Below are 56,423 nucleotides of genomic sequence, written 5' to 3'. Positions count from 1 at the left end.
CGTAGGGGGCCCAGTCGCGGAGGCGGTCGAACTGGGCGTCGATGTCGCGCCAGCGGTCCCAGAGGTCGGCGGAGATGCGCCACAGGTGGGAGTGCTCCTGGAGGTGCCGGGCGTGCCCGGTGGAGAGGCTCATCCCGGGGGAGAGGCTGAGCACGATGTCGCGGTCGGCGCGGTCGACCGCGTGCCAGAAGGCCTCGACCTCGTCCTCCCAGTAGGGGGCGATCATGTCGTCGGCCTTGATGTAGTCCACGCCCCAGTCGGCGAACTGGCGGACCAGGGCGTCGTAGTAGGCCTGGCCGCCGGGGTGGGAGTGGTCGATGCCCCAGTTGTCGTCGATCCAGGTGGAGATCCGCTCGCGGTCGGGGATCTGCGCGGCCGAGTACTCACTGCCTTTGATGGGGGTGTCGGCTGCGACCGCCTGGCGGGGGATGCCGCGGAGGACGTGGACGCCGAACTTGAGGCCGAGGGAGTGGATGTAGTCGGCGAGGGGTTTGAAGCCGGCGCCGTCGGCGGCCGACGGGAAGCGGTTCGGGGCGGGCTGGGGGAGGCCGTACTCGTCGAGGGTGAGGCGGGTGCCGAGGTTGAAGCCGCCGGCGCGGGCGGCGGGGTCGTACCACTGGATGTCGACGACCACGTACTCCCAGCCGTGGTCGGCCATGTGCTCGGCGATGAAGGCGGCGTTGGCGCGGGTCTCGGCTTCGGTCACCGAGGTTCCGAACACGTCCCATGAATTCCAGCCCATGGGTGGCGTGGCAGCGAGTCGGGTCACAGAAACCTCCTCGGGGGTCGGGTCCCATTACGCTACCCGCGTGCGCCGACGGGGGTGATCACGGCTCCGGAAGGGGTTGCGGCCCTTGGGATCAGTGGGTGTACGCAGGGGAAACGGGGAGGACGGCGGCGGCGGGGGAGGGCCGGGGCGGGCGTCGGGTTCGCGGCAATACCGCTTGGGCCGGGTGACCGGCGGTGCTGTACAGTGTTCACGGCGGTGCGCACGACGCATCACCTGGCCAGGTAGCTCAGTTGGTACGAGCGATCGCCTGAAAAGCGATAGGTCGCCGGTTCGATCCCGGCCCTGGCCACCACGCAATCTCATCCTCGCCCGCCATGACGGCGGCGGGGATTTTTTGCTGATGGCGGCCGACTCGCGGGCATCGCGGGAGGCGGGCGTCCGTGATGAATACACTGGTCGCGAATGTCCCCCGAGACGCGGCGGGCGTCCGCTGAACTCCGAGGGAACCGGCATGGCAACGCACAAGACCCTGCTCTCCATGGCCGCCGACTCCTGGCCGGTCGCCAAGGATGAGCTGCTCCGGCATGTTGAGGATGCGGTTGCCGTGCGTCGGGTCGGGGAAGAGTCCGCCTTGGTCGAGACGGAGCGCTCCACCGCTCGGGATCTCGCCGCGCTCGCCTTGCGGGTGCCGCTGGTGTTTCCCCGGCATCTGACGAACGTCGTCGCCGAATACGACCATGCGGCTTCGGGGCTCGAGTCGGTCGTCGACTTTGTCGATTCGGCGATCAGGGAGACCGCGAGCGGCGCTGAGGTCTCGCTGCAGATCTGGCTCAGCGGGAAGACGGCGTACAAGTTCAGCCAGCATGACGCCTGGGAGCGGGCCGCCCAGGTGCTCACCGACCGCGGGTACCGGGTCGGCAGGACCGGGAGTCCCCTCGTGGTCTCGATCTGCTTCACGCCCAAGACCGCGATCGTCGGTGTGAACCGGGTGGCCGACAGCCTTTCTTCCTGGCCTGGCGGGGAGGTCCGGCTCTCGAAGACGCCCGAGCAGGTGTCGCGAGCGGAGTTCAAGCTCGAGGAGCTGTTCAAGGTCTACCCGATCGACGAGGGGATCGAGCCCAAGGGCACCGCCCTCGACTACGGGGCCGCGCCCGGCGGGTGGACCCGGATCCTCGCCTCCCGCGGTTACGCGACCACGGCGGTCGACCCCGGCGATCTCGATCCGCGGGTGCTCGCGCTCCCGGGGGTCCGCCATGAGCGCACCACCGCCGGGAACTTCCTGCGCGACAGCACCGACCGTTTCGACCTCATCGTGAACGACATGAAGATGAGCCCCGACCGCTCCAGCCGCCTCATGGTCGACTCCGCGCGCCTCCTCAAGCCCTTCGGCGTGGCGGTCACGACGCTCAAGACCGGCACGCATCACGTGCTCGAGCAGGTCGACGAGGCGTTCGCGATCCTCGGCGCCGAGTACGACATCGAGTTCGCCCGGCAGTTGCGGCACAACCGGAACGAGCTCACCGTGGTGCTTCGCAGGTTCGGGTGAGCCGCGGGCGATGAGGCGCCGCCGGCCCTGAACGGGGCCGCCCACCTGGCTCGAATTGGGGATAAAGGTTCCGGCCGGTCATGACAGAGTTGTGACGGGGGGTTCTAGCGTTGCGCATCATTGGGAACCGCCGAATTCAGGAGCCGTCGCCATGAAGCCACTCCGCGATGACCAGCCGCGGGAGATCGGGCCCTACCGGGTCCTCGCCGAACTCGGCGAGGGAGGCATGGGCCGCGTCCTGCTGGCCGCCGCCGGGGACGGACAGCTGGTGGCGCTCAAGGTCATGCGCCCCCATCTGCTCCACGACCCGCAGTTCCGGTACCGGTTCCGCCGCGAGGTCATCACCTCGCGGGAGGTGGCCGCGAGCAAGTGGACCGCCGCGGTCCTCGCGTCCGACGAGCACGCCCCCGAGCCCTGGCTCGCCTCCGAGTTCTTCCACGGCCCCACACTGGCCGAGGCGCTGCACGCCAACGGCCCCTTGGACGAAGCGTCGACCCGGCGTCTCATGCACGGCCTCGCCTCCGCGCTGGCGGAGATCCACTCGTTCGGCGTGGTGCACCGGGACCTGAAGCCCTCCAACGTGATCCTGACGGACGACGGCATCCGCCTCATCGACTTCGGGATCGCCCGTGTGACCGAGGAGGCCGGGGGCGAGGCGTCGATCACGCAGACCGGCGCGCTCATCGGCGCGCCGGCGTTCATGTCGCCGGAGCAGGTGACGCGGCAGGCGATCGGCCCCGCGTCGGACCTGTTCTCGTTGGGCACCACGGTGATCACGGCGAGCACGGGCGCGAACCCGTTCGACGCCGAGGCGCTGTACGAGGTCATGAACCGGGTCGTGAACGGCGATCCGGGCCTGGAACGGCTGCCCGAGGCCCTGCGGTACCTCGTGGAGCCGTGCATGCGGCGGCAGCCGGAGGAGCGCGTCAGCGCCGCTGAGCTGGTGCTGCGCATCGGCGAGCCGCTGGCCGCGCCGTGGCCGCCCGCGGTGGCCGCGATCGAGCAGGCGCAGCGCGCCGAGGTCGCCGAGCTCGCCCGCCGCCACGGTTGGGACACCATGGTGCGCCCCAACCGGACGGTGGTGATGTTCGGCCCCGGCATCGTTCCGGCGCAGGCGCCGTCGCAGCCGGGGATGCAGCAGCCGGGACTCTCGGAGCCTTCGACGATCTCGTATTCGCCCGCGCCTCCCGCTTCGTATGCCTCGGCGCCGCAGGGGTATTCGCCCATGCCGACCGCGGGCCCCGGGTACGCGCCGACGGGTCCGGGCCATGCGCCGATGCCGCCCGGCGGCCCGGTGCTGCCTCCGGGCGGGATGCCGCCGCAGGGGCCGAAGCCCGACCGCACGGTCCTGTACGCAGTGCTCGCGGTGGCGGCGGTCGTGGCCATCGCGCTGGTCGTGCTCCTTCCGAACCTCGGCGGGGACGACGGCAAGGACCCCGAGATCGCGCAGAGCGACGACGCGACGTCGGCCGCGACCGAGACGGGGGACGACTCGGGGCTGGGCGGCGAGGAGACCGATCCCGTTGAGACCGAGACGGATCCGATCGCGGACGCGGTCGTCGGCGACTGCTTCTGGGACTACGGTGACGCGACGACCGCGGACCTGGAGCCGTCCAGTTGCGAGGACGGCAGCTTCGAGGTCGTCGACGTCTACCACGACACGACCGATCTGGGCTCGTGCGACGCGGTCGACAACATGACCACGAGCGTGTCCTCCTCTGATGCGAACCTGGTGCTGTGCCTGAGCTTCCTGCACCCCAACGGGGAGGCGTACCACGCCGAGGTCGGCGAGTGCGTGTTCGGCCCGAACGCCAGCGTCTCCGAGTGGTACCCGATCGAATGCCAGGAGGGCGCGTTCGAGGTCCTCGAGCGGCTGGAAGGCGTGAACGACCCGGCGTCGTGCTCCGAATCGGTGTACTACAACCAGAACTACACCTTCACCACTTCGCAGACCTATCTGGACGTGGTGCTGTGCCTGAAGATGATCTACCCCGACGACATGGGGTACGCGACGCAGGACGACTGCATGTCGATGACGGGCGATCCGGAGGCGGGCACCGCGCTGTTCTACTTCGCGGACTGCGATGCGGCGAACACGTACGTGACGGGCCGGGTCGACGAGTACGAGAACCTGGACTGGTGCGGGGACGACGGCTGGAGCACCTGGTACAGCACCGACTTCCCCGACCACGCGTACACCGTCTGCTGGCGTTACCTGTAGAAGATCGAGTCCTCAATGGATTCGGTTGCGGCGACGGAGCCGTTGTTCTTCTTGCGGGCGTGAGTGATCCGGGCCTCCTGGTCCGGCGCTAGCGCGCGCAAGTGGGTTGGTATGATCATTGCAAGCTTGTCTTCGAGGGGTATGGGTCCTGGTCGGCGTTCACCGTCGGCCAGGACCCTTCTTCGTGCCCCGGAGCGTCTTCCGGCACGCGGGCCGCTGCTGTGCGTGGCGTGCGAGGCCGCGCATCTGATGGCCGGGTCAGGGCGCGGGCGCTCCAGGTCGAGCAGGGAGCACCGGCTGGATGCGGAGCTTGGAGAAGCGCCAGCCTTGTTCGGTGCGGACGGCCTCGTAGTGGTGGACGGCGGCGGCGATGCCGGCCTTGTCGGCGTGGAGCAGGATCGCGATGTCGTTGGTCCGCAGGGTGGCCGTGTCGCCGTCGATGTCGATGAGGGCGCCGGACTTGCTGTGGAGGGTGGCTTCCTGGTGCGGATCGCCGGAGGCGGCGAGGGCGTTGAGCTCGTCGATGCCGCGGGCCTCGCCGAGCGGGGAGGCGACGTGGACGTCGGTGGTGAAGAGCTGGTCGGTCTCGTCGAATCGGTGCTCGTCGATCCACCGGCTGTGGCGGTTGACGAGCTGCTCGAGTGCGGCGCGGTCGGTGAGGTCGCGAATGCGGTCGTGTCGCGGCATGAAGGCCCCGTATCGGTCGGTGGGTCTGGTGCGTTCGGTCGCAAGCGAGGTCAGAGTGTCTGCGCGATACCGGCGGTGCGACTGATCGGGAGGACGGTGATGCTCGAGAGGCGCCAGCCGGCTGCGGTGCGGCGGGCTTCGAAGCGGTAGCGGGCGTCGACGAACTGGACCGCCTCAGATCCCTTGAGGACGAAGACGGCCTTGACGCCGCACTCGATCGCGGCTTCGTCGCCCGCGAGTGCGATGGCGGTGCTGTGCATGGCGTGCACGGTCCGCTCGTATTCGCTGTGGCGGGCGATCGCATGCTCGGCCACGGCCTCGGCGCCGCGGATCTCGCCGCCCGGGGTGTAGGCGACCGCGTCGGCGGTGAAGACCTCGGCGGTGCGGTCGGCGGCGCGTTCGTCGAGCCAGCGGCTCTGGCGCGCGAGGAGTTCGGTGATCTCGGCGCGGTCGGCGAGTTCCTGGACGAGGGTCTCGATGCGGGTCACGACAGGGCTCATTTCATTAGAATGATTAACGTTTATTCTTCTAACGATCATACATCGTTAGGGTCACTAACGCAAGCGGGGTAGGATGCTCGCATGGAAGCCAATGCTGAGCTGCGGTTCGACCAGGGCGACGACCGGCCGGAGCGTCTCAAACGCCAGTTCTCGCGCCTCATCGGCATGACCGCCGCGCAGGTGCAGAAGATCGCGCACGAGGCCCTGAGCGCCGTCGGCGCGCACAAGTCCCACTTCGTCGTGCTCGCGGCCCTCGAGCAGTTCGGCCCCGCCAGCCAGGCCCGCCTCTCCGACCACACCGGCGTCTACCGCTCCGACATGGTCGCGGTCCTCAACGAGCTCGCCGACGGCGGCTACGTCGAACGCGGGCCCGACCCGGAAGACAAGCGGCGCAACATCATCACCATGACCGAAGTCGGTGCCGAGCGGCTGGCCGAACTCGACCGCGTCCTGGACGACGTCAACCGGCGCATCCTCGGGCCTTTCAGCGACGCGGAACGCGACCAGATCTTCCACCTGCTCGGGCGCCTCAACGCCCACCTCGCGAGCGGCTAGCGCAGGCGGCGCAGCACCTGCTCCTTGATGGCCGTGAACGGCGGGTAGACGACCTTCATCGTGTCGGGGGCGAGCGGCTTGTCCAGCACCGATTTCGCGTGGCTGAACGTCTCGATCGAGGCTTTGCCGTGGTAGGCGCCGAGGCCGGACCGCCCGACGCCGCCGAAGGGCAGGCCGGGGACGTCGATGTGGGCCATGGGGACGTTGAAGCCGACCGCGCCGGATGCGGTGCGGGTCAGGAGCTTGCGTCGGGTCAGGTCGGAGTTCGTGAACGCGTACAGGGCGAGGGGCTTCTCGCCTCGGTTGACGAAGGCGATCGCGTCGTCGAGGGTGTCGACGGTGAGGATCGGCAGGATCGGGCCGAAGACCTCTTCGCCCATGACGGCGTCGTCGGGGGTGATGTCGGCGAGGACGGTGGGGGCGATGTAGCGGCTCTCGCGCTTGTGGCCGCCGCCGGTCACGAGCCGGCCTTCGCCGAGGAAGCGGGCGAGGCGGTCGAACGCCTGCTCGTCGATGATGCGACCGTAGTCGGGGCTCTCGCTCGGCGAGTGGCCGTACATCTCGCGCACCGCCTCGGCAAGGTGCTTCTCGAGCTCGGGGCCGGTGCCGTCGACGGCGAGGACGTAGTCCGGGGCGATGCAGGTCTGCCCGGCGTTCATGAACTTGCCCCAGGCGATGCGCCGCGCCGCGGTCGCGAGGTCGGCGCCCGGTTCGACGATCGCGGGGCTCTTGCCGCCGAGTTCGAGCGTGACCGGGGTCAGGTGTTCGGCGGCGGCCTTCGCGACGACCCTGCCGACGCGGGCCGACCCGGTGAAGAAGATGTGGTCGACGCGTTCGGCCAGGAGTGCGGCCGTCGCCGCCGGGCCGCCTTGGATCACCGCGACCGCGTCGGGGTCGAGGTACTCGCCGATGAGCCGTTCGAGGACGGCCGCGGTGGTGTTCGCGGCTTCGCTCGGCTTCACGACGACCGCGTTCCCGCACGCCAAGGCGCCCGCGAGGGGGGCGAGGAGGAGCTGCACGGGGTAGTTGAAGGGCCCGATGACGGTGACGACGCCGAGGGGTTCGCGCAGGACGTAGGCCTTGGCGGGCTGGAGGTGCGGGGGCGTGTAGACGCGCTTGGGCCGGAACCAGGTGCGCAGGTGCTTGCGCAGGGCGCGGACTTCGGCGGCGACGAAGTCGATTTCGGCGAGGAAGGATTCGGGGGCGGCTTTGCCGAGGTCGGCGCGGAGGGCGTCGGCGAGTTCGTCTCCGGCTTCGCGCACCATCCGGTCGAGGCCTTTGAGCTGCTCGAGGCGCCACGGCAGGGGCTTGGTGCGGCCGGTGGCGTAGTGGGCGCGGAGGCGCGCCACCGTGGAGCGGATGTCGTTGCCGGTCATGCCATGAGCGTAGCGGGATCCGGCTCGCTCCGGGAGGGCCGCATGCGGGGCTCGACCCTCCAACGGTGCCAGGGACAATGGGGACGAACAACGGTTTGTGGGCGGTTCCATCCGATCCGTGAACCTCACTGACGTGCGGTCGTGTCTGTGAAAGCATGCGCGCATGGCCGCTGTGAAGAGGAATCCGCTGCTCTCCTGGACCGTGTCGGCGCCGATCCTGGGGGTGGCGGTCCTGGCCGCGGTGTGGGGGCGGCACCTGGGGGCGTTCTGGGTGGCGGTCGCGGCGGTCGCACTCGTGGCGACCGTGCTCGCGGCGGTGCATCACGCGGAGGTCGTGGCGCACCGGGTGGGTGAGCCGTACGGGTCGCTGGTGCTCGCGGTGGCGGTCACGGTCATCGAGGTGGCGCTCATCGTCACGGTGATGGCGGCCGGGGGCGAGGAGTCCTCGACGTTGGCGCGCGACACGGTGTTCGCGGCGGTCATGATCACGACGAACGGCATCGTCGGCATCGCGTTGCTCGTGGGGGCCTTGAAGTTCGGGGTGACGCTGTTCAATCCGGAGGGGTCGGGCGCGGCGCTGGCGACGGTGGCGACGCTCGCGACGCTCGGCCTGGTGCTGCCGTCGTTCACGACGAGCGAGCCGGGCCCGGAGTATTCGACCTCGCAGCTGGTGTTCGCCGCGTTGGCGTCGCTGATCTTGTACGGCCTCTTCGTGTTCAACCAGACGGTGCGCCATCGCGACTTCTTCTTGCCGGTCACGGCCGACGGCGTGGTCGAGGAGGAGGAGCATGCCGATCCGCCGAGCGGGAGGAAGGCGCTGCTGAGCCTGGCGATGCTCATGGTCGCGCTGGTCGGCGTCGTGGGCTTGGCGAAGGCGGAGTCGCCCGCGATCAAGGCGGGGGTGCTCGCGGCGGGGTTCCCGGCTTCGTCGGTGGGTGTGGCGATCGCGCTGCTGGTGCTGCTGCCGGAGTCGATCGCGGCGGTCCGCGCGGCGTCGCGCGAGCGCATCCAGACGAGCATCAATCTCGGCTACGGCTCGGCGATGGCCTCGATCGGTTTGACGATCCCGGTGATCGCGGTGGCCTCGTTCTTCATGGAGGGGCCGCTTCTGCTGGGGCTCGGCTCGACTGAGATCGTGCTGCTCGGCCTCACGGTGGTGGTGAGCGTGCTGACCGTGGTGCCGGGCCGCGCCACGCGCCTGCAGGGCGGCGTGCACCTGGTGCTGCTGGCGGCGTACCTGTTCTTGGCGATCAATCCTTAGCGGGTCGACCACACGTCCCAGCTGAGGCGGGCGAGCAGGGCGAGGACGACGACGACGAGGACGAGGCGCACGAACTTGCTGCCTTTGGACATCGCGGTGTGGGCGCCGAACCAGGCGCCGAGCATGGTGCCGAGGCCCATGACGGCGCCGAGGAGCCACCAGATGTTGTCCTGGAGGGCGAAGACGACGAGCGCGCCGAGGTTGGTGGTGACGTTGACGACCTTGGTGTGGGCGGCGGCGGCGAGGAAGTCCATGCCGAGGAGGGTCGTGAACGCGACGGCGAGGAAGATGCCGGTGCCGGGGCCGATGATCCCGTCGTAGAAGGCGATGAGGACGCCGCAGGCGACCATGACGGCGGCGCCGCGCCAGCGGGTGCGCAGTTCGGGGCGGGGTTCGAGGCCGAGCTGGGGTTTGGCGACGACGAGGACGAGGACGGCGAGGAGTACGCCGATGATGATGGGCTTCAACGCGTCCGAGGAGACCGAGAGGGCGGCGAGCGCGCCGGCGCCGGAGCCGAGGAGGGCGAGGCCGACGGTGGGCCAGAGGAGTCGGTGCTCGAGTTTGATCTTGCGGGCGTAGGCGATCGCGGAGGTGGTGGTGCCGAAGACGGAGGCCATCTTGTTCGTGCCCAGCATGAGCGCGGTGGGTGCTGTGGGGAAGGCCACGAGGAGCACGGGGAGTTGGACGAGGCCGCCGCCGCCGACGACGGCGTCGATCCATCCGGCGAAGATCGCCGCGGCGATGAGCAGGGCGAACAGGCCGGGATCGATGTCGAAGGGCACCACGCCAAATTACTTGCCGCGCGGCTGGCAGACACGCCGATGAGGTGAGGAACACGTGTCGGTGTGTAATCGTCTGATATCAACAGGTCATGGACTTGACGAAGCCTATGACCCACTTGGTGAAACGCGGCTACGAGTATACGTTCGACCCCGATGAGCAGCAGCGGCGGAACCTCGAGGAGACGCTGGAAGCGGTTCGGGCCGTGTACAACTGGTCGCTGGCGGTGTTCCAGAGCGAGTGGCGCGCGAAGGGGGAGAAGATCTCGTACGCGGAGATCTCGGCGCGTCTCACCAAGTGGAAGAACCAGCCTTCGAACCGGTGGGTCAAGGTCTATTCGTCGGTGCCGCTGCAGCAGATCGCCCGGCAGCTCCACACCGAGTACCACTCGTTCCTCAACGGGCGCTGCCGTGAGCCGGTGCCGAAGGAGCACGGGGAGCAGACGCAGCTGGTGTACTCGCGGGCCGGCTACTACCTGAAGGGCCGGGAGGTGAAGCTCGCGAAGCACAAGGCGCCCTTGGACATCATGTGGGGTCTGGAGCGCCCGAGCCGGGACGACATCACCTCGATCACGGTGAACCGCGAGCGCGACGGCGAGTGGAAGCTGTGGATCGTGGCCGAGGAGTTCATCGAGGTGCCCCGCCAGAAGCCGCCGGAATGCGGCGAGTGCGGGCGGGTCCTGGAGGACTAGGCCCGAAGCGGACGGGCCCGGCGGTGCGGACCGCCGGGCCGCGTCGCGTCCCGGGTCGGGACGCGGAACGCCCGGCCGGGGTGCCCTTCCCAAGGCCCCGGCCGGGCGGCCGGACCCGCTTCGGCGTTCCGACAGGGGGCTGCCGGAGCGGGTCGGTGTCGAACGGCCGCGGGCCCGGCGGCTGTCTTCTGTGGGCCCGCGTCCTTCGGCGTCGGTTACTTGCGCAGTTCGGCGACCGCGGCGGCGAGGCGCTTGCCGTAGGTCTCGTCGGCCTTCGCGAAGTTCGCGATGGCGCGCTCGATGATGTCGTCGCGGCTGACCTTGGCGATGAACCCGGAGAGGTTGGCGATGAGGCGGTCCTGCTCGTCCTCGCTCATGAGGCGGAAGAGCTTGCCGGCCTGCACGTAGTCGTCGTCCTCGGCGTGCTTGGGGGTCTCCCACTCGCCGGTCGCGCCGTTGAGCTGGAGCGGCGCCCACAGCGGCTGGCCGGTCTCGTACGGGCCGCCGAACGAGTTCGGCTCGTAGTTCTTCTGCCCGCCGTGGCGGCCGTCGTAGCCGAGGCCGTCGCGGTTGCCGTTGCGCGCCTCGGTGGCGTGCGGGCGGTTGACCGGCAGGTGGTCGGCGTTGATGCCGACGCGGTAGCGGTGCGCGTCCCCGTACGCGAAGAGGCGGCCCTGGAGCATCTTGTCGGGGGAGGGCCCGATGCCCGGCACGAAGTGCGCGGGGGAGAAGATCGACTGCTCGACCTCGGCGAAGATGTTCTGCGGGTTGCGGTTGAGCTCGAGCTTGCCGATGGTGATGCGCGGGTAGTCCTCGTTGAGCCACACCTTGGTGAGGTCGAACGGGTTGTACCGGTAGTTCGCGGCCTCGGCGGCGGGCATGATCTGCACCTGCACGGTCCAGGTCGGGAAGTCGCCGCGCTCGATCGACTCGCGCAGGTCGCGCTGGTGGGAGTCGGGGTCCTCGCCGGCGAGCTTGTTGGCCTCGTCCTGGGTGAGGTTCTTGATGCCCTGGTCGGTCTTGAAGTGGTACTTGACCCAGAACTGCTCGCCGGCCTCGTTCACCCACTGGAAGGTGTGGGAGCCGAAGCCGTCCATGTGGCGGTAGGAGGCGGGGATGCCGCGGTCGCCGAAGAGCCACGTGACCTGGTGGGTGGACTCGGGCGAGAGGCTCCAGAAGTCCCAGACGTTGTCCGCCTCCTGCGAACCGGTGTACGGGTCGCGCTTCTGGGTGTGGATGAAGTCGGGGAACTTGATGGCGTCGCGGATGAAGAACACCGGGGTGTTGTTGCCGACGAGGTCGTAGTTGCCCTCTTCGGTGTAGAACTTCAGGGCCCAGCCGCGCGGGTCGCGGCGGGCGTCGGCGCCGCCGAGGGAGTCGGCCACGGTGGAGAAGCGCAGGAAGGTCTCGGTCTCCTTGCCCACCTGGGAGAGGAACTTCGCCTTCGTGTACTTGGTGACGTCCGCGGTCACGGTGAAGGTGCCGTAGGCGCCGGCGCCGCGGGCGTGGACGACGCGCTCGGGGATGCGCTCGCGGTTGAAGTGCGCGAGCTTCTCGAGGAGCACCTGGTCCTGGATGAGCAGGGGCCCGCCGACGCCGGCGGCCTCGCTCTGGTTGTTGTTGGAGATCGGCGCGCCGGACTCGGTGGTCAGCGGCCCGGCAGTGTTGTCGAACTGCTCGCTCATGGCTAGGCCCTCTCTACAGGTTCGCGGGTTCCCGCGGCGCCGCCGCCTGGAATCCTTGTTATGGACGCAATCCTAGCTTAGACTATGTCTAAAGAAGGATCCAGTCCGAGGTAAGTAGTGCCACGGTGTTTCGCCTGCTAGAGTGGTATTCAATGCCCCGACCGTGAGAGAACAGCATGAGCGACCTCGTTACCCGACTCCGGCGCCACAACTGGCGCATCACGCCGCAGCGACGCGTCATCGCCGAGACCCTCGAGGGCTCCCACGTGCACTTCACCGCCGATGAGATCCTCGAGCGCGCCGTCGAGCGCATGCCCGAGCTCTCCCGCGCCACGGTCTACAACACCCTCAACGAGATGGTCGCCCTCGGCGAGGTCCTCGAGCTCACCCTCGACGGCCGCTCCAAGCGGTACGACCCCAACGCCGACCACGAGCACCACCACCTCATCTGCGAGGGCTGCGGCCTCATGAAGGACGTGCACGCCATGGCCGACCCGGTGGACTGGCTCCCCGGCGACGAGCGCCACGGCTTCGCCGTCACCCGCGCCTCCATCACCTACCGGGGCCTGTGCCCCGAATGCCAAGCCGCGCAGTCCTAAGGGACGCAAGCACTTTTCACACCCTTCACGCTGGGCCCCCGACTGTCGCGCTCCAGTCGCGCTTCGGTGACGAAACGGTCACGACCGTACCTTTGGCTTGCCTTGTCCTGTTCTGCTCCGATACCGTCGCGGGGCGCCTCGCCCCCGGAATCCCAGCGGGCACCCCGGGCGCACCGCTAGGTTCGGGCCACGAGCCCGCCTGCCCGCCCGACCCAAGGAGCCCTTAGTGGACCAGCTGCTCGACCGCGTACTGACGGTCAACGACCAGTTCTGGCAGTGGGGCATCATCCCCCTGATCGTCGTCGTCAGCCTCCTGTACCTCGCGCTCACCCGCGGCGTGCAGTTCCGCCTCCTCGGGCAGATGTTCCGGGGTCTGCGCGAAGACCCGGGCGACCTGCCCGACGGCACTCGCAACATCTCGGCCTTCCAGGCCTTCGCCGTCTCCTCGGCCGCGCGCGTCGGCACCGGCAACATCGTCGGCGTCTCCACCGCGATCGCGCTCGGCGGACCCGGCGCCGTCTTCTGGATGTGGCTCATGGCCCTCGTCGTGGCCGGAGCGGCCTTCGCCGAGTCGACCCTCGCCCAGGTCTACAAGGAGCGCACCCCGGCCGGCGGCTTCAAGGGCGGCCCCGCCTACTACATGAAGCACGGCCTCGGACTGCCGTGGATGGGCGTGGTCTTCTCCGTCATCCTCATCTTCACCTACCCCTTCAGCTTCAACATGGTGCAGGCCAACACCTTCACCGCCGCGGTCAACGAGTCCCTCGACGGCATGGGCGTCGCCGTCGGCGACGCCTCCTCCCTCGTCATCGGCATCGTCCTGGCCGCCGTCACCGCCGCGGTCATCTTCGGCGGCCTCAAGCGCATCGCCCACGTCACCCAGGTCGCCGTGCCGTTCATGGCCCTGGTCTACCTGGCCATCGGCACCGCCGTCGTCGCCATCAACGCCGACCGGCTGCCCGAGGCGGTCGCGAGCATCTTCAACTCCGCGTTCGGCATCGAGCAGTTCGCCGGCGCCACCCTCGGCACCGTCATCATGATGGGCGTGCGCCGCGGCATGTTCTCCAACGAGGGCGGCATGGGCTCGGCCCCGAACGCGGGCGCCACCGCCGCCGTCAGCCACCCCGTCAAGCAGGGCCTCACCCAGGCCTTCGGCGTCTACTTCGACACCCTCTTCCTCTGCTCGATCTCCGCGCTCATCATCCTGACCACCGACCCGGTCTACGGCGACGCGGACGTCAACCTCGTCACGCGCGGCGTCGAGGCCTCCCTCGGCGGCTGGGCCCTCCACATCATGGCGCTCATCCTCGTGCTCTTCACGTTCACCTCGGTCGTCGGCAACTACTACTACGGCCAGTCGAGCATCGAGTACATGACCGAGCGGCCCGCGGTCATCAACGGCCTGCGCGTCATCGTCGTCGCCCTGGTCTTCCTCGGCTCGGTCGCCTCGCTCGACACGGTGTGGAGCTTCGCCGACGTCACCATGGGCCTCATGGCCACCGTCAACCTCATCGCCCTGCTCGGCCTCACCGGCGTCGCCGTCAAGGTCCTGCGCGACTACGACAAGCAGCGCAAGGCCGGCCTCGACCCGGTCTTCACCCGCGAGTCCGTGCCCGGCCTCAAGGGGATGCAGGTCTGGGAGCCGGAGACCGAGGCCGCGGTGCCCGTTCGCGATTAGTGATGACCATGTGGCACAGCGTCTGATGCGTCGCTAGGCTTCCTCGCATGAACGAGTCGAAGGAACCCTGGAAGTCACCGATCTGGCGCTCCGAGCCCGCGTTCCTCTACTCGCGACGCCCCCTCGCCCGCTACGTGGGCCGCCCCGCCGCCGAGTTCCTCAAGATCGAACCGGCGGCGGGCGTCGTCCTCGTCGTCTGCGCGGTCGTGGCGATGCTGTGGGCGAACTCGCCCTGGGCCGACTCGTACGAGGCGGTCTGGGGCCTCGAGATCACGTTCCAGTTCGGGGACTTCGAGCTCCACCACTCGCTCCGGGACTGGATCAACGACGGGCTCATGGCGATCTTCTTCTTCGTGGTGGGCGTGGAGATCAAGAGCGAGATCGTCTCCGGGGAGCTGTCGAATCCGCGGAACGCGGTGCCGCCGATCGCGGCCGCGATCGGCGGCATGGTCGCCCCCGCGCTCATCTACACCGCGTTCAACGCCGGGGGCGAGGGCGCGGCGGGGTGGGGCATCCCCATGGCCACCGACATCGCCTTCGCCGTGGGCGTGCTCGCCTTGTTCGGCTCCCGGATCCCCTCGGCTGCAAGGATCTTCCTGCTCACCCTGGCGATCGTCGACGACCTCGGCGCCATCGCGGTCATCGCCGTGTTCTACACCGACGACCTCTCCATGGCCTGGCTCGCCGCCGCCGGGGCGCTCATCGCGCTCGCGATCGCGCTGCGGCTGCTGAACGTCTGGTCCGCCCCGATCTACCTCGTCATCGGCGTGGCGCTGTGGGTGGCCATGCTCGAATCGGGCGTGCACGCGACCATCGCGGGCGTCGTCATGGGCCTCATCATCTCCGCCAAGCCCCTCCTGGACCCGCGTCGGGCCCACGCGGAGGCGCAGGAGATGGCAAAGGACGGGCTGACGGCGGAGGAGACGGAGCGGCTGGTGAAGTTCGCGCGGGACGCGGTGCCGCCGACCGAGCGGATCCAGGCGCGCAACCACCAGTTCTCCTCGTTCGTCGTGCTCCCCCTCTTCGCCCTCGCCAACGCGGGCGTCGCCCTCTCCGGGGACCTGTTCGCCACCGCGCTCACCTCCACCGTGACGCTCGGGATCATCCTCGGCCTCGTCGTCGGCAAACTCGTCGGCATCACCGCCGTCACCTGGGGCGTCGTGAGACTCGGCTGGGGCCGGATGCCGACGGGCACGACCTGGCCGCTGCTGGCCGCGATCGCGATGGTCGCCGGCATCGGGTTCACGGTGGCGCTGTTCATCACCGAGCTGGCGTTCCGGGGCGGAGACGCGCAGCTGCTCACCGACGAGGGCAAGATCGGCGTGCTCTGCGCGTCGTTCATCGCGGCGCTGGTGGGCGCGCTGGCGGTGCATCTGGCCGCGCCGAAGAGCCCGCAGCCGGAGGAGTCCGAGGACGAGCGGGCTGTGGAGGGCGCGGCGAACGCAGGGTTAGGCTTGGCCGACTGCACGTTTCACAGCGACTCGACCCTAGAGTGAGATCCGACTTTTGGAGGGACGCCGCATTGGCTCCGCAGAATCTCATGTCCCAGCCTCCGGCGACGAAGCTGCCCGAGGACACCGAGGCCAGGAAGTTCCTCGACGAGCATTCGCCCGAGGACACGGTGCGGCGGTTCCCGTGGTTCTGCGCCGCGTGGGCGCGGCTGGCGAAGAACGCCCTGGAGTCGGGCGACGACGTCACCGCTTACGCGTTCGCCCGCACCGGGTACCACCGCGGCCTGGACCAGCTGCGCCGCAGCGGCTGGAAGGGCCACGGCCCGATCCCGTGGGACCACAAGCCGAACCGCGGCTTCTTGAAGTCGCTGCACCAGCTTTCGCGTGCGGCGGCGGCGATCGGGGAGGCCGACGAGGCCGCGCGCTGCGCCCAGTTCCTGCGCGACTCGGACCCGGCGGCGGCGGACGCCCTGACGTAGCGACGACGGAATCGGCCGGGAAGCGCGATGCTTCCCGGCCGATTTCGTATGCGCTGCTAAGCGAGGGCGATCTGTCCGTCTTCGACGGTGATCTCCACCGCGGGCAGGTTCCCCTCCGCGGGGCCCTGCTCGAGTTCGCCTTCGAGGGTCCAAGTGGACTGGTGGCGGGGGCAGATGATGTTGCCGTCGGCGTCGGGGGCCGCGACGATGGCGCCCTGGTGGGGGCAGACGGCCGAGAACGCGAGGAACTCGTCGGCGGTCGGCTGCACGATGACGGTCTCTTCGACGACGATGCCGCCGCCCACGGGGACGTCGGCGGTCGCGGCGATGCCGGTGCCGCCGGCCTCGCCGGTGGCACCGCCGTCAGCGGCGCTGGTGGACTCGGTGCCGGGGGTCTCGGTGTCGGGGGATTCGGCGGTGCCGCAGGCGGCGAGCGCGCCCGCCGCCCCGAGCCCCGCGAGGCCGCACATGACGCCGCGCCGGGAGGCGAGCGCCTTGGCGGGCGCCTGCTCGGCGAGATCCGTTCCGGCCTTGGTGTCGGTCATTCGAACTCCTTGCGCTGTGGGTGCGGCGCCCTTGATCGACCGCGGCGCGCCTGCCGGCCGCGGCGGTGCCGTTGCGGTGCCTGCAGGTCGCAACGTTAACGTTGGAATGCCGAGCTTGTCACGCCCCGCGGCCCGATATCAAGAGTTTTAGTTGAAGCTTCATCAAGTTCTCAGGAAGCTCCCAGACCCGCGCCGCACCCCGGCGCCCCGCCGCCGCTACAACCCCAGCGACCGCGCGATCAGCATGCGCTGCACCTCGTTCGTGCCCTCCCCGATCTCCAGCACCTTGCAGTCGCGCCACGCCCGCGCCACCGGCGTCTCGTTCATGAACCCGTACCCGCCGAAGATCTGCGTCGCGTCCCGCGCGTTCTCCACCGCCGCCTGCGACGCGTGCAGCTTCGCCAGCGCCGCGTCGGTGCCGAACGGCTCGCCCGCGTCGGCCTTCACCGCCGCGTCCTGCCACGCGAGGCGCGAGGTGTGGGCGCGCAGGCGCATGTCGGCGAGCATGAACGCGATGGCCTGGTTCTCCGCGATCGGCCGCCCGAACGCCTCCCGCTCCTTGGCGTGGACGAGGGCCTCGTCGAGGCAGCCCTGCGCGGAGCCGGTGGCGAGGGCGGCGAGGGCGACGCGTCCGGCGTCGAGCAGTTCGAGGAACTGGACGAAGCCGCGGCCGCGCTGGCCGACGAGGTTGGCCTCGGGGACGCGGCAGCCGTCGAAGTAGACGGGCCGGGTGTCTGAGGCGCGCCAGCCGACCTTGGAGTACTCGGGGCCGATCTCGAGTCCGGGGGTGCCGGGTTCGACGGCGATGCAGGAGACTTCGCCGGGCCCGGTCTGGGCGGTGGTGATGATGAGGTCGGTCATCTCGGTGCCGGCGTTGGTGATGAAGCATTTGGCGCCGTCGATGACCCATTCGCCGTTCTCGAGGCGGGCCTTGGTGTCGGTGTGGCCGGCGTCGGTGCCGCCGCCGGGTTCGGTGAGCGCGAAGGCGACGAGGCCTTGGCCGGCGGCGAGGCGCGGGAGCCATTTGGCCTGCTGCGCGGGCGTGCCGTAGCGGGCGATGCCTTCGGCGCCGAGGGTGACGGACGCTTCGACGGTGACGGCGACGGAGGCGTCGACGCGGGCGATCTCCTCGAGGGCGAGGCCGAGCATGAACAGGCCGGCGCCGGCGCCGCCGTGCTCTTCGGGGAGGGTGACGCCGAGGACGCCGAGTTTGCCCAGTTCGCGGACGAGGTCGGCGGGGAATTCGCCGCGTTCGTAGAAGTCGCCGATGACGGGCTTGATCTTGTCCTGGGCGAATTCGCGGACGGCGGCGGCGAATTCGGTCTGCTCGAGGTCGAGTTTCATGGCTGTGCTCCTACACCGGTGTGATCGGGTGCCTGCGGTCGGAAAACCGGCGTTCCTTGTGGGTGAGCCGGCGGTATCGGGCGATGAGGTCGTCGCGGAGGTGGGCGGGTTCGATGATGTCGTCGACGACGAGTTCGCCGGCGAGGCGGCGGAGGTCGACGTCGGCTTCGTATTCGGCGCGTTTGTCGGCGACGAAGCGTTCGCGTGCTTCGGGGTCGTCGATGTCGGCGATCTTGTTGGCGTACACGGCGTTGACGGCGGCTTCGGCGCCCATGACGGCGATGCGCGCGGTGGGGAGGGCGAGGACGGCGTCGGAGCCGAAGGCGGGTCCGGCCATGGCGTAGAGGCCGGCGCCGTAGGCCTTGCGGACGACGACGCAGAGTTTGGGGACGGTGGCTTCGGCGACGGCGGCGATCATCTTGGCGCCGTGGCGGATGATGCCGCCGTGTTCGACGGCGGAGCCGACCATGAAGCCGGGGACGTCGGCGAGGAACAGCAGCGGGACGTTGAAGGCGTCGCAGGTGGCGACGAAGCGGGCGGCCTTGTCGGCGGAGTCGGAGAAGAGGACGCCGCCGCGTACGGCGGAGTTGTTGGCGACGATGCCGACGGGTCGGCCGTCGAGGCGGGCGAACGCGGTGATGAGCTCGCCGGCCCAGCGGGCCTGCACTTCGAGGACGGAGCCTTGGTCGACGAGGCCGTCGACGAAGGCGTGCATGTCGAACGGCGCGGATTCGCTGGCGGGAACGGTCGCGGCGAGGTCGACGGGGAGCGGGGGGCGGGCGGCGCGCACGGGCGCGGGCTGGGTCCAGTTCGAGGGCAGGTAGGAGAGCCAGCGCCGGACGGAGGCGATCGCCTCGTCCTCGTTGCGGCACAGGAAGTGGCCGACGCCGGACTGCTCGCAGTGGACGCGGGCGCCGCCCATGTCCTCGAGGGTGGTCTTCTCGCCGGTGACCATCTCGACCATGCGGGGGCTGCCGAGGTACATGGAGGCGTTGCCGTCGACCATGGCGACGATGTCGCAGAACGCGGGGATGTAGGCGCCGCCGGCGGCGCTGGGGCCGAAGAGGGCGCAGGCCTGGGGGATGCGGCCGGAGGCGCGGACCTGCTCGTGGAAGATGCGTCCGGCGCCGCGGCGGCCGGGGAAGAGCTGGACCTGGTCGGTGATGCGGGCGCCGGCGGAGTCGACGAGGTAGACGATCGGGTGCTGCTCGAGCTGGGCGGCCTCGACGGTGCGGATGATCTTCTCGACGGTGCGGGCGCCCCAGGAGCCGGCTTTGACGGTGGAGTCGTTGGCGACGAGGCGGATGGGTCGGCCTTGGACGGTGGCGGTGCCGACGACGACGCCGTCGGCGGGCAGGGTGGGGTCGGGGTTGGCCCAGAGGCTGTCCTCACGGAAGGAGTCGGGGTCGCACAGGCGCCTGATGCGTTCGCGGGCGTGGTACTTGCCGGCCGCGGCTGCGGCCTGGTGGTACTTCTCGGCGCCGCCGCGCTCGATCCGCTCGCGTTCCGCCGGGTAGTCCCCGAATTCCACGGCACGGCCTCCTTGCCGGTGTCGTTCCCTTAACGATCGTTAAGGCAAGCATATTGTGTCCCGCCGATCCTCGCGTGTCAACGCATTCGCCGCACGACTCATTCAGTTGTCTCGCCGCTGGTGCGCGATGGGTTCGGGGTCGCGCGTGAACACCCGTTCTGCCCCGGAATCGCCGCGACCCGCCGCAATCCGCTCGCCTCCGGCCCGGCCCCGGGCCCGGCCCTCCGGCCCCGCCCGCGCCCGGCCCTCCAATCGCTGCGACCCGGCGCCCACGCCCGGCCCACCCGCTCCCCTCCGGCCCCGCCCCGAGCCTGGCCCTCGCGCTCGCCTCCGGCCCCCCCGCGCCCGGCCCTCCCGCCCGCTCGCCTCCGGCCGACCCGCGCCTGGCCCTCGAATCGCTGCGACCCGCCGACCGCGCCCGGCCCACCCGCTCCCCTCCGGCCCCGCCCCGGGCCTGGCCCTCCCGCTCGCCTCCAGTCCCGCCCGCGCGGCCCTCGCGCCCGCGGAATCGCCGCGACCCGCCGACCGCGCCCGGCCCTCCCGCTCCCCTCCGGCCCCGCCCCGGGCCTGGCCCTCCGGCCCCGCCCGCGCCCGGCCCTCCCGCTCGCGGAATCGCCGCGCCCCGTGCGGGCATCCGCCGCGAACCGCCGCACCCGCTTCCCGCCCGCGGCGCCCAGGCCCGCACCCGCCTCCCGCACGCGCCTCCCGTACGCGCCTCCCGTACGCGCCCTTCGCCTGTCGCGGCTACGCTCGGGGGACCACCGCCACGCGTGCCCCCGCGCGCCGCCACCCCGGAGTTCGATGAGCAGTCCCGCGAGCACCAGCGCCGCCCCGGCCACCGCTCCCGCACCCCCGGCCGCGAAGCCGCCGCGCCTGCGCGAGATCGACGGCCTCCGCGGCCTCGCCATCGTCGTGATCGCCGTCTACCACGTCTGGTTCGACCGCGTCTCCGGCGGCGTCGACGTGTTCCTGCTGCTCTCGGGCTTCTTCATCACCGCGAGCCTCCTGCGCTCCGTCGAGCGCACCGGCTCGGTCCGCCCGCTCGCGTTCGCGGCCCGCATCGTGCGCCGCATCTTTCCGCCCGCGCTCGTCGTCGCCGCGGCCGCCGTCCTCATGACCGCCCTCTGGCTCCCGCGCGCCACCTGGCACCAGCAGCTCGGTGACATCCTCGCCTCCGCCCTCTACTACGGCAACTGGAACCTCGCGCTCCACTCCGTGGACTACCTCTCCTCCAACAACGGCGCGAGCATCGTCCAGCACTACTGGTCCTTGGGCGTCCAAGCCCAGTTCTACGTCCTCTGGCCGATCCTCATCGCCCTCAGCGCTCGGCTCGCCGCCCGCGCCCGCTGGAGCCGCGCCCGCGTCCTCGCCGGCGCCCTCGCGCTCGTCTTCGCGGCCTCGTTCGCGTTCGCGCTGTGGGAGACCGCCGAGAACCAGGCGTTCGCGTACTTCGACCTGCGCGCCCGCCTGTGGCAGTTCGCGGCCGGCGGCCTCCTCGCCGTCGCCCTGCCGCGCCTGCGCGAGCGGTTCGCCGGACGCGACGCCTCAGGGCTGCGGTGGACGGCGGCCCTCCTCGGCTGGGCGGGCGTCGCCGTCCTCCTCGGCGCCGGGTTCGTGCTCGAGAGCACCCAGTTCCCCGGCCTCGCCGCCCTCTGGCCCGTCGGCGGCGCCTGCGCGGTCGTCGTCGCCGCCTCGCTCGGCCCCGGCGGCGGCGCCGGGCGGCTGCTGAACACGCGGCCCGTGCAGTGGCTCGGCGACCTCTCCTACACGCTCTACCTCTGGCACTGGCCGGTCCTGGTCTGCTATCTCACCGCGACCGGCCGCGACACCGCCACGCTCCTCGGCGGCCTCGGCATCCTCGCCGTCGCCACCGCGCTCGCGTGGGCGACCCGCTGGGCGCTCGAACTGCGGCTCCCCGCGACAGGTCTCGGCCAGCGGTCGGTGCGCGGCGCGTTCGCGCTCGGCGCGGCCGCCCTCGCGCTCGTGCTCGCCTCATACGGGGCGCTGACCGGGTACATCGCGTATGAGCGCGACCGACTCGCCGCGGCCGCCGCCGACACCGCCCTCTACCCGGGCGCGGCCGCGCTCGCGGCGGACCTCGACGTCCCCGAAGCCGACTTCGCGCCCTCCACACTGGACGCCGCCCAGGACTACGACCCGGCGCTCTCGGGCCGCTGCAACCAGACCATGGAAGGCTACGAGCCGATCCGGTGCGACTTCGCCGGAGGCGAACTGGTGCACAGTGGACAGGACGAGGCCGACGCCGAGGCCACGGTGGTCATGTACGGCGGCTCCAAGATCTGGCAGTGGCTCCCCGCGGTCCTCGCCGCCGCCGAGTCCCGGGACTGGCACGTCATCGCGTACACCAAGAACGCGTGCATCATCGAGACCGGCCAGGAGGCCCTCGGCGAGGAGCGGTACCGCTCCTGCGCCGCCTGGAACGACGCCGTCGTCGCCGAGATCGGCCGGCTCGCCCCCGACCTGGTCCTCACCTACGGCTCCCGCGTCGGCTACGAGGCCTACGAGACCTTCCCCGACTACACCGACCGGTACGAGCAGCTGCTCGCGACCGGCGCCGCCGTGGTCGCCCTGCGCGACACCCCGAGCCCTCGCTTCGACATCCCGCTGTGCGTGGACCTCAACGGCCCCAACGGGAACGAATGCACCGTCGACCGCGCCTCCTACTACGACGAGGGCGCGTTCGAGGCCCTGGAGGTCCCCGCGGGCGTCCGCAAGGCCGACCTCACCGACTACATCTGCGAGCCCGACGCCTGCCCGCCCGTGGTCGGCAACGTCCTCGTCTACCGCGACGACGCCCACCTCACCAACACGTACGCCGCGACCCTCGGCCCCTACCTCGAAGCCGAGCTCGCCGCCGCCCTCGACCCCGTCGCCGGGTAGCCGAAAGGCCCGGCCCGTGCGGGCCGGGCCTGCGGAAGCCTTACGAGGTGACGGCGTCCAGCGCGATTTCGACCATCTCTTCGAACGACTCCTGCCGGTCGGCGGCGGACAGCGCCGTGCCCTTGAGGATGTGGTCGGAGATGGTGCACAGCGCCAGCGCGCGCGCCTTGAACTTCGCGGCGAGCGTGTAGATGGCGGCGGCCTCCATCTCGATGGCGAGGATGCCGTAGTCGGCGAGCTTGGCCTCGACGTCGGGTGCGTCGGTGTAGAACGTGTCCGAGGAGTACAGCTGGCCGACGTGCAGGTTGATGCCGCGCGCGGCGGCGGTGTCCACGGCGCCGCGCAGGAGCCCGAAGTCGGCGACGGGGGCGTAGTCGACGACGCCGTCGAAGCGGATGCGGTTCATGGAGGAGTTGGTGGAGGCGCCGATCCCGGCGACGACGTCGCGCAGTTCGATGTCGTCGTGGATCGCGCCCGCCGAGCCCACGCGGACCACGGTCTTGACGCCGTAGACGTCGAGCAGCTCGTGCGTGTAGATCGACGCCGACGGCTGGCCCATCCCGGTGCCCTGCACGGACACGCGCTTGCCCTTGTAGGTGCCGGTGAAGCCGAACATGTTCCGGACCTCGGTGTAGCAGGTCGCGTCGGTGAGGAAGTGCTCGGCGATCCACTTCGCGCGCAGCGGGTCCCCGGGAAGGAGGACGCTCTCGGCGATGTCGCCCGGCTTGGCGGAGATGTGTGCAGTCATGACGCCAGCTTCTCATAAACATCCCATGAATTTGCGGCGACCGGCTGTGAGCTGGATCGCTGAACCCGGTCTCACGGGTGGGGCCGCGGTCCGGTAGTGTTCTCGGCGGTGGCGTGTCCGAGCGGCCGAAGGAGCTCGCCTCGAAAGCGAGTGTGCGGTAACCCCGCACCGTGGGTTCAAATCCCACCGCCACCGCCAACGTCGCGAATGCCGGGCTTGTGTACACAGGCCCGGCATTCGCCGTTTCTGGGCACGGGCGGCTAACCTGTCGGAACCGCGCCGCCCGCCGGCGGCGCGCCCGGCGCGACCGCGCCGCTCACACGGAGAAAGGCGGGCAGGTGAGCCGATCCTCGACGGCCGGAAAGCTCTTCAGCGGGACCCTCATCGTCCTCTCGCTGCTCCTCGCCGCGATCCTGCTCCTCCACCGGTTCATCCCCAACCGCTGGTTCAACCTCGGCAGCCTCATCGAGACGTTCCTGCCCTGGTTCGGCCTCGCCGTCCCCGTCTTCGTCGTCCTCGCCGCGATCCGGCGCCGGCCCCTCGCGATCGTGTGCGCGCTCCTGCCCGGCCTCGTCTGGTTCCAGATGTACGCCGCGCTCATCCCCGACAAGCACGTCGGCGGGGGCGACTTCCGCGTCGTCGCCCACAACGTCAACGCCGAGAACGCCGACACCGCGGGCACGGCCGCGAACCTCCTCGCCGCCGAACCGGACGTCCTCGTCCTCGTCGAGCTCACCGAGGAGCAGCGGTCCGCCTGGAGCGAGGTCCTCGACGAGCGGTACGAGTACTCGGTCTCCTACGGCACCGTCGCCCTCTGGTCCACCCACCCCGTCCTCGACTCCAACGAGGTCGACCTCGAACTCGGCTGGGCCCGGGCGTTCCGCGCCGCGATCGAGATCGACGGCGAGCCCGTCGCCTTCTACGTCGCGCACCTGCTCTCGGTCCGCGTCAACACCGAGGGGTTCACCTCCGTGCAGCGCAACGAGACCGCGCTCCTCCTCGGCGAGGCCATCGCCGACGAGCAGCTCGAGCGGGTCGTCCTCGCCGGGGACCTCAACGGCACCTCGCAGGACCGCGCCCTCGCGCCCATCACCTACCAGCTCCACTCGGCGCAGGCCGACGCCGGGAAGGGCTTCGGGTTCACCTGGCCCGCCGACACCCCGATGGCGCGGATCGACCAGGTCCTCTACCGCGGCCTCGAGGCCACCGGCTCGGACGTCATGAACGCGACCGCTTCCGACCACCGCCCCGTCATGGCCGACTTCGCGTTCTCGTAGGAACCCGCGCGCCCGCGTGCAACCACGCGCGGGCGTCCGGGCGTCTTGGAGACGTGACCGAAGACGACGCGACCATGATCCTGCCGACCGTCAGCGGCGGCGCCGCGGGCGGCCCCGCCGACGACACCGCGGTCTTCGCGCGCGTCAACGACCCCGCCGCTGCGGGCAAGCCCCTCATCGAGCTCGACGGGGTCGGCATGACCTATCCCGGCCCGCCGCCCGTCGAGGCCCTCAAGCCCGTGCACCTGCGCATCGACGAAGGCGAGTACGTCGCCATCGTCGGCCCCTCCGGCTCGGGCAAGTCCACCCTCCTGAACCTGCTCGGCCTCCTCGACGCCCCCACCGCCGGCACCTACCGGCTCGACGGCCGCGACACCTCCACCATGAAGGAGGCGCACCGCACTCAGCTGCGCGCCGAGAAGATCGGGTTCATCTTCCAGTCCTTCCACCTCATGGCCCACCGCACCGCGACCGAGAACGTCGCCATGTCCCTGGTCTACCAGGGGATCCCGAAGCGCAAGCGGCGCCAGATCGCCCGCGAGAAGCTCGAGCTCGTGGGCCTCTCCCACCGCCTCGACGCGCTCCCCACGACCCTCTCGGGCGGCGAGCGCCAGCGCGTCGCCATCGCCCGCGCCCTCGCGGCCGGGCCCAGCCTGCTGCTGTGCGACGAGCCCACCGGCAACCTCGACTCCAAGACCGCCGACTCCATCATGGCCACATTGGACGAACTGCACGCCGAGGGGCTGACGATCCTCATCATCACGCACGACCACGAGGTGGCCGAGCGCGCGCTGCGCGCCGTCACCATCCGCGACGGCCAACTGCGCGAAGGCAACCACCTCCACGACGACCACGCCGCCCCCGCGGCCGCGGGCACCCTCGTGATGCCCAAGGCCACCTGAGCCTTCCTTCCTCCCAAAAGGACTGCGGGCCCGCGCCGGAAGGCGCGGGCCCGCAGTTCGCTTGCGGCTCAGTCGCGGCCGGGCGGCGTCTCGCCGCCGGGACCGGGCGACTCGCCCTCGCCGGGCTCCTCCGCTTCCTTGTAGTCGGCCCCGTTCGAGACGAGGATGTACACGGGCGCGCCCTTCGGGGCCGAACCGGTCGGCGTGGTCGAGAACGCTTCGCCCTCTTTGCAGTCCGAGTCGTACTGGCCGCTGGCGATCGAGGCTTCGAACCCGGCGCCGGCGACGCGCGAGCGGGCGTCGTCGGGGTCCATGCAGTCGATCGACGGGATGGAGACGAGGTTCTTGCCGTTGACCATGTCGTTGGTGGGCTTGGGGAAGTTCGCCTCGTCGAGGCCGCTCACGGCGTCCTTGAGGATGGCGACTCCGGCGGACTTCACCGAGTCCTTCAACGAGGAGGTGGCGACGTTGCTGCGGTGCGTCGCGTCGGGGTCGCCGACGAACGTCGCGGTGGTGGCGTTCGGGGTCGAGCCGATGAACCAGTAGGACCGGTTCGAGTCGGCCGTGCCGGTCTTGCCGAACAGCGGCCGCCCGAAGTCGCCGGTGTACCTGGCGGCGGTGCCGGTGCCCGAGCACTGGGTGCCGTCGGCGTTCTGGCCCACGACGCAGCGTCCGGCGCTGACGGCCGCGTACGCGACCTCCTCGGGGAACGCCTGGTTGCATTGCGGCGCAGCGGCGTCGGGCAGTTCCTTCCCGTCGGAGCCGATCACCTTCATGACCGGGAGCGGCTCGCAGTGGAGGCCGCCGGCGGCGACCGTGGCGTACGACTCGGCCATCTCGAGCGGCGTCGTCGAGTGGAGGCCGAGGGTGAAGGTGCCCTGGGACTCGTCGATGGTGCCGTCCTCGTACGCCTTGTTCAGCGGCGAGTTGTAGAAGTCGACGCCGGAGGCGACGGCCGCCTCGTAGGCGGCGCTGACGCCGACCATCTCCTGGAGCCGCACGAACGCGGTGTTGGAGGAGCGGCCGAACATGCCCCACATGTTCAGCGGCGCCGAGGACCAGTTGCCGTCGTTCGTGGGGCACCAGTGCGCCCACTGCTCGCCGTCGCGCGAGAACGGCTGGCAGTCCGAGTCGGACTCGCTGAGCGAGGAGCCGCTCATGAGGTACTGGGAGGCGTACCTGCCCGGCGAGGGGATGCGGGTCTCCAGGGGATAGCCCTTGTCAAGGGCCGCAAGCATGGTGAACATCTTGAACGTCGAGCCGCCCGGGTAGCCGTTGACCTCCTCGCTGCCGCTGAGCAGCGGGATGGTCGTGGCCGGGTAGTTCGAGGGCCTGGAGTCGTCGCCGTCGCTGCGCGGACCGTTCTCGGTCTGGTCGAGGCTGTATTCGCGGTTGACGGCCATGGCCCGCACGTGCCCGGTGCCGGGCGTGATGGTGACCGAGCCGAGCGCTTCGGGGATGTCGACGCCGACCTCGTCGGCGAGCTTCTCGGTGGCCTTGTTCTGCAGTTCGGCGTCGAGGCTGGTGACGATCTTGAAGCCGCCGCGCTTGAGCAGGCTCATGCGGTCGCGCTCGGTCTCGCCGAAGGCCTCCTGGTTCCCCCACCACTCTTTGAAGTAGTCGCAGAAGAAGCCCCAGTTGGGGGTGGCGACGTCGACGCACTCGCTGCGGACCGGGCGCGGGTTCAGGCCGAGCGGCTGGGCCTTGGCCTCGTCGGCCTCGGCCTGGGTGAGCGTGCCCAGGCCCACCATGCGGTCGAGGATCCAGTTGCGGCGGTCCACGATCTGGCCGTCGTCGCCCTCGCCGTCGAGCAGGCCGTCGGCGTAGGAGGGGAACTTCGGCAGCGACGCGAGCGTCGCGGCCTCGGCCGCGGTGAGCTCGCTCGGCGGCTTGTTGAAGTACGTGTACGAGCCGGCGTGGACCCCGTAGGCCTGGTTGCCGAGGTAGATCACGTTCAGGTAGCCCTCGAGGATCTCCTCTTTGGACATCGTCTCTTCGATCCCCATGGCGTACCGGGCTTCTCGGAGCTTGCGCTCGTACGTGTCCTCGGACGCGGCGATGACTTCGTCGATGGTTGAAGCGGAGTAGATCAGGGTATTGCGTACGAACTGCATGGTGAGGGTCGACGCCCCCTGGGAGTCGCCGCCCTGGTTCGCCACGGCGGCCCGGATGATCCCGGCCCAGTCGACCCCGTTGTGCTCGTAGAACTTCGAGTCCTCGGCCGCCAGGAGCGCGTCGATCATGACCGGGGAGACCTCGTCGAGGGAGACCTCGCGCCGGTTCTCCTCGTAGAAGGAGGTGATCAGCGTCTCGCCATCGGAGGCGTACACATAGGTCGTCTGCGGCAGCGTGGGTTTGGTGAGTTCCGTCGGCAGCGACTCGAACGAGTCGACGCTGTTCTCGGCGACGAGGCCGCCCAGTCCGACGAGGGGGAAGGCGGCCGCGGCCGCGAGCACACCGGCGAGCACACCGCAGATCAGCAGCGCGATGCCGTCCCTCAGGGGACTCCGGTCGCGTTTCAAGGTCTCCACCGCCTCAGATTAGAACGAACGTCGGGAAGTGCGGCACGGCAGCATCCGTATGTGGATGGGGTGACTCGCATGCGAGGCGACATGTATGCCCGCGATTGATACGCCGCAATCCGAAAGGAGAGATGCGCTCGTATCGGAATCGTTATTATCGCGAACTGCCATCGCGTAATGAACCGTAGGGGTAAAGCCGTCCCACGGAGTCCGATTTTCGTCTCGGAGAGTAGTCAAACCCTTACGAGAGGTGTAAGGTCCGTTCTGACGGCCACATTGCGTGATCGAGAGGTCACTCGAATGTAGTCGTCGGGGGGTATGAAGGGGAAAGATCTCACGGGGAGGTCATGCGGATGGGACTGCTGATCGACTGGACGACCAAGGCGCTATGTCAGGAAGGTGATCCTGACGCCCTGTTCGTGCAAGGAGCAGAGCAGAACAACGCGAAGAAAGTGTGCCGCGGCTGTCCGGTACGGCTCGAATGCCTCGCCGACGCGCTCGACAATCGCATCGAGTTCGGCGTCTGGGGAGGCATGACCGAGCGGGAGCGGAGGGCCCTGCTGCGCAGGCACGCGGACGTCCGCTCCTGGCGGGCGGTCTTCGAGGTCGCACTCGAGGAGGAGCAGCGCAGCGCCCGCAAGGGCAGCCGGCGCCGGATACCGGTCGACGTCAACTTCTGACCGGCGAAGCCTCTCACCGAAAGGCATGAGCACCGCGCCTGGACGGCACCACCGTCCGGGCGCGACTGCGTTCCCGGGGCGCCGCCGCCCTCAGGCGCCCGCCGCCGCCTCGCCGAACGCGCGCAGGTCGTCCAGGTCCACGACCTCGACCCCCAGCGACGGCAGCCACCGCTGCGGCACCCCCGGGCACGCCGCCGCGTACCGGGCCGCCACCCGCTCCTCGGCCGCCCGCCGCCGCACCAGGTCCGCGTGCGTCCGCAGCACCGCCGCGACCGGGTCGTCCGCGTCCGACTCCTCGAGGGCCGCGGCCGCACCCAGCGCCCGCTCCGCCGTCAGCTCCGCCGCCACCGGCGTCAGCCGGTTGAGGACCATCCCGTCCAGCGGCATCCGCTCCTCCGTGAGCCGCCGCGTGAAGTACACCGCCTCGCCCACCGCCGCCGGCTCCGGCGCCGCGATCACCAGGAACGACGTCTGGTCGTCCTGCAGCGCCGCGAACGTCGCCTCCGCGCGCTTGCGGAAGCCCCCGAACGTGTCCTCCAGGCTCGCCGTGAACTCCGCGACGTCCGTGAGCAGGTGCCCGCCGAGGACCTTGTTGAACACGCGCGTGAACACCGCCGCGCTCGCCCCCATGAGCGACAGCATCGACCGCCGCGCGCCCGGCGTCGACGCCGACAGCAGCCGGATCACCCGGCCGTCGAGCAGCCGCGCGAGCCGCGCCGGCGCGTCCAGGAAGTCCAGCGCCGACCGCGACGGCGGCGTGTCCAGCACGATGAGGTCCCACTCGCCCGTGGCGCGCAGCTGCCCGAGCTTCTCCATCGCCATGTACTCCTGCGTGCCCGAGAACGTCGACGACACCGCCTGGTAGAACGGGTTCGCGAAGATCTCCGCCGCCCGCTCCGGCGTCGTATGCGAGGCCACGACCTCGTCGAACGTGCGCTTCATGTCGAGCATCATCGCGTCCAGCGACCCGCCGCGCACCCCCTCGACCCGCCTCGGGACGTTGTCGAGCGCCTCCATCCCCAGCGACTGCGCCAACCGCCGGGCCGGGTCGATCGTCAGCACCACCGTGCGCCGCCCGTGCACCTCCGCCGCCCGCAGCGCCAGCGCCGCCGCCGTCGTCGTCTTGCCGACCCCGCCCGAACCGCAGCACGCGATCACATGCTTGCCCGCGTCCCCCAGCAGCGCGTCCACGAACAGTCCCTGCACCTCAGCCATGCGGCCGCTCCCCCCACACGCCCGGACGCAGCACCCGCGCGAGCTGGTACAGCCCCGACAGGTCCACCCCCTCGGGCAGCAGCGGCAGCTCCTCCACCGGACGGCCCAACCGCTCGAGCCGGTCCCGGTACCCGTCCACCGCCTCGATCTCCGCCTTCGCCGCCGCGTACTCCTCCACCAGGCCCGCCACGAGCGCGGCGTCGGGGCCCACGCCCGCGCGCGCGAGCCCGGCCGCGATCGCCGCCGCGTCGACCTCCACGGCCTTCGCGCCCGCGACCTTGTTCAGCACCAGGCGCCCCACCGGAAGGTCCGCGGCCATGAGCTCCCGGCAGGCGTCCACGCTCTCCTGCACCGGCATCGCCGCCGGCGTCGTCACCACGTGCACCGCCGTCAGCGACGAGTGCAGCAGCCGCGCCACCGAACGCGAGTGCTTCCCGATCGGCCCGGTCTTCGCCAGCCGCCCGCTCTCCACCGTCACGTTCAGGAACTTCACCACCCGGCCCGTCGGCGGCGCGTCCAGCACCACCGCGTCATAGGCCATCCGGCCCGACTCGGTGCGCGACACCGCCTCCTTCAGCTTGCCCGTGAGCAGGATGTCCCGCAGGCCCGGCGCGATCGTCGTCGCGAAGTCGATCGCCCCGAACTTCTGCAGCGCCTTCCCCGCCGAACCCAGCCGGTAGAACATCGTCAGGTAGTCCAGCAGCGCCTCGTCGGCGTCCACCGACTGCCCGAACACCTCCCCGCCGTCCAGGCCCGCGACCAGATGCCGCTCCTCGTAACCGAGCGACGGCGCGTCGAACAGCGGCGCGATCCCCTGCCGCCCTTCGACCTCCACCAGGAGCACCCGCCGCCCGGCGCCGGCCAGGGCCAGCGCCAGCGCGGCCGCGACCGAGGTCTTCCCCGTGCCGCCCTTCCCGGTCACGATGTGCAGTCGCGGCACCGGGAGCGCTGAGGCAGTCATTCATCGGAGTCTAGTCAGGCCGCGGTGATCCCGCATATGAGCCATTGCGGCTCGCCCTCCTCGGCGACGAGCGAGAACACCCATGTCGCGGGCTCGGAGAACGCCCCGGCCTCGCCGACGCGGATCTCCGCCTCGACCGTGGCCGCCCCGACCGACCGGCCGGTCTCGGCGACGCCGTCCCACGCGAACTCGCCCGGCCGGTCCGTGAAGGACAGGGCCGCGACCGCCTCGCTCAGGTCCCGGTCGGCCTTGTCCGCGCACAGCCACGCGGCGGCCGCCTCGGCGTCGCGCTCGTGCAGCAGCGCCTGCAGGAACGCGTCCACGGTGCGCTCGGGCGAGTCGGTGACGTCGCCGACGTCCACGAACAGGCGCATCGCGCCGAGGACGAGCGCGACGCAGAACGCGGCGACCGCGGCCGCGATGAGCCACGTCCACCACCGGCCGGACCTGTCGCGCGGCGGCGCGTGCCGGCCGTGCGCGGCCCTGGCGGCGCGCTGCTCGGGGATCTCAGGCGGGGCCGCGGCACCGGACCGCTCGGCGGCACTGCCGGACTGATCGTCATGGGGCGCGGCTTCAGAGGACGGCGCACTGGTGTCAGACGACACGGGAACACTCCCTGGTTCGACTGGTGCGGCCCGAGACGGCGCACCGTAAGGACTTCGGGGGAGGCGACGCACTCTGAGCGTAGCGGTGCGACGCCGCCGGATCAAGACGCCGTACTGTGGGCGCATGGAGAAATGGGAGTACCTCACCGCGCCGCTGCTGATCCACAACACGAAGATGATCCTCGACAACTTCGGCGACGAGGGCTGGGAACTGGTCGCCGTCGTGCCCGGACAGAACTCGGAGCAGCTCGTGGCGTACTTCAAGCGCAAGAAGGAGCAGTAGCGGTGACCGATGTGGACAAGGCGCTCGCGCGCCTGGGGCTGACGCTGCCGACGGTCGTGCCGCCGCTGGCCGCCTACCGGCCCGCCGTGCGCTCGGGGGACTACGTGTACACCTCGGGGCAGCTGCCGATGGTCGACGGCGCGCTCGTCGCCGCCGGGAAGGTCGGCGCCGAGATCGACCCCGACCAGGGCTACGACCTGGCCCGGATCTGCGCGTTGAACGCGCTCGCCGCGGTCGCGTCGATCGCGCCCCTCGACGAGGTCGTGCAGATCGTGAAGGTCGTCGGCTTCGTCGCCTCGGCCCCCGGGTTCACCGGGCAGCCCAAGGTGCTCAACGGCGCGTCCGAACTCCTCGGCGAGGTCTTCGGCGATGCCGGGACGCACGCGCGCAGCGCGGTCGGCGTGGCCGAACTGCCGCTGGGCGCCCCCGTCGAGGTCGAGCTCATCGCGCAGCTCGCCCCGAGCGCCAAGACCGTCCTCGTCTGACCAGGCTTCCCCGGCCGGTACCGCACCGCGGTACCGGCCGGTTCGCGTTCCGGGCCGGAACGCGGGGCCGGTCAGGTGATGGACGGCAGGACGCGCGCCTCGACCTCGCCGAGCGCGATCGTGGTGCCGCGCGGGCCCGGTGCGGTCGCGGTGACCTTCACCGTGTCGCCGTTCTCGAGGTTGAACTGGCCGGTGACGGCCTCGCCCGAGCCGTACAGCAGGCCCGCGCGCAGGAGCGCGCCGCCGGAGGTGAGCTGCGCGAGCTGCTGCGCGGGCGTCCAGTACGACTCCGCGAAGTCCGCCCCGGCGACGGCGACGCCGTTCACCTCGATGCTCAGGTGCAGGTCGAACCCGTACCGGTCCGACTCCTTCAGGTAGGACGCCATGTCCGAGCGCGGCTCCGGCGCGGCGGTGCGGGCGGCGTTGAGCGCCTCGATCGGGGTCACCCACGCGCTCATCGAGGTCGCGAACGACTTCGACGCGAACGGGCCGAGCCCGTCGGTCTCGAGCTCCGCGAAGTCGCGGGCGGTCCAGTCGTTGAGCAGGACCGCGCCGAACACGTGGTCCTCGAACGCGTCCGGCGACACCGGCCGCCCCAGCTCGGTCTCACCGCCGACGAGGAACCCGACCTCGGCCTCGATGTCGAGCGCCCGGGTCGGCCCGAACACGGGCTGCCCGTCCTCGCCCCGGCGGTGCCCGGCGGGCCGCACCAGGTCCAGCCCGGAAGGGATGATCGTCGAGGCCCGGCCGTTGGAGGCGCGCGGGTGGAGGCGGGCGGCGTCGGGCGCGCGCATCGTGAAGTCCACGTAGTCGGTCACCAGCAGCGGCGCGTGCATCACCGCGTCGCTGAGCGGGGTCAGCCAGTTGCTCGCGATCTCCTGGATGCTCGCCTCGGTGAGCGCCTCCTGCGCCTGGGCCCGGATCTGCTTCCACGCGGTCTTGCCGAGCGAGAGGAGGCGGTTGAGCGCGGGGTCGCGCAGCGCGGTGCACGCCGCGCAGGTCTGGCAGTCGCCCGAGAGCACGGCCATGTGCATGTCGAGGATCTGGTCGCCGATGCGCACGCCGATCCGCGGCAGCGTCTCCTCCGCGGTCGAGAAGACCCCGAACGGAAGATTGTGGATGTTGTAGGGGCTCTCGTCGGCCCCGGGAACCCAGCAGGTCGTCACTAGCTCGTCCTCCAAAGATCGTGGTGAAGGACTAACGAGCGCCCCGCGCGAAAGGTCACTCGGGGTTGCGGTGCCTGCGCAGAACTGTGAACCATCCCACCCACGCCGCGACCGCGACGACCGCGAAGAACAGCCGCGCCCCGGCGTCGATCTCGGACCCGAGCACGGCCGGGACCGCGAAGACGACGGCGAGACCGAGCAGGATCGAGCGGCCGAGCGCGCCGCGGAAGAGCCCGGGGCCGTAGATCTTGCCGCGCCACGCGGGGTCGGCCGGATCGGCGTCGACCCACTTTCGCGGCACGCGCCGCGCCTCCGGGGGCACGCGGCCGCCCGGGTCGAGCCGCTGCAGCAGCTCGTCGGCGCCGACGGCGGGTTCGGTCTCGGCGGCGCGTTCGGGTTCGAGGTCCTCGGCGGCCTGCCGCGACCGCTTCGCCAGGTCGTCCATCTCCAGGCTCTCGGCGATCGCCGCGAGCGCCAAGTGCGTGCGCGGCTGGTCGGGAGCGAGGTTCACCGCGTTCCACGCGGCGTCGAGCGCGGGCTGGGCCGCGCCCGCGCGGCGGGTGATGAGCGCGTAGTGCACGTGGTGCTGCCACGACGCCCGGTCGAGGTCGAGCATGCTCGCGGCGGCCTGCAAGGCCTCGTCGCGCCGCCCGGTGTCGGCGAGCGCGTACCCGCGGGTGATCATCGCCCGCGAATGCTCGGGCTGGTGCGCGAGCGCCGCGCCCGCGTACGTCAGGGCCTCGTCGGGGTCGTGCACGGCGAGCGCGCAGGCGGCGGCCATGGCGTTCGCGTCGGGGTCGAGGGGGTCGACCCGCAGGGCGGCGTCGACTTCGGCGCGGGCGTCCTCGACTTGGCCGAGCTCGTACAGCATCTCGGCGCGCTGCACGTACTCCGCGACGGAGCGGCGGGTGGGGTCTGCGTCCATGGGATAACTTCCGAACGGCGGTCACTGCTGGTACAGCAACGCTACCGCGGTCGCGGCGAGACCCTCGCCTCGTCCGGTGAAGCCCAGGCCGTCAGTGGTGGTCGCGGAGAGGCGAACCGGCGCGCCCACGGCCTCGCCCATCGCGGACTCGGCCTCGGCCCGGCGGGGGCCGATCTTGGGCCGGTTGCCGATGACCTGCACGGACACGTTCCCGATCGCCCATCCGGCGGCGCGCACGCGGCGCGCGGACTCGCCCAGGAGCGCGGCCCCGGAGGCGCCGGCCCATTCGGGACGGGAAGTGCCGAAGTTCGTGCCGAGATCACCGAGACCGGCGGCGGAGAGCAGGGCGTCGCAGGCCGCGTGGGCGGCCACGTCACCGTCTGAGTGCCCGGCCAGACCCGCCTCGCCGGGCCAGGAGAGGCAGGCGAGGCGGCATGGCTGGCCCTCGTCGAAGCGGTGCACGTCGCTGCCGTGCCCGATGACGAAGGGCGTATGGGGACTCGGGGTCGCGCTGGCGCGGTCGCGGGAGTCCGTGGTGTGCTCGAAGCTGTCGTTGCTCACGTTGAAGCGGTGCTGCGGGGGGCCGGCTACTTGACCGGGGCCTCCGAGAGCAGGACCTTGTCGAGGATGTTGTCGGCCTCGTCCTTCACGCAGTCCTCGGCGAGGGCGATCTCGCCGGTGAGGATCTCGCGAGCCTTGGAGAGCATGCGCTTCTCCCCGGCGGAGAGTCCGCGCTCGCGGTCGCGCCGCCACAGGTCGCGGACGACCTCTGCTATCTTCAGCGGAGAACCGGACGCGAGCTTCTCGACATTGGCCTTGTAACGCCGCGACCAGTTGGTGGGCTCCTCGGTGTGTGGGGCGCGCAGCACCTCGAAGACCTCTTCGAGGCCCTCGGCGCCGACGACTTCCCGGACGCCGACGAGCTCGACGTTCTTTGCTGGAACCTTGACCGTGAGGTCACCCTGCTCGACGCGCAGCACGAGGTATTCCTGTTCGATACCGCCGATGGTGCGAGTCTCTACAGCTTCAACGAGTGCGGCCCCGTGGTGGGGGTAGACAACGGTCTCGCCGACACTAAAACCCATAGGATCGAAACCCCTTTCGCTGTGTCCAGCTTAACACGGGATCGGGGGTTTCCCCGACAGCGGATCGCCGCGAATTCCCTGGTCAATTGGTATGTGACTGATTACTCTACGGCACCTTGGGCTCTCGGGCGGCGAGCAGAGGAGACAAATGAGGCCTGCGTCCCTCTTTCGTGTCCGGCCCCTCCCGGCGGCTCCTCAGTGGTGCCCGGCCGCGCGTCGGCGCCCGATCCGGCGCCGCGACTACCTGCCGCGATGATCATTTCCGAGGCGAATATCCTTGCGGCGCAAGGAAACCGGCGGTCCGGCGGTCCCGGGTGAGATCCAGGGCTCGCCTGCCGCCCGGCCAAGGGAAACGATGAGGGCTCGTCGTCTACGCTGTCGTCAGCATGCCTGTCGGAACTCAGGGAGGACCAGCAGTGGTCAGGGGAATCAGCACGGCGACGGTTCGCCGCGCGGCCGCCGTCGCTATCGCGGGGGCCGCTGCGACCGCTCTGTCCGCGTGCGGCGCGAGTCTGGGGTCTCAGACCGAGGTCAAGCAGAGCGCGATCGCCGGGGTCAACATCGACGACGGCGACATCGCGCTGCGCGACCTCCAGGTCGAGTTCACCTCCGCCGAGGGCTACGCCGCCGGCGACGACGCGGCCCTGCGGCTATGGATCGGCAATGAGGGCGAGACCGAGATCAGCCTCGAGAGCATCGAGACCACCGCCGGCACGGTGACGTTCGTCGACCCCGCCGCCCAGGCCGCCGAGGCCATGGAAGCGGCGCGCGAGGGCGCGAGCGAATCCCCGGAGTCGGACGAGACCACCGGCGAGTCCACGGAGGAGACGAGCGCTCCGGCCGACGGCGCGACCTCCGAGGCCCCCGCGGTCGACGAGCTCGACGGCGAGGAGGCCTACGAGCCGATCGTCATCGCCCCGGCCGACTACGTGCGCCTCGACCAGGGCGCCGAATCCGGCTCCTATTTCCTCATCGAGAACCTCAGCGAGGAGCTCCGCCCGGGCGACACCCTCGACGTGGTGTTCCACTTCGCCGACGGCACCGAGGTCCCGGCTAGCCTGCCGGTGGGCCAGGCGCTCGCGCCCGAAGAGCGCGAGTACTACGAGCCCGAGGGCGAAGCCGAAGGCCACTAGCGCACCACCAGGTACGCGAACCGAACTCGCACTGCGGGCCCCGATCGAGTGAATCGGGGCCCGCAGTCGTCGTTCGGGGCGGTTTGTTGTCGGACCCGGCTGCCACGATCGCCGCAGGCCTTATCTTCCCCTCTAGTGGTGGGCGGGGGCTTGTGGACGGTAGAACGCCGCAAGCCGCAAGCCGCAAGCCGCAAGCCGCAAGCCGCAAGCCGCAAGCCGCAAGCCGCAAGCCGCGAACCGCAAGCCGCGGCTCAGCGGCACAGGGGCCAGCGGCGCTCCACCACGTCATCGCGGCCCTTGCGGCGGAAGAACGCCTCGAGGCTCGCGGCGTCCTCCGCGTGCCAGCGCACCTGCGCGGCATGGAGCTCGCCGGCGGTGATCGCCCCGACCTCCGGGTACATCGTGCCGATCGCGCGCGCCAGGGCGACCGTGGCGATCGCGTCGCCGGCCGCCGAGTGGGCCTCCGAATGCGGCACCCCGTAATGCGCGGCCGTCACCCCGAGGGTCCGCTTGCCCTTGCGGTACTTGTCCACCCGCTTGTCGAGCACCGAGGGGTCCACGACCGCCATCCGCGCCCAGTCGGGCTGCTCGATGCCGTGCCGCTCCAGCTCGTACGACAGCAGCGTGCAGTCGAACCCGGCCCGGAACGCCACCACCGGCACCTCGTTCTCCACGGCCGCACGCAGCGCCGCCGCGACCTCTGCCAGGGCCGCGGCGGGGGCGAGCCCTTCGGCCTGCACCCGCTCGTCGGTGATGCCGTGGACGCGGGTGGCGCCCGGGGGGATCGGCACGCCGGGGTCGATCAGCCACGTGCGCGCCGTCTCGACGCCCGGCTGCGGGCCGCTCACCAAGGCCGCCTGGACGATCCGGTCGCGGTCGACCGCGACGCCGGTCGTCTCGGTGTCGAACCCCAAGAGGGGGCCTTCAAACCATTGTTCGCTCATGGCGACACCGTACCGGGAGGGTCAGACAATCCCCTATATGCTCTGCGGGCGCGGGAGCACCCCGACCTTCCGCGCATACCTCCCCTGAAAGGAGCATGTGGACTTCATGGACTTCCTTGATCCCGTGACGGATGCCATCCAGTCCTGGTCGAACGGCCTCAACGAGCGGTACGGCGCGGAGGTCGCTACGGCAGGCGAGTGGGTGTGGGGCCCGGTCCTCATCTTCACCCTGTTCGCCGTCGGCCTGATCTTCACGATCGTGCTCCGAGGCGTGCAGTTCACGCGCCTCGGCTACTCCCTGTGGCTCGCCCTGTTCAAGCGCAAGGAGAACGGCGACTCCGAAGGCGACCTGAGCCATTACCAGGCGCTGTCGGTGGCGCTCGCGGCCACCGTGGGCGTCGGCAACATCGGCGGCGTGGGCGCGGCGATCGCCATCGGCGGACCCGGCGCGCTGTTCTGGATGTGGGTGACCGGCTTCCTCGGCATGGCCACCAAGTACTCCGAGGCGCTGCTGGGCGTCAAGTACCGGGTCACGAACCAGAACGGCGAGCAGTCCGGCGGGCCCCAGCGGTACCTCTCGGACGGCATCCGCGGCCCCGTCGGCAAGGTGCTCGCGTTCCTGTTCGCGCTGTTCGGCGTCATCGCGTCGTTCGGCATCGGCAACGCGGTGCAGTCCGGCAACGTCACCAGCGCCCTCGACGCGCAGCTCCCCGCCGACTCGTGGTGGACGCCGCAGCTGACCGGCCTGGTCATCTTCGTGCTCGTGGGCGTGACGATCCTCGGCGGCATCAAGTGGATCGGCCACGTGGCGGCGGCCCTGGTGCCCTTCATGATCGTGTTCTACGTGCTCGGCGCGCTCGCGGTGCTGGCGTTCAACTGGGACGTGCTCGGCACGACCTTCGCGCTGGTCTTCGAGCAGGCCTTCACCGGCGGCGCCGCCGTCGGCGGGTTCACCGGCTCGGCGATCCTGCTGACGATCCAGATCGGCTTCGCGCGAGGGATCTTCTCGAACGAGTCGGGCCTGGGCACGGGCGGCATCGCGGCAGCGGCCGCGAAGACCGACACGCCGGTGCGACAGGCGCTGGTCTCGATGACGCAGACGTTCATCGACACGATCATCGTCGTCACCCTCACCGGCCTGGTCATCGTCTCCACGGGCGTCCTCGGCGCCGTGGACGAGGCCGGCGAGCTCGTCACCTCGGCTTCGCTGACGCGCCTCGCGTTCGAAGAGGGCCTCGGGGGCGCGGGCACCGCCGGGGGCGCGATCGGCGGGTTCATCGTCGCGGTCGGCCTCGCCACGTTCGCGTTCTCGACGATCATCGGCTGGTCCTACTACGGCGAGAAGTGCCTCGAGCGGTACACCGGCCGGGCGCTCATCCTGCCCTACCGGATCCTGTACGTGCTCGTGTCCTACCTGGGCGCGGTCACCAGCCTCGACCTGCTGTGGGGCCTGTCGGACATCGCGAACGGCCTCATGGCCCTCCCGAACCTCATCGGCCTGCTGATCCTCACGCCGGTCGTGTACCGCGAGACGAAGGCGTTCTTCGCCAGGCCCGATTGGCGCCTGCTGCCGTCGGACGCGGTCGAGGACGCCACCGACGACCCGCCGTCGCCCACGCGCAAGCTCGTGCTCGACTAGCCGCGCCTCCGAGGGCGGGCGCGTCAACGGTTCGAACGCTTCGGCCGGAACCGGTGACGCACCCGCCCTCTACCGTGTCCCCATGGCGGAACCCCAAGGCGCGACTGAGCACACAACGACGCTGGCGGCGGTCCTCGAGCGCGTCACGTACGCGAACGAGGAGACCGGCTACACGATCGCCCGCGCCAGCCCGGCGCGCGGTGGCGGCGACCTCGTCACGATCGTCGGTCCGCTCCTGGGCGCGCAGGTCGGCGAGTCGCTGGCGCTGACGGGCCGGTGGTCGAGCCACCCGAAGTACGGCCGCCAGTTCGAGGTCTGGTCGTACCGGACCGTGCTCCCGGCGACCGTGCAGGGCATCGAGCGGTACCTCGGGTCCGGCCTCATCAAAGGGGTCGGGCCCAAGACCGCCGAGAAGATCGTCGCCCACTTCGGCGTCGAGACCCTCGCGGTGATCGACGCGGACGCCGCCCGCCTCGCCGAGGTCCCCGGCCTCGGCCCCAAGCGCACCAAGGCGATCGCGGCCGCCTGGGAGGAGCAGCGGGCGATCAAGGAGGTCATGGTCTTCCTCCAGTCCGTGGAGGTCTCCACCTCGCTCGCCGTGCGCGTCTACAAGCAGTACGGGGACGCCGCGATCGGCGTGGTCAAGAACGAGCCGTACCGCCTCGCGAACGAGGTGTGGGGCATCGGGTTCAAGACCGCCGACTCGATCGCCCGCTCTGTCGGCATCCCGCACGACGCCCCCGAGCGGATCAAGGCGGCCCTGCAGTACACGCTCTCGCAGGCCTCGGACGCCGGGCACTGCTTCCTGCCCGCCCCGAACCTCGTGGCCGACACGGTCGAGCTCCTCGGCCTCGAACCCGGTCCGGTCGCCCGGGCGCTCGACGAGCTCGCCGCCGAGCGCGAGCATGTGATCGCCGAAGACGTGCCCGCCGGCGACTCGACCGTGCCCGCCCGCTACCTCGCGCCGTTCTTCCACGCCGAACGCGGCCTCGCGGCCGGGCTCACCGCGCTCCTGAACGCCGGCGAGGACCGGCTCGAGGCGTTCGCTGCCGTCGACTGGGACAAGGCCTTCGCGTGGCTCGCGCGCCGCACCGAAGCCGAACTCGCCCCCGAGCAGGCCGAGGCGGTGCGGCTCGCGCTCACGGCGAAGGCGGCGGTCCTGACCGGCGGTCCCGGCTGCGGCAAGAGCTTCACCGTCGCCTCGATCGTCGCGCTCGCGAAGGCGAAGGGCGCCAAGGTCATGCTCGCGGCCCCCACCGGGCGAGCCGCGAAGCGCCTCGCCGAGCTCACCGGGTTCGAGGCCCGCACCCTGCACCGGATGCTCGAGCTGCGGCCCGGCGGCGACGCCGCCTACGACCGCGACAACCCCCTCGACGTGGACCTGCTCGTCGTCGACGAGTCGTCCATGCTCGACACGATCCTCGCGAACAAGCTCGTCAAAGCCGTCCCGCCGGGCGCGCACCTGCTGCTCGTCGGCGACGTGGACCAGCTCCCGAGCGTCGGCGCCGGCGAGGTCCTGCGCGACCTCCTCGCCGCCCCCGCGATCCCGCGCGTGCGCCTCACCCGGATCTTCCGGCAGGCCGCCGAGTCGGGCGTGGTCGCCAACGCCCACAGAGTGAACCAGGGGCAGCTGCCGCAGCTCGAGGGATACCCCGACTTCTTCTGGTTCGCGTGCGACGACAACGAGCAGGTCGCCGACCGGGTCGTGGACATCGTCGCCCGCCGCATCCCGGGCCGCTTCGGCATTCACCCGGTGCGGGACGTGCAGGTCCTCGCGCCCATGCACCGCGGCGGCCCCGGCGCCGGGAACCTCAACGCGCGCCTGCAGGAGGCGCTCACGCCCGCGAAGGACGGCCTGCCCGAGCGCCGCCACGGCGGCCGCGTCTTCCGCTTGGGCGACAAGGTCATCCAGATCCGCAACAACTACGCGAAGGGCAAGGCGGGGGTCTTCAACGGCACGGTGGGGCTCGTCCAGGCCATCGACGCGGTCGCCCAGACCATGACCGTGCGCACCGACGAGGACGAAGAGGTCGAGTACGAGTTCGCGGAACTCGACGAGCTCGTGCACGCCTACGCGATCACCGTGCACCGCTCGCAGGGCTCCGAGTACCCCGCGGTCGTCATCCCGGTGACCACGAGCGCGTGGACCATGCTGCAGCGCAACCTGATCTACACCGCGATCACCCGCGCGAAGCGCCTCGTGGTCCTCGTCGGCTCCAAGCAGGCCCTCGCGGTCGCCGTGCGCACCAAGGGGACCGGGAAGCGCCACACGGGGCTGACGCACCGACTATGCGGCAGCGAGCGGTAGCGGCTGCGTCGGGCCGGGGGCGGGTTGCCGGGCGGCGGCGGGTAGCGGTCGACCCGGGCGGCGACGGAGCGGTGGAAGGGAAGCGGGGCGCTATTCCGGGAGGCGGATCGGATGTCGGGCGGGCGACACTCCCGACCGCGGGGTCCGTCGGCACCTGTCCCCTTGCGGCGCAGGCGAGCCGGAGCGAAACGTGAGGATCCTGTATCCCTGTGGGCGATGGCGGCGGGGTGCCGCGCGAGGGACGATTGAGGTACGCACAGGGATACGGAAAACGTACAGGTGTCGAGTAGGTGCAAGCAGACTGAGCCAAGCCTCTGGCCGAAACGCAAACCGGACGGTTCTCCGAGACCAGCGCCTGCGAACGGGCTGGTCTCAGTCTCTTGGTGCTATCGGGATCCACAGCGGACCACGGCCTCTCGGGGGCGTGCTGGGTGGGAGATCGCCGGTCGGGATCACCTCGACCGGAGGCAGTGTTCAGAACGAGGCACACGAGCAAGGCCGGCCGCTGCGAACGGCAACGCCAGATCGGGCAATAGAGGACCCGACTCGGCAACGCCGCACGCACGGCGGCAGCACCTCCCGCGCTCGCATCAGCTTGGTGCGTGCGGGAAGCACCACCACCGTCGCTGCGCCGCAATGCGCTCATGAGGCAAGGGCCTCCAGGACGGGCAACCGCAAGGCAGTGACGGGAGTGCGCCCGGGCTGATGCGGGGAGCCCGGACCGGTATCCGGAGGGGCGGGCACGGAACGGCAGTATGCCTGGGAGGGTGCGAGTCGGCCGGGAAGCGAAGGGCTTCCCGGTCAGGCCCCAGGTGCATGCCAGACCCCAGGTACGAGGCCGGGGGCGTAGCTGAGAAAGGAGGCGGTTGGATACGGCGAGGCACCCCCTGGCTTGGGCGAGCGGCGCTTGTAGTGCGCCGGCATCGCCCGCTCGAGGTCGGACCCGAGCCTGCCGATCCGGCCCGATGATGGAGCAGACCGCCAAGGCCGCCCGTCGAGGAACGGCGGGACCAGGGTTCGCCCGGCACCGGCGACCGGCCGTTCCCGGCGTCAGAGCCGGGGGACGCCCCCCGCCGCTCCGTCGCCGACTGGTTGAAGTCCGCCGCAACGCGGCCTGAGCGCGGCAGCGGCCCTGGGGCGGTGGCTACCGTCTCGATCGTTGATCGGCCCCGCCTCGGCCGGCGAGCCGTGGGTCTGCTCTCGCTGCTCCGTCGCTGCCGAGTTGAGGGCAGAACGGTCCTCGGACCCTAGGCCTGGGCCATCCGCGCCCGCGCGCCCGCGCGCACCAGCGCGGCCTGCGCCTTCGTCGCGGTCGCGTGGTCCACCCCGGACACGATGGTCGACGGGACGACGTCGAGCATCGCCTCGGCCGGGCCCGGGCCCGCGCCCGTGAGCGTCCGGATCGCCTGGACCACCAGGACGGGCCGCTTGCCGGGCTCGTCGAGCACCACGGACCAGCGCGACTCCGGCTGCGGCGCGCCCTCGGCGGAGGGGTACACCACCCAGTGCTCGGAGCGCTCATCGACCTTGTAGCTGCGCTGGGTGATGGTGACCATGAGCGCGACCAGGCCCCCGCCCACGACGAACAGGGCGAGGACCAGGACATTGATGAGCGAGACGTGCATGGGACTAACGGTAGTTCGTGAATTGGAGCGCGACCTCGAGGTCCTTGCCCTTGAGGAGCGCGATGACCTCCTGCAGGTCGTCGCGCTTCTTGCCGGTCACGCGCAGCTTGTCGCCCTGGACCTGCGGCTTCACGCCCTTCGGGCCCTCGTCGCGGATGATCTTGCCGATCTTCTTCGCGTCCTCGGTCGAGATGCCCTGCTTGAAGGTCACATCGATCTTCGACTCCTTGCCGGACTGGCGCGGCTCGCCCGCGTCCAGGGCCTTCAGGGAGATCCCGCGCTTGATCAGCTTCTCCTTGAGCACGTCGAGGGCGGCCTTCACGCGGTCCTCGGTCTCGGCCGTGATCAGCGCCGCCTCGTCGCCGGAGCGCTCGACGCTCGCGCCGGTGCCCCGGAAGTCGAACCGGGTCGCCAGCTCCCGCTGGGCCTGGTTGATCGCGTTGTCGAGTTCGGCCAGGTCGATCTCGGAGACGATGTCGAACGAGGCGTCAGCCATGGCAGTCCGGTCCTTCCTTGCGGTTTTCAAGGTCAGCGTGGGGGCGCGAGGGGCGCGACCGCCAAGCTTAGTCCTGCCCCGCGGGCCCGGGCGGGCGCATTCCCGCCCGGCCGCAGTGAACGCCGTCTCAACTGGGGATAACCCGCTTGCGCGCGTCCCAGGAGGAGAGGTTATTCTTGCTCTCGCTACAAGCCACGGCAGGTTACCCAAGTGGCCAAAGGGAGCTGACTGTAAATCAGCCGTCATCGACTTCGCAGGTTCGAATCCTGCACCTGCCACCAGTAGCGGAAGGCCCCGACCAGCAGGTCGGGGCCTTCCTCGTTCACTCGATCCCGGTCACTCAGCGGGGGCGGTCGCACGCGGCAGCCACGCCGCCGTCTCCCACCCGCCCTCGGGCCGCGACTGCGCCCTGAGCTGGCCTCCGACCGCTTCGATGCGCTCACCGAGGCCGAGCAGGCCCATGCCGCCGCCGGACTGCGCCAGTCCACCCGCTGCGAGCCGCCCGCGGGGGGCCCGGCCGTCGTCGCGCACCGACACTTCGAGGCCGTTCCCGCTCGCGGCCGCGACCACCACGCGCACCCGGGTCGCCCCTCGCGCGTGCTTGCGCACGTTCGTCAGCGCCTCCCGCACGATCCGGTGCGCCGTCGCCGCGATCTCCGGCGCGACCGCGCTCCCCGCCAGCTCCGGCGAGATGAAGCAGGTCGTGTCCGTGCCCTCCCGGTTGAACCGCTCCACCAGGTCCTCGATCTGCGCGAGGTCCCCGAGCGGGTTCGTCCCCGCGCCGCCGTCGTCGTTGCGGAGCATCTTCACCATCCGCCGCATCGAGGTCAGCGCAGCGAGCCCGGCCTCCTCGATGTCCGCGAACGCCTTCCTGGGGTCGGTGTTCGTCACCTGCGCGGCCTGCGCGAGCACCACCATGCCCGTGACGTGGTGCGCCACGAAGTCGTGCATCTCGCGGGCGAGCTCCAGCCGCTCGGCCTGCCGCACCTCCTCCTGCGTCTCGCGCCGCAGCTTGTCCATGCTGCGCAGGTAGGCGCCGAAGCCGATCACCGTCGTCAACGCCATGCCGGTCAGCATCGTGCCCCCGATCGCGGCTTCCTGAAGATCGTTGCTGTACAGGCGTGCCACGCCGATGAGCATCACGGCCGCACCGGTGGCGTAGGCGACCCACCGCCCGGGCGGGGCGTCCCAGTGTCGGACGGCGAAGAGCATGAGCAGGCCCAGCGCCAGCAGCTCGGCCGTGCCGACGCCGCGGATCCCCTGGTCGTAGAAGAGGTCGAGCACGGTCGCCGCGAGCGACGCGACCGCGGCGGCGGCGATCCAGTGCTTGCGACCCGGCTGGTACCAGAAGTAGACGAAGATGACGAACAGCGAGACCGCCGTCTCGAGCCAGGCGATCCAGGAGTACATCGGCGGCTTCGTATCGGGACCGTGCGAGAGCATTTCGGCCAACAGGATCAGCAGCAGGCCGCCGATGATGCCGAACTTGAGCAGGCGCATGGTGAGCCGGTTGAAGCGGCTGCTCCAAGCGGGCCGGGAGGAAGTCGCGGTCATGCCACGACCGTATCCGCGATTCCGGGAGCCTCGGTCGAACGGCCGATCCGCGCCGCCCGAAACCGGCCGCCGAGCCGAAGTGGCAGGGGCCTTCGCCGGACGAAGCTGGTCCCATGAACGAACTCCTTGAGATCACGATGGTCCTGAGCCTGGTGCTCACGATCGCGTTCCTTATCGCAGGGACCGCCCTGCCCTTCATCCCGCAGGAGAGGAAGGCCCGCCGATGAGGCCCCCGATGCTCACCGCCCGCGCCCTCGCCAAGCGCTTCGGCACCGCCCCCGCCCTCGACGGCGTGGACTTCAATGTCGGCCCCGGCGAGTCGGTGGCCGTGACCGGGCCGTCCGGCTCGGGCAAGTCGACCCTCCTGCACTGCCTGGCCGGGATCATGCGCCCCGACTCGGGGGAGGTGCGCCTGTTCGACGAGCGCATCGACACGCTCTCGGAGCGCCAGCGCAGCCACCTGCGGCGCACCCGCTTCGCGTTCCTGTTCCAGTTCGGGCAGCTCCTCCCGGAGCTCCCGGCGGACGAGAACGTGGCGCTGCCGCTCATGCTCGGCGGCACGCCCCGCAAGGCCGCGCTCGAGCCGGCCCGCGCCGAACTGCGGCGACTCGGCTTGGCGGGCAAGGAGGACCGGCGTCCCGGTGAGCTGTCCGGCGGCGAGGCGCAGCGTGTGGCGCTGGCGCGGGCGCTCGTGGTGCGCCCGGCCGTGGTGTTCGCCGACGAGCCGACCGGCGCGCTCGACCGCGCCACCGGCGACCAGGTGATGGGCGTCCTGCTCGACACGGTCAGGGAACTCGACGCGGCCCTCGTGGTCGTCACGCACGACCCGCGGATCGCCGCGCGCTGCACCCGGACCATCGAGATCCGCGACGGGCGGCTCAGCGGCACCCCGCGGACCGGGAACGGCGACGGCTACGACGGCTTCAAGGCAGAGCCGGTAGCGGCGGGCCTGCGGGCCGGTTCGGCCCCGCAAGGCGCGAGCGCCCACGCGGTGTTCGGAGGCGAAGCGCCTGGTTCGCCTGCGGCGCAAGGGACTGCGGGCAGCGAGGGCGCCGCCGCGCTCCCGGTGCGCGAGGCGCGGGGCGGCGCGGACTCGCGCGCGGTGCGCGCTGACGCCGACCCGGTCGCGTTCGCGGCGGGGACGGTTCCGGCCGCAACCCCGTCGGGTGGCAGGGCCGCGCCGAACACGGCGGTCAGCGCAGCTGACACGGTGGCTCGGACCGTCGGCAGCGGCGGTGACGCCTTCGCGTCCACGGCGGCGCGTGAGGCCGCGCCGACGGCCGCGATGACGCGCGGGGCCGGTGCGCCCGGCGGGTCGGGCTCCGCGGGCTCACCGCAGCGCCCGACCACTGGCCCCGACTTCGGTCCCGAGCCCGTGGTCGAGGTGTGGCGATGACCGAGCTGGCGTGGCGGTTGACCCGCCTCGGGGGCCGCAGCGCCCTGCTGAGCACCGGCCTGACCGCGCTCGCGGTGGCCGTCGCGACACTGCTGCTGCAGTTCGCGGTCGCCGGGAACTTCGCGTTCGCCGAGCGCGCGGACCGGACCGCGTGGCGCGACCCGGCCGCGGCGACCGGGTCCGCTTCCGCGGTGATCGCCACGGCCGCCGACCACTTCGGCGGCGACTCGGTCACCCGCGTCGACCTCGCGGCGCTGGACGGCGACGCGCCCGTCCCGCCCGGCATGGACGCGTTCCCCGCGCCCGGCGAGGTCTGGCTCTCCCCGGCCGCCGCCGACCTTCTCGAGGGCGTCCCCGCCGCGGACTTCCTCGCCCGGTACGGGGACGTCCGCGTCGCCGGCGAACTCGGCGCCGAAGCGCTCGCGCACCCGAACGAGCTCGTGGCCGTCGTCGGCCGCGACGCCGCCGACCCGGCCATGCACGCCGAGCGGACCAGCGCGGACGGGGTGTCGCCCAGGGAGGTCGACTCGTTCGCGGGCGGCAGCGCCGACGCCGTGTACGGCTTCTACATGATCCTGATGGTCCTGGCCGCGATCCTCATGGCCGTGCCCGCCGCGGTCTTCGGGGCGGCCGCCGCCCGGCTCACCGTGGCCCGCCGCGACGAGCGGCTCGCGACGCTCCGGCTCATCGGGGCGACGCCGGGCCAGGTCATGCGGCTGACGCTCATCGAGACGACGCTCGCGGCCGCCGCCGGCGCGGTCGTCGGCACGCTTGCGTGGATGCTGGTGACGCCGCTGGTGGCGCTCATCCCGATCGACGGCGGCCGCTGGTACGTCGGTGACCTGTGGGCCGGGGCGCCGTGGATGGTCGCGGTCGCCGCGGCGGTGCCCGCCTTGGTGGCGGTGTCGTCGCTCATCGGCCTGCGCAGTGTCGTCATCAGCCCGCTCGGGGTGGCGCGGCGCGTGAAGACCAAGGGCCTCAAGGCGATCCGTCTGGTCGTGTTCGCGGTGCTCGCCATCGCGTTCATGGTCGGCTCGAACATGGTCGGCGGCGACATGGTCGCCGTGGCGATCCTCATCGGGCTGTTCGCCGCGACGCTCGCGGCGGTGAACCTGGTCGGCCCGTGGATCGTCCAGAAGCTCGGGCGGCTCCTGGCGCGCACCGCGCGGGGCCCGGCGCGGCTGCTGGCGGCGCGGCGGCTCGCCGACGACCCGAAGGCCGCGTGGCGCGCGGTCGCCGGGGTGGCGATCGCGGGGTTCGTGGCCGGTTCGGTGGCGATGTTCCCGATGCTGCAGACGGACACGGGCGCGCAGGGCACCGAGACCGTGGCGACCACCGTGCCAGCCGATGAGGCGGACGTCCTCGCGGCCGACCTCGCCGCCCGGCTCGGCGACACCGCCGAGGTCGCGGTGGTCGACTCGAGCGGGTACCTCACGGCCGGCGACGGACGCGCGGTGATCGAGGCGACGACGACCGGCGAGCAGCTGGAAGCGGTGCGCAGCACCATGACCGCGGCCCTGCCGGGGAACCCGCCCGAGCGCGAGGTCGATTCGAGCATCATGTCGAACCGGCTCGTCGGGTCCGTGCGCACCGGCGTCACGGTCGTCCTCGCGGTCGTGTTCGCGACCGCGGCCGTCTCGGCGGCGATCAGCGCGATCGGCTCGGTCCTCGACCGCCGCCAGGCCTACCGGCTGCTGCACCTCGCCGGGACCGAGCAGGAGGTCCTCGACAAGGCCCGCCGGCAGGAGGCCCTGCTGCCGCTGACCGTCATCGGCGGCGCCTCGATCCTCACCGGGATGGTCCTGACGATGCCGGTGATCGGCGCGATGGGCTTCGACGCGAGCGGCGCGCTCATCCTGGGCGCGACCGTGGCCGCCGGGGTCGTCGCGGTGGTCGCCGCCGGGGCCCTGTCGCGCCCGCTCCTGCGCTCGGTGATGCGGGACGTGAGCCCGCGACCGGACTGACCGGGGGCAGGCTCCGGGGCCGCCACTCCGCCCATCGACGGCTCGCAAGCTCCGCCGAGACTGGGGGTGTGGCGGCCCCGGTCCGTGTCCGGTCCCACTGGCGGCTCCCGGTTTCCGGATGTGATAGTTAGGGAAACCTAAGTTGACCGCGCCGCAGGCGCCGGAGGCCGGCCCCGCCGGTCCGGCGCGAACGGGAGGAGCCGAGATGGCTGAAGGCCGCGAACGCCGGGCCCCCAGGGTCACCACCGCCGAGGTGCTGCGCACCGAGCGCATCACCCCGCACATGATCCGCGTCGTGCTCGGCGGCGACGGCCTCGCCGACTTCGACTGCGGCGAATGCACCGACCACTACCTGAAGCTCCAGTTCCCCGCCCCGGGCGTCACCTACCCCGAGCCGTTCGACCTGGCCCGCATCCGCGAGGAGTTCCCGCGCGAGCAGTGGCCGGTCACCCGCACCTACACCGTCCGCAAGTGGGACCGGGCCGCCCGCGAGCTCTCCATCGACTTCGTCTACCACGGCGACGAGGGCGTCGCGGGGCCGTGGGCCGCGAACGTCCGGCCTGGCGCGCTGCTGCGCTTCGCCGGCCCCGGCGGCGCGTACGCCCCCGCCCACGACGCCGACTGGCACCTTCTCGCGGGCGACGAGAGCGCCCTCCCGGCGATCTCGGCCGCCGTCGAACGCCTCGACCCCGGCGCCCGTGCGCACGTCTTCCTCGAGGTCGAAGGGCCCGAAGAGGAGCAGCAGTTCAAGTCCGCGGCCGACCTCCACGTCACCTGGCTCCACCGCGGCGGCGCCCGCGTCGGCGAGCGCCTCGTCGCGGCGGTGCGCGCCTTCGACTTCCCCGCCGGTGACGTGCACGCCTTCGTCCACGGCGAGGCCGGTTTCGTCCGCGACCTGCGCCGCCTCCTCCGCTTCGAGCACGAGGTCCCCAAGGAGCGCATGTCGATCTCCGGGTACTGGCGCCTCGGCCACGACGAGGACGGCTGGCAGTCCAGCAAGCCGGAGTGGCGCAAGGTCGACGACGAGGACGAGGCCCGAGCCGCCGCCTCCTAGGCACGGAAGAAGGGGCCGCACCGGCGGCCCCTTTCCTGTTGCTCGGTCAGTCGGCGGAAGCGCTCGCGGTCTCCGACGCCGTCTCCGTGGGCGTCTTCCCCGGCGTCTTGACCCATTCGGGGTACTGGGTCATCCACTGGTCGAGCGTGTCGTTCTGCAGCGCCTCCCACAGCGCGTCGGCCGCGATCTCCTCGTCGCCCTCGTGGGTCATGACGATCGAGACGTTCTCGCCGCCGAGCGTCGTCTGGTCGGCCGAGGACGGCACCTGGACGCTGGTGATCGACTCGGGGTTGATGTCGCGCAGGTTCACGGCGAGGTCGGTGATCGACCACTCGTCGGGCTTGTCGATCGTGAGCGAGTCGCCGAAGCCCTCGAGGATGTCCGTGAGCTTGCCGGGGTCGGTCAGGTACCCCTTCTCCTTGAACGACTTGAGGAGCGACTTGATCGCCTGCTGCTGCATGGCCTGGCGGCCGTAGTCGCCGCCGCGGCCCTCCTCCCAGTCCGAGTCCCAGTCCCAGCCGTAGCGCTGGCGGATGAGGTCGAGCGACTCGTCCTTGTCGTACATGTCGCAGCCCTCGGGGAAGACCCGCTTCTCGCCGTGGATCGACTGGATCTCGTGCCAGGGGCACAGCTCGATCTCGCCGACCATGTCGACGAGCCCGAGGAAGCCTTCGAAGTCGACGGTGGCGCCCATGTGGAACTCGACGCCGGTGAGGTCGTAGATCGTCTGCACCACGTTGGGGCGCGTCACTTCCCAGTCGCCGCTGATCGACGCCGAGTGGTTGATCTTGTTCTCGCACGGGTTGTTGTCGTAGCCCGGGCCGCAGTCGGGGATCTCCACCCACAGGTCGCGCGGCAGCGACACCATCGTCGTCTCGGTCAGGTCCTCGTTGATGTGGACGAGGATCATCGTGTCCGAGCGGGTCGAGTCGCCCTGCTTGTCGACGCCGAGCACGAGGATGTTCAGCGGACCCTTGATGTCCTCGACCTCGGCCTGCGCGTCCCCGAGGATGTTCTCGGTCGGCACCGCGTTCTCGGCGGCGCTCGACGCGAACTGCGTGATGCCCGCGGTCCCGCCGGCGACCACCATCGTCAGGCCGCCCGCGTACGTCATCAGGTGCGCCCACCAGGGCGCGCCGCTCTTGCCGGCCATGTTCGGCATGGGTCAGTACTCCCGGGTCAGATCACACATTGCCGTAGGAGTCACGCGCGAACGGGTCCCGCCGGTTGCACGAGGGCCCGGTCTTGTCAACCGCCGGTCCCGCCGTCCTCGGTGCCGGTGCCCTCGGTACCGCCCTCGGCCTCGGCCGGCTCGGTCTCGGTGGCCGCGTTCCCGGTCTGCTTGACCCATTCGGGGTACTGCGCGATCCACTGGTCCATGGTGTCGTTCTGCAGCGCGCTCCACAGCGCGTCCGCCGCGGTCTGCAGCTCGCCCTCGGTGATCACCTCCGAGGAGCCCACCTCGGTCTCGATGGAGGTCGCCGGCACCCGGATCGAGGTGATGTCCTCGGGGTTGAGGTCGCGCAGGTTCATCGCCAGGTCCACGGCCGTCAGGCCGTCGGGCAGGTCGAGCGTCAGCTTGCCCTTCAGCCCCTCGAACAGCTCGGTGAGCTTCCCGACGTCCTTGTGGTAGCCGTCGGCCTTGAGCTCCTTGATGAGCGCCTTGATCGCCTGCTGCTGCATGGCCTGGCGCCCGTAGTCGCCGCCGAGGCCGCTCTCCCAGTCCGTCCAGCCGTAGCGCTGGCGGATGAGGTCGAGCGACTCTTCTTTGTCGTAGTACGCGCAGCCCTCGGGGAAGACCCGCTTCTCGCCGTGGATCGACTGGATCTCCTGCCACGGGCACAGCTCGATCTCGTCGACCAGGTCCACGAGGTCCATGAAGCCGTTGAAGTCGACGGTGGCGGCCATGTGGAACTCGACGCCGGTGAGGTTGTCGATGGTGCTCACCACGTTCGGGAGGGTCACGTTCTCCCAGTCGTCGCTGATCGACGCCGCGTGGTTGAGCTTCTGCATGCAGGGGTTGCTGCCCCAGTCGGGCCCGCAGTCGGGGATCTCGACGTACAGGTCGCGGGGGAGCGACACCATCGACACGTCGGTCAGGTCCTTGTTGACGTGCACCATGATCATCGTGTCCGAGCGGGTCGACCCGCCCTGCTTGTCGACGCCGAGCACGAGGATGTTCAGAGGACCCTCGATGTTCTCGACGTCCATCTCGGCCCGGTTGTCGAGGATGTCCTCGTTCTCCACCGCGCCGTTCGCGGTGTTGTAGCCGATCTGCGTCACCGCCGCCGCACCTCCGGCGACGACCATCGTCAGACCGCCCGCGTACAGCATCATGTGCGCCCACCAAGGCGCGCCGCTTTTGCCAGCCATGCAACTCCAATGGTCAGGTCAGCATTATTCACTACTGATAACGCTTCGATAAACGCGAGGGGTTGCACCCGGTCTGACCAGGGGCGCGACGTCAGTTCACGGTCGGTTCGTCACTCGCGGTGGCCTCTTCGCCGGCCTGTCCGCCGTCGACCGGGACGGCCGCGCAGTCGGGCTTCGAGTCGCCGCTGATCCACTGGTCGTTCGCGCACGCCCACTCGTTCACCGTGTCGTCCGCGATCGCCTGCCACAGCGAGTCGGCCGCGGTCTCCTCGTCGGTGCCCTCGTGGATCACCACGTACGAGGTGCCGTTCATGTCGCCCTCGGAGGACGGCGTCCCGATCGAGATGATCCCGCCCGGGTCGACGTCGCGCATCTGCGTGATCATGTCGATGAGGTTGTAGCCGCCCACGTCCAGGGTGAGCGCGTCGCCGAAGCTGTTGAGCAGGTCCACGGCCTTCACCGGGTCGGTCGCGTACCCGAGCTCCTTGGCCCGCTCCAGGATCTTCTTGATCGCCTGCTGCTGCATCTTCTGGCGGCCGAAATCGCCCCACGTGCCGTTCTCGTAGTCCTCGGGGTCGTCCCAGCCGTAGCGCTGGCGCACCAGGTCGAGCGCGTCCTCCTTGTTGTACTCGGCGCAGCCCTCGGGGTAGGTCTTCTTGTCGCCGTGGATCGAGGTGATCTCGTGCCACGGGCACAGCTCGATCGTGCCCAGCTCGTCGACCATCTCCAGGAAGCCCTCGAAGTTCGCGATCGCGCCGCCGTCGAACTGGATCCCGGTGAGGTGCGTGATCGTCTCGGCCGTGTTCTGGAACGACTCGCCCCAGTCCTCGGAGTACGCGAACGCCTCGGTCAGCTTCGTCTCCGACGCCGGCACCCCCGAGGGGACCTCCACGTACAGGTCGCGCGGCAGCGAGATCATGCTGACCTGCGTCAGGTCCTTGTTGACGTGCACGATGATGTCCGCGTCGGTGCGGGCCTCGCCGCCCGCGCCCACCCGCTCGTCGGTGCCCAGCACCAGGAAGTTCAGCGGGCCCTCGATCTTCTCGCCCTCCTCGGCCTCGACCCGCTGCTCGCCGAGCAGGTCGGCCTGGTTCACCGAGTCCTCGAGGACGTTCACGCCCACCTGGGCGGCGATCGCGCCGCCGCCTGAGACGACCATGACCATGGAGCCGGAGACGACCATGGCCTTCGCCCACCACGGCGACGAGGCCTTGGCGGCGGCGTGCTTCATCGGGCTGCCCATTGCTACTCCCGGAAGGTTCGGCGGGGTGTCGCGGCGCAGGGAAGGGGGGAGGCCGGCGCGCGCAGGGGGAGGCGCGCGCAGCTCGGCCGGCGCGCTGCGTCCCAGGCACCATAGAACATCAAGATCAAGCGCATGTTTCGTCCACCGCCCGGCAGCCCTGCCGCAGTGGATGAAAGGGACTAAAAGCCGAAATACTGTATGGCCCCGGCCACACCCAGCATGAGCGCGGTGGCGAAAGCCAGCCGCACCGCGCTGCACGGCCGCTCGCCCACCACCCGGCCGCTCTCGCCGTGCACCGCGACCATCCGCCGCCGCCCCCGGTGCCCGTACGACACCAGCCACACCGGCAGCAGCACCAGCCGGTACCCCAGCTCCGCGTACACCGTCTCGATGCTCGGCACATGCTGCTCGTCCCCGCCCACCCGCGCCCGCACCTCCCGCTCGACCTCGGCCGCCATCCGCGCCTTCGCCAGCTCCAGCCCCACCTCGGGCCCCAGCTCGTACCCCTGCGTCCAGTACCCGTCGAGCATCCCCGGATCGAACGCCACCGCGTCGTCGAGCGACCAGTCCCGCGCCAGCTCCGCCAGCGCCGTCCCCTCCAGCCGCACCGTCGCCGGTATCGGCACCGCCGCGAAGTCCCGGTCCACCGCGCCCGCCGCCGGGAACCACTTGACGCCCCGCACCCGTCCGCCGCCGCCCTGCGACCACTGGTACTCCCCGCGCGCGGCCTTGTACCGCGACCGCGTGCGCGCCCGCCACACCCAGAACGGCAGGTACGCGCCCCGGAACGACTCCGACTCGGCGATCCGGCGGAAGTCGCGCGGCGTGTACCAGGGCCGCCGTGCCCAGCGTCGCAGGATGCGCTTCGCCGTGGCCCGGCGGATTCGGAACGGCACGATCGCCTCGGGCGCCGTCAGCGCCTCCGGGGTGTCGTCCGCGTACCGCATCTTCGCCTTGGGCGGCAACGCGATCCAGTCGGGGTCCTGGAGCCGGCGCGTGTCCGGGCGGCCGTAGAGCTCGGTCCCGCAGGAGCGGCACGCGAGCACCGTCGCGCCGGGGGTCGCCTGCAGCGGTTCGCCGCAGGCGGTGCACGGTCTGACACTGTACGGACTCCGAGGGAGCAAAGCCCACCATCCTTCCATTTCGGGCACTGCTCACACTGTATGCGCCGCGCCCGGCATAGGGAGGAAAACGGTTCGGGCACTTGACTCTTCGAGGACCCAAGGTGAATACCGGCCACGACGTGCGCCACTGGATATATCGGCTCCGCGGTGGCAGGATAGAGCGCGTGACGCCACGGAGGGGGATCACGTCTGCGCGTGATTATGCCGATCAGTATCGGCGTCTGCGTGCCCTCATGCGGTCCGGCCAGGTCGCCGAGGCCGTCGCGGAGGCCACCTGGATCGTCTACAACTCCGACACCGTGCACCAGCGCGCCCAGGCGTGGCTGTTCATCCTCCAGGGCCAGATCTCGCAGCGCGCGACCGACAAGATCCCCGGCACCATCGACCAGGCCGGCGCCGCCGTCTCCCGCTGCCAGGACGCCCGCCTCACCGGCAAGTACCACGCCCTCGCCGCCTGGTACTACCACCACTACATCAAGGCCCTCGGCCTCACCGCCGAGCAGCTGGTCCTCTCCCGCCGCGCGCTCCAGACGATGGCCGAGGAGAGCCAGGCCGCCGTCGACGCCTGGTACGACCTCGCCGTGATCCTCTCCAACTGCGGCTACCAGCAGCAGGCCTCCCAGGCCCTCGACGAGTGCCACACCCTCGCCGAGGCCACCGGCGTCGGCCGCTCCTCAGTGGAGGGCGTCGAGGTCCGGGTCCGGGACGCCCTCCTGCGCTACTACACCGGCGACGCCCGGGCCTGCAACTACCTGCTGCTCAAGGAGCTCCGCCGCGTCAAGCCGAGCCTGCACGAGCTCGACACGCGCGAGATCGAGTGGATCCACTACGCGCTGGCGCGCGTCAGCCTCCTCGGGGTGGGCGAGAACTGGACGGTCGAGCACCTGCTGCCGGAGGAGACGTCATCGGTGGAGGCGATGGACCTGCGGATCCTCGCGCGCGCGTCCCGCCTCATCGCGCAGGCGCGCGGCCTGGAGGCCCTGGAGGTGCTTGACGCGCGCGAGATAGGGGACGAGACGCTCGGCGTGATGGAGCCGCAGCACCTGCGTTCGCTGGCGCTGGTGGCGAAGGGCGACCACGCGGCGTCGATCCTCGCGGCGCACGCGACGACGTACGCGCTCTACAAGCAGATCAACGAGTTCCACACGATCTACCTCGATTCGGCGGGCGCCCTGGTGGACCGGGACCAGCTGCGCCGCGCCGTCGCGGGCTGGGCGGACCGGGCGAACACCGACGACCTGACGGGCCTGCCGAACCGGCGCCGCCTCGACGAGTTCCTGTCTGACGTGGACGGCGACGGCATGATCGCGGTGCTCGACCTCGACGGCTTCAAGGCCGTCAACGACACCCACGGCCACCAGGCGGGGGACACGATCCTGCAGCGGGTCGCGGCGCTCCTGTCGAGCGTGGTGCGCACCGGGGACCTGTTGGCGCGCACGGGAGGCGACGAGTTCATCCTGGTGCTGCCGGGCGCGACCGAGTACGACGCGGACGCGGTCTCGCAGCGCATCCGGGTCGCGGTCTCGAGCGAGAACTGGGAGTACTCGGTGCCCGGCACCCCGGTCGACGTCTCGATCGGCTGGGCGCGCCTGGCGGCGGGCGGCAATCCGTCGCAGACGCTGTGGGCGGCCGACCAGGCGATGTACCAGATGAAGCGCTCGCGCAAGAACTTCTGGGAGGGGAACGCCTTAATGGCGCCCCGCTCCGGTCAGGGGCACGGCGCGTAGACCGCGTCGAGGTCGACGCCGGCGACGGCTCCGGCGAACCCTTCGGCCGCGTACCGCTCGCAGGCTTCGGCGACGTGCTCGGGTTCGGAGGCGTAGTCGACGGCGAGGATCGTCTTCCCGGCGTCGCGGATCGCGCGCGTGTCGTCGAGGTTCTCGGCGCACCAGTCCTCGGCGCAGGGCTCGTCCTCGTTGAGGAAGAACAGCTCTTCGATGCCGATCCCGTCGATGGCGTCGATGTAGCCGGGGAACTCGCGCAGCTCGGGGGAGTTCTGGACGAGGATCCGAAGGTCGTCCCCGGCGTGGTCGGCGGCGGCGATGACGAGGTCGACCATCTTCTGCGCCAACGACTCCCGGGTCTCGCCGGGGACGAGCGCGAGGTCGATCTCCTCGTAGGCGTTCGGCACGTCGAGGTACACGCCGTCGAACCCG

Annotated in this window: 49 protein-coding genes and 3 tRNA genes (2 of these 52 running past the window's edge); 25 read left to right on the top strand and 27 right to left on the bottom strand. The window is 70.8% G+C overall.

Translation table 11 applies throughout. The annotated features are described in order from the left end of the window. A protein-coding gene (locus tag AB0K52_RS15745) for a glycoside hydrolase family 27 protein (protein WP_363532046.1) crosses the window boundary here: on the bottom strand, positions 1-769 show its 5' portion. Its footprint begins 479 nt before the window's first position; only the first 769 of its 1,248 coding nucleotides appear in the window; the start codon lies at positions 767-769; its stop codon lies beyond the left edge, outside the window. 236 nt (positions 770-1,005) lie between these two features. On the opposite strand from AB0K52_RS15745, the gene AB0K52_RS15740 reads away from it, so the two are divergent. From AB0K52_RS15740 to AB0K52_RS15730, 3 genes are all read left to right on the top strand, one after another. Next, a tRNA-Phe gene (locus tag AB0K52_RS15740) sits at positions 1,006-1,082 on the top strand. A gap of 159 nt (positions 1,083-1,241) precedes the next feature. Then, positions 1,242-2,276: an SAM-dependent methyltransferase gene (locus AB0K52_RS15735; RefSeq protein ID WP_363532043.1), complete on the top strand. Its 1,035-nt coding sequence runs from the start codon at positions 1,242-1,244 to the stop codon at positions 2,274-2,276. Between the two features lie 151 nt (positions 2,277-2,427). After that, entirely contained in the window at positions 2,428-4,497 is a 2,070-nt protein-coding gene (locus AB0K52_RS15730) for a serine/threonine-protein kinase (protein ID WP_363532040.1), read from the top strand. Positions 4,498-4,755: 258 nt separating this feature from the next. Here AB0K52_RS15730 and AB0K52_RS15725 read toward each other — a convergent pair whose 3' ends face one another. Both AB0K52_RS15725 and AB0K52_RS15720 read right to left on the bottom strand, forming a co-directional pair. Continuing rightward, positions 4,756-5,184, bottom strand: a complete 429-nt coding sequence (locus AB0K52_RS15725) for a nuclear transport factor 2 family protein (RefSeq protein ID WP_363532037.1) — start codon at positions 5,182-5,184, stop codon at positions 4,756-4,758. 50 nt (positions 5,185-5,234) lie between these two features. Then, positions 5,235-5,684 carry a nuclear transport factor 2 family protein gene (locus AB0K52_RS15720; protein WP_363532034.1) on the bottom strand — a complete coding sequence of 150 codons (450 nt, stop codon included), beginning with the start codon at positions 5,682-5,684 and terminating at the stop codon, positions 5,235-5,237. An 81-nt stretch (positions 5,685-5,765) separates the two neighbouring features. Here AB0K52_RS15720 and AB0K52_RS15715 point away from each other — a divergent pair, with 81 nt between their 5' ends. Further along, positions 5,766-6,239: a MarR family transcriptional regulator gene (locus tag AB0K52_RS15715; protein WP_363532031.1), complete on the top strand. Its 474-nt coding sequence runs from the start codon at positions 5,766-5,768 to the stop codon at positions 6,237-6,239. Here the strand turns inward: AB0K52_RS15715 and AB0K52_RS15710 are convergent. Beyond that, a complete protein-coding gene (locus AB0K52_RS15710) occupies positions 6,236-7,615 on the bottom strand; it encodes an aldehyde dehydrogenase family protein (protein WP_363532028.1) in 1,380 nt (459 codons plus the stop codon). The genes AB0K52_RS15715 and AB0K52_RS15710 overlap by 4 nt on opposite strands. A 163-nt stretch (positions 7,616-7,778) precedes the next feature. On the opposite strand from AB0K52_RS15710, the gene AB0K52_RS15705 reads away from it, so the two are divergent. Continuing rightward, a complete protein-coding gene (locus tag AB0K52_RS15705; protein ID WP_363532025.1) occupies positions 7,779-8,876 on the top strand; it encodes an ionic transporter y4hA in 1,098 nt (365 codons plus the stop codon). Here AB0K52_RS15705 and AB0K52_RS15700 read toward each other — a convergent pair. Continuing rightward, a complete protein-coding gene (locus tag AB0K52_RS15700) occupies positions 8,873-9,646 on the bottom strand; it encodes a TSUP family transporter (protein WP_363532109.1) in 774 nt (257 codons plus the stop codon). The two genes, AB0K52_RS15705 and AB0K52_RS15700, sit on opposite strands and share 4 nt — an antisense overlap. Before the next feature lie 101 nt (positions 9,647-9,747). Here AB0K52_RS15700 and AB0K52_RS15695 point away from each other — a divergent pair, with 101 nt between their 5' ends. Next, a complete protein-coding gene (locus tag AB0K52_RS15695) occupies positions 9,748-10,347 on the top strand; it encodes a helix-turn-helix domain-containing protein (RefSeq protein WP_208498982.1) in 600 nt (199 codons plus the stop codon). A gap of 215 nt (positions 10,348-10,562) precedes the next feature. On the opposite strand, the gene AB0K52_RS15690 is transcribed toward AB0K52_RS15695, so the two are convergent. Continuing rightward, entirely contained in the window at positions 10,563-12,032 is a 1,470-nt protein-coding gene (locus AB0K52_RS15690) for a catalase (protein WP_363532022.1), read from the bottom strand. A gap of 176 nt (positions 12,033-12,208) precedes the next feature. Between AB0K52_RS15690 and AB0K52_RS15685 the strand changes: the two genes are divergently transcribed. The 4 genes from AB0K52_RS15685 to AB0K52_RS15670 all read left to right on the top strand — a co-directional run bounded on the left by AB0K52_RS15685 (position 12,209) and on the right by AB0K52_RS15670 (position 16,239). Further along, positions 12,209-12,631 carry a Fur family transcriptional regulator gene (locus AB0K52_RS15685; RefSeq protein ID WP_208498980.1) on the top strand — a complete coding sequence of 141 codons (423 nt, stop codon included), beginning with the start codon at positions 12,209-12,211 and terminating at the stop codon, positions 12,629-12,631. A 226-nt stretch (positions 12,632-12,857) separates the two neighbouring features. Then, on the top strand, positions 12,858-14,309 hold the full coding sequence (locus tag AB0K52_RS15680; protein WP_363532018.1) for an alanine/glycine:cation symporter family protein: 1,452 nt from the start codon (positions 12,858-12,860) through the stop codon (positions 14,307-14,309). Positions 14,310-14,356: 47 nt separating this feature from the next. Then, positions 14,357-15,805, top strand: a complete 1,449-nt coding sequence (gene nhaA, locus AB0K52_RS15675; protein ID WP_363532015.1) for a Na+/H+ antiporter NhaA — start codon at positions 14,357-14,359, stop codon at positions 15,803-15,805. Between the two features lie 44 nt (positions 15,806-15,849). Next, complete coding sequence (locus tag AB0K52_RS15670) at positions 15,850-16,239, top strand: DUF3151 domain-containing protein (protein WP_208498978.1); 390 nt, start codon at positions 15,850-15,852, stop codon at positions 16,237-16,239. Positions 16,240-16,295: 56 nt separating this feature from the next. Here the strand turns inward: AB0K52_RS15670 and AB0K52_RS15665 are convergent, their stop codons facing one another. From AB0K52_RS15665 to AB0K52_RS15655, 3 genes are all read right to left on the bottom strand, one after another. Beyond that, complete coding sequence (locus AB0K52_RS15665; RefSeq protein ID WP_363532011.1) at positions 16,296-16,784, bottom strand: Rieske (2Fe-2S) protein; 489 nt, start codon at positions 16,782-16,784, stop codon at positions 16,296-16,298. Positions 16,785-17,000: 216 nt separating this feature from the next. Further along, the gene (locus tag AB0K52_RS15660; protein ID WP_363532008.1) at positions 17,001-18,128 is read right to left on the bottom strand and encodes an acyl-CoA dehydrogenase family protein; all 1,128 of its coding nucleotides are present in this window, start codon (positions 18,126-18,128) and stop codon (positions 17,001-17,003) included. Positions 18,129-18,138: 10 nt separating this feature from the next. Continuing rightward, on the bottom strand, positions 18,139-19,659 hold the full coding sequence (locus AB0K52_RS15655) for an acyl-CoA carboxylase subunit beta (protein WP_363532006.1): 1,521 nt from the start codon (positions 19,657-19,659) through the stop codon (positions 18,139-18,141). An 801-nt stretch (positions 19,660-20,460) separates the two neighbouring features. Here AB0K52_RS15655 and AB0K52_RS15650 point away from each other — a divergent pair. Then, positions 20,461-22,560, top strand: coding sequence for an acyltransferase family protein (locus tag AB0K52_RS15650; RefSeq protein ID WP_363532003.1), 2,100 nt, complete (start codon positions 20,461-20,463; stop codon positions 22,558-22,560). Between the two features lie 40 nt (positions 22,561-22,600). Here AB0K52_RS15650 and deoD read toward each other — a convergent pair whose 3' ends face one another. Continuing rightward, a complete protein-coding gene (deoD, locus tag AB0K52_RS15645; RefSeq protein ID WP_363532001.1) occupies positions 22,601-23,308 on the bottom strand; it encodes a purine-nucleoside phosphorylase in 708 nt (235 codons plus the stop codon). Positions 23,309-23,415: 107 nt separating this feature from the next. Between deoD and AB0K52_RS15640 the strand changes: the two genes are divergently transcribed. From AB0K52_RS15640 to AB0K52_RS15630, 3 genes are all read left to right on the top strand, one after another. Then, a tRNA-Ser gene (locus tag AB0K52_RS15640) sits at positions 23,416-23,506 on the top strand. Positions 23,507-23,646: 140 nt separating this feature from the next. Next, positions 23,647-24,585, top strand: coding sequence for an endonuclease/exonuclease/phosphatase family protein (locus AB0K52_RS15635; protein WP_363531998.1), 939 nt, complete (start codon positions 23,647-23,649; stop codon positions 24,583-24,585). A 197-nt stretch (positions 24,586-24,782) separates the two neighbouring features. Beyond that, positions 24,783-25,487 carry an ABC transporter ATP-binding protein gene (locus AB0K52_RS15630; RefSeq protein ID WP_363532107.1) on the top strand — a complete coding sequence of 235 codons (705 nt, stop codon included), beginning with the start codon at positions 24,783-24,785 and terminating at the stop codon, positions 25,485-25,487. A gap of 68 nt (positions 25,488-25,555) precedes the next feature. Here the strand turns inward: AB0K52_RS15630 and AB0K52_RS15625 are convergent, their stop codons facing one another. Next, positions 25,556-28,018 carry a transglycosylase domain-containing protein gene (locus AB0K52_RS15625; RefSeq protein WP_363531996.1) on the bottom strand — a complete coding sequence of 821 codons (2,463 nt, stop codon included), beginning with the start codon at positions 28,016-28,018 and terminating at the stop codon, positions 25,556-25,558. Between the two features lie 344 nt (positions 28,019-28,362). On the opposite strand from AB0K52_RS15625, the gene AB0K52_RS15620 reads away from it, so the two are divergent. Further along, the gene (locus AB0K52_RS15620; RefSeq protein WP_363531993.1) at positions 28,363-28,689 is read left to right on the top strand and encodes a WhiB family transcriptional regulator; all 327 of its coding nucleotides are present in this window, start codon (positions 28,363-28,365) and stop codon (positions 28,687-28,689) included. A gap of 90 nt (positions 28,690-28,779) precedes the next feature. On the opposite strand, the gene AB0K52_RS15615 is transcribed toward AB0K52_RS15620, so the two are convergent. The 3 genes from AB0K52_RS15615 to AB0K52_RS15605 are packed head-to-tail and all read right to left on the bottom strand — an operon-like array spanning position 28,780 to position 31,470. After that, a complete protein-coding gene (locus AB0K52_RS15615; protein ID WP_363531991.1) occupies positions 28,780-29,904 on the bottom strand; it encodes an ArsA-related P-loop ATPase in 1,125 nt (374 codons plus the stop codon). Beyond that, entirely contained in the window at positions 29,897-30,865 is a 969-nt protein-coding gene (locus AB0K52_RS15610) for an ArsA-related P-loop ATPase (protein ID WP_363531988.1), read from the bottom strand. Before AB0K52_RS15610 ends, AB0K52_RS15615 begins: the two co-directional genes overlap by 8 nt. A 14-nt stretch (positions 30,866-30,879) precedes the next feature. Continuing rightward, positions 30,880-31,470 carry a hypothetical protein gene (locus tag AB0K52_RS15605; RefSeq protein WP_363531985.1) on the bottom strand — a complete coding sequence of 197 codons (591 nt, stop codon included), beginning with the start codon at positions 31,468-31,470 and terminating at the stop codon, positions 30,880-30,882. Between the two features lie 124 nt (positions 31,471-31,594). Here AB0K52_RS15605 and AB0K52_RS15600 point away from each other — a divergent pair, with 124 nt between their 5' ends. Next, positions 31,595-31,753: a hypothetical protein gene (locus tag AB0K52_RS15600; protein WP_208498965.1), complete on the top strand. Its 159-nt coding sequence runs from the start codon at positions 31,595-31,597 to the stop codon at positions 31,751-31,753. A 2-nt stretch (positions 31,754-31,755) separates the two neighbouring features. Next, a complete protein-coding gene (locus AB0K52_RS15595) occupies positions 31,756-32,238 on the top strand; it encodes a RidA family protein (protein ID WP_363531980.1) in 483 nt (160 codons plus the stop codon). 71 nt (positions 32,239-32,309) lie between these two features. On the opposite strand, the gene AB0K52_RS15590 is transcribed toward AB0K52_RS15595, so the two are convergent. The 4 genes from AB0K52_RS15590 to AB0K52_RS15575 form a co-directional block, all read right to left on the bottom strand. Then, a complete protein-coding gene (locus tag AB0K52_RS15590; protein ID WP_363531977.1) occupies positions 32,310-33,404 on the bottom strand; it encodes a fumarylacetoacetate hydrolase family protein in 1,095 nt (364 codons plus the stop codon). Between the two features lie 55 nt (positions 33,405-33,459). After that, positions 33,460-34,329 (bottom strand): hypothetical protein, encoded by an 870-nt coding sequence (locus AB0K52_RS15585; RefSeq protein ID WP_363531974.1) that lies wholly within the window; start codon positions 34,327-34,329, stop codon positions 33,460-33,462. A gap of 21 nt (positions 34,330-34,350) precedes the next feature. Further along, positions 34,351-34,809, bottom strand: a complete 459-nt coding sequence (gene ispF, locus AB0K52_RS15580; protein ID WP_363532104.1) for a 2-C-methyl-D-erythritol 2,4-cyclodiphosphate synthase — start codon at positions 34,807-34,809, stop codon at positions 34,351-34,353. 107 nt (positions 34,810-34,916) lie between these two features. Further along, complete coding sequence (locus AB0K52_RS15575) at positions 34,917-35,414, bottom strand: CarD family transcriptional regulator (RefSeq protein WP_205325932.1); 498 nt, start codon at positions 35,412-35,414, stop codon at positions 34,917-34,919. Between the two features lie 416 nt (positions 35,415-35,830). Here AB0K52_RS15575 and AB0K52_RS15570 point away from each other — a divergent pair, with 416 nt between their 5' ends. Beyond that, entirely contained in the window at positions 35,831-36,547 is a 717-nt protein-coding gene (locus AB0K52_RS15570) for a hypothetical protein (RefSeq protein WP_363531970.1), read from the top strand. A 251-nt stretch (positions 36,548-36,798) separates the two neighbouring features. Here AB0K52_RS15570 and AB0K52_RS15565 read toward each other — a convergent pair whose 3' ends face one another. Next, positions 36,799-37,491 carry an exonuclease domain-containing protein gene (locus tag AB0K52_RS15565; RefSeq protein ID WP_363531967.1) on the bottom strand — a complete coding sequence of 231 codons (693 nt, stop codon included), beginning with the start codon at positions 37,489-37,491 and terminating at the stop codon, positions 36,799-36,801. A 106-nt stretch (positions 37,492-37,597) separates the two neighbouring features. Here AB0K52_RS15565 and AB0K52_RS15560 point away from each other — a divergent pair, with 106 nt between their 5' ends. Both AB0K52_RS15560 and AB0K52_RS15555 read left to right on the top strand, forming a co-directional pair. Continuing rightward, a complete protein-coding gene (locus AB0K52_RS15560; protein ID WP_363531964.1) occupies positions 37,598-39,130 on the top strand; it encodes a sodium:alanine symporter family protein in 1,533 nt (510 codons plus the stop codon). Between the two features lie 82 nt (positions 39,131-39,212). Next, positions 39,213-41,438 carry an ATP-dependent RecD-like DNA helicase gene (locus AB0K52_RS15555; RefSeq protein WP_363531961.1) on the top strand — a complete coding sequence of 742 codons (2,226 nt, stop codon included), beginning with the start codon at positions 39,213-39,215 and terminating at the stop codon, positions 41,436-41,438. Positions 41,439-42,685: 1,247 nt separating this feature from the next. Here the strand turns inward: AB0K52_RS15555 and AB0K52_RS15550 are convergent. Beyond that, a complete protein-coding gene (locus tag AB0K52_RS15550; RefSeq protein ID WP_363531958.1) occupies positions 42,686-43,063 on the bottom strand; it encodes a ribosomal protein L7/L12 in 378 nt (125 codons plus the stop codon). A gap of 4 nt (positions 43,064-43,067) precedes the next feature. Continuing rightward, on the bottom strand, positions 43,068-43,559 hold the full coding sequence (locus tag AB0K52_RS15545) for a YajQ family cyclic di-GMP-binding protein (RefSeq protein ID WP_208498956.1): 492 nt from the start codon (positions 43,557-43,559) through the stop codon (positions 43,068-43,070). A gap of 196 nt (positions 43,560-43,755) precedes the next feature. Here AB0K52_RS15545 and AB0K52_RS15540 point away from each other — a divergent pair. Next, a tRNA-Tyr gene (locus AB0K52_RS15540) sits at positions 43,756-43,840 on the top strand. Positions 43,841-43,895: 55 nt separating this feature from the next. Here the strand turns inward: AB0K52_RS15540 and AB0K52_RS15535 are convergent. Further along, entirely contained in the window at positions 43,896-45,113 is a 1,218-nt protein-coding gene (locus tag AB0K52_RS15535; RefSeq protein ID WP_363531955.1) for a histidine kinase, read from the bottom strand. Positions 45,114-45,336: 223 nt separating this feature from the next. On the opposite strand from AB0K52_RS15535, the gene AB0K52_RS15530 reads away from it, so the two are divergent. The 3 genes from AB0K52_RS15530 (at position 45,337) to AB0K52_RS15520 (ending at position 49,527) form a co-directional block, all read left to right on the top strand. After that, complete coding sequence (locus tag AB0K52_RS15530) at positions 45,337-46,509, top strand: ABC transporter ATP-binding protein (RefSeq protein WP_363531952.1); 1,173 nt, start codon at positions 45,337-45,339, stop codon at positions 46,507-46,509. Next, positions 46,506-48,473, top strand: a complete 1,968-nt coding sequence (locus AB0K52_RS15525) for an ABC transporter permease (RefSeq protein WP_363531949.1) — start codon at positions 46,506-46,508, stop codon at positions 48,471-48,473. Before AB0K52_RS15530 ends, AB0K52_RS15525 begins: the two co-directional genes overlap by 4 nt. A 205-nt stretch (positions 48,474-48,678) precedes the next feature. Beyond that, on the top strand, positions 48,679-49,527 hold the full coding sequence (locus AB0K52_RS15520; protein ID WP_363531946.1) for a siderophore-interacting protein: 849 nt from the start codon (positions 48,679-48,681) through the stop codon (positions 49,525-49,527). 46 nt (positions 49,528-49,573) lie between these two features. On the opposite strand, the gene AB0K52_RS15515 is transcribed toward AB0K52_RS15520, so the two are convergent. From AB0K52_RS15515 to AB0K52_RS15500, 4 genes are all read right to left on the bottom strand, one after another. After that, the gene (locus AB0K52_RS15515) at positions 49,574-50,689 is read right to left on the bottom strand and encodes an LCP family protein (protein WP_363531943.1); all 1,116 of its coding nucleotides are present in this window, start codon (positions 50,687-50,689) and stop codon (positions 49,574-49,576) included. 86 nt (positions 50,690-50,775) lie between these two features. Next, positions 50,776-51,900 (bottom strand): LCP family protein, encoded by a 1,125-nt coding sequence (locus tag AB0K52_RS15510; protein WP_363531940.1) that lies wholly within the window; start codon positions 51,898-51,900, stop codon positions 50,776-50,778. A gap of 91 nt (positions 51,901-51,991) precedes the next feature. After that, a complete protein-coding gene (locus AB0K52_RS15505; protein WP_363531937.1) occupies positions 51,992-53,143 on the bottom strand; it encodes an LCP family protein in 1,152 nt (383 codons plus the stop codon). Positions 53,144-53,322: 179 nt separating this feature from the next. Next, positions 53,323-54,267: a hypothetical protein gene (locus tag AB0K52_RS15500; protein ID WP_363531934.1), complete on the bottom strand. Its 945-nt coding sequence runs from the start codon at positions 54,265-54,267 to the stop codon at positions 53,323-53,325. A gap of 233 nt (positions 54,268-54,500) precedes the next feature. Here AB0K52_RS15500 and AB0K52_RS15495 point away from each other — a divergent pair, with 233 nt between their 5' ends. After that, positions 54,501-55,994, top strand: coding sequence for a GGDEF domain-containing protein (locus tag AB0K52_RS15495; RefSeq protein WP_363531931.1), 1,494 nt, complete (start codon positions 54,501-54,503; stop codon positions 55,992-55,994). Here the strand turns inward: AB0K52_RS15495 and AB0K52_RS15490 are convergent. Then, positions 55,976-56,423: the end of an endo alpha-1,4 polygalactosaminidase gene (locus AB0K52_RS15490; protein ID WP_363531928.1), read on the bottom strand. Its footprint extends 485 nt past the window's final position; the window shows 448 of its 933 coding nt (coding positions 486-933); its start codon lies beyond the right edge, outside the window; it ends in the stop codon at positions 55,976-55,978. The two genes, AB0K52_RS15495 and AB0K52_RS15490, sit on opposite strands and share 19 nt — an antisense overlap.

Source organism: Glycomyces sp. NPDC049804 (assembly GCF_040674615.1).
Classification (GTDB): Bacteria; Actinomycetota; Actinomycetes; order Mycobacteriales; family Micromonosporaceae; genus Glycomyces; species Glycomyces niveus.
This window is presented reverse-complemented; position numbering and strand designations above follow the sequence as displayed.

Bases quoted from the DNA above. Each gene is read 5' to 3' on its own strand.
- AB0K52_RS15735 (WP_363532043.1), top strand. From the start codon at position 1,242: ATGGCAACGCACAAGACCCTGCTCTCCATGGCCGCCGACTCCTGGCCG.
- AB0K52_RS15730 (WP_363532040.1), top strand. From the start codon at position 2,428: ATGAAGCCACTCCGCGATGACCAGCCGCGGGAGATCGGGCCCTACCGG.
- AB0K52_RS15725 (WP_363532037.1), bottom strand. From the start codon at position 5,184: ATGCCGCGACACGACCGCATTCGCGACCTCACCGACCGCGCCGCACTC.
- AB0K52_RS15720 (WP_363532034.1), bottom strand. From the start codon at position 5,684: ATGAGCCCTGTCGTGACCCGCATCGAGACCCTCGTCCAGGAACTCGCC.
- AB0K52_RS15715 (WP_363532031.1), top strand. From the start codon at position 5,766: ATGGAAGCCAATGCTGAGCTGCGGTTCGACCAGGGCGACGACCGGCCG.
- AB0K52_RS15710 (WP_363532028.1), bottom strand. From the start codon at position 7,615: ATGACCGGCAACGACATCCGCTCCACGGTGGCGCGCCTCCGCGCCCAC.
- AB0K52_RS15705 (WP_363532025.1), top strand. From the start codon at position 7,779: ATGGCCGCTGTGAAGAGGAATCCGCTGCTCTCCTGGACCGTGTCGGCG.
- AB0K52_RS15695 (WP_208498982.1), top strand. From the start codon at position 9,748: ATGGACTTGACGAAGCCTATGACCCACTTGGTGAAACGCGGCTACGAG.
- AB0K52_RS15690 (WP_363532022.1), bottom strand. From the start codon at position 12,032: ATGAGCGAGCAGTTCGACAACACTGCCGGGCCGCTGACCACCGAGTCC.
- AB0K52_RS15685 (WP_208498980.1), top strand. From the start codon at position 12,209: ATGAGCGACCTCGTTACCCGACTCCGGCGCCACAACTGGCGCATCACG.
- nhaA (WP_363532015.1), top strand. From the start codon at position 14,357: ATGAACGAGTCGAAGGAACCCTGGAAGTCACCGATCTGGCGCTCCGAG.
- AB0K52_RS15670 (WP_208498978.1), top strand. From the start codon at position 15,850: ATGTCCCAGCCTCCGGCGACGAAGCTGCCCGAGGACACCGAGGCCAGG.
- AB0K52_RS15665 (WP_363532011.1), bottom strand. From the start codon at position 16,784: ATGACCGACACCAAGGCCGGAACGGATCTCGCCGAGCAGGCGCCCGCC.
- AB0K52_RS15660 (WP_363532008.1), bottom strand. From the start codon at position 18,128: ATGAAACTCGACCTCGAGCAGACCGAATTCGCCGCCGCCGTCCGCGAA.
- AB0K52_RS15650 (WP_363532003.1), top strand. From the start codon at position 20,461: ATGAGCAGTCCCGCGAGCACCAGCGCCGCCCCGGCCACCGCTCCCGCA.
- deoD (WP_363532001.1), bottom strand. From the start codon at position 23,308: ATGACTGCACACATCTCCGCCAAGCCGGGCGACATCGCCGAGAGCGTC.
- AB0K52_RS15630 (WP_363532107.1), top strand. From the start codon at position 24,783: ATGACCTATCCCGGCCCGCCGCCCGTCGAGGCCCTCAAGCCCGTGCAC.
- AB0K52_RS15620 (WP_363531993.1), top strand. From the start codon at position 28,363: ATGGGACTGCTGATCGACTGGACGACCAAGGCGCTATGTCAGGAAGGT.
- AB0K52_RS15615 (WP_363531991.1), bottom strand. From the start codon at position 29,904: ATGGCTGAGGTGCAGGGACTGTTCGTGGACGCGCTGCTGGGGGACGCG.
- AB0K52_RS15610 (WP_363531988.1), bottom strand. From the start codon at position 30,865: ATGACTGCCTCAGCGCTCCCGGTGCCGCGACTGCACATCGTGACCGGG.
- AB0K52_RS15600 (WP_208498965.1), top strand. From the start codon at position 31,595: ATGGAGAAATGGGAGTACCTCACCGCGCCGCTGCTGATCCACAACACG.
- AB0K52_RS15585 (WP_363531974.1), bottom strand. From the start codon at position 34,329: ATGGACGCAGACCCCACCCGCCGCTCCGTCGCGGAGTACGTGCAGCGC.
- AB0K52_RS15575 (WP_205325932.1), bottom strand. From the start codon at position 35,414: ATGGGTTTTAGTGTCGGCGAGACCGTTGTCTACCCCCACCACGGGGCC.
- AB0K52_RS15565 (WP_363531967.1), bottom strand. From the start codon at position 37,491: ATGAGCGAACAATGGTTTGAAGGCCCCCTCTTGGGGTTCGACACCGAG.
- AB0K52_RS15560 (WP_363531964.1), top strand. From the start codon at position 37,598: ATGGACTTCCTTGATCCCGTGACGGATGCCATCCAGTCCTGGTCGAAC.
- AB0K52_RS15555 (WP_363531961.1), top strand. From the start codon at position 39,213: ATGGCGGAACCCCAAGGCGCGACTGAGCACACAACGACGCTGGCGGCG.
- AB0K52_RS15550 (WP_363531958.1), bottom strand. From the start codon at position 43,063: ATGCACGTCTCGCTCATCAATGTCCTGGTCCTCGCCCTGTTCGTCGTG.
- AB0K52_RS15545 (WP_208498956.1), bottom strand. From the start codon at position 43,559: ATGGCTGACGCCTCGTTCGACATCGTCTCCGAGATCGACCTGGCCGAA.
- AB0K52_RS15535 (WP_363531955.1), bottom strand. From the start codon at position 45,113: ATGACCGCGACTTCCTCCCGGCCCGCTTGGAGCAGCCGCTTCAACCGG.
- AB0K52_RS15530 (WP_363531952.1), top strand. From the start codon at position 45,337: ATGAGGCCCCCGATGCTCACCGCCCGCGCCCTCGCCAAGCGCTTCGGC.
- AB0K52_RS15525 (WP_363531949.1), top strand. From the start codon at position 46,506: ATGACCGAGCTGGCGTGGCGGTTGACCCGCCTCGGGGGCCGCAGCGCC.
- AB0K52_RS15520 (WP_363531946.1), top strand. From the start codon at position 48,679: ATGGCTGAAGGCCGCGAACGCCGGGCCCCCAGGGTCACCACCGCCGAG.
- AB0K52_RS15515 (WP_363531943.1), bottom strand. From the start codon at position 50,689: ATGCCGAACATGGCCGGCAAGAGCGGCGCGCCCTGGTGGGCGCACCTG.
- AB0K52_RS15510 (WP_363531940.1), bottom strand. From the start codon at position 51,900: ATGGCTGGCAAAAGCGGCGCGCCTTGGTGGGCGCACATGATGCTGTAC.
- AB0K52_RS15505 (WP_363531937.1), bottom strand. From the start codon at position 53,143: ATGGGCAGCCCGATGAAGCACGCCGCCGCCAAGGCCTCGTCGCCGTGG.
- AB0K52_RS15495 (WP_363531931.1), top strand. From the start codon at position 54,501: ATGCGGTCCGGCCAGGTCGCCGAGGCCGTCGCGGAGGCCACCTGGATC.